A 57,671-nucleotide genomic window follows, 5' to 3' on the forward strand; every position below is an offset into this window, starting at 1 on the left:
GCGGTATTCCACCGTATGGTCAGGCGATCAATCTGGTGATTGGGAGTATATTCGGTTCCACATTCCAACGCTGATTGGCGCGGGGCTCTCCGGCATCCCTTATGCCACGGGCGATGTGGACGGCATCTTTGGCGGAAGCGCCAAGACGTACGTGCGGGATTTGCAGTGGAAGACGTTCACGCCGATTCTAATGAGCATGTCCGGCTGGGCCTCTAAAGACAAACAGCCATGGGTTTGGGGCGAGCCTTACACGAGCTACAATCGGGACGCTTTGAAATTAAGAGAGCGTCTGACCCCTTATTTCTACACCTATTTAAATGAAGCATATGAATCAGGCGCACCGCTTGTCAGAGGCATGATTTATGAATATCCGAACGATCCGAATGCAAAAGGGCTGCTCACGCAGTACCAATTCATGTCTGGCGATTCGTTTCTGGTAGCTCCCGTATATTCGGACACTTCGAGCAGAAACGGCATCTATTTGCCAAGAGGCAAATGGGTGGATTACTGGACTGGCGAAGCGCATTACGGCTCCAAAATGCTGGACGAATACAAGGCGCCGCTTAACCGTCTGCCGCTTCTGGTCAAAGCCGGCGCGATTATACCGATGTACCCGGAATCGCTCTATGACGGGCAAGTTCCGGCAAATCCGATCACGTATGATGTGTATCCTTACGGAACGTCAAGCTTTGAGCTGTATGAGGATGACGGCGTGACCAAGGAGCATCGCAGCGGCAAGTTTGTCAAAACGGTCATTACCTCAATCGCGCCGGAACAAGGAACAGGTGATTTAGTCATTCAAGTCGGAGCTAGCGTGGGCGATTATAACGGCAAGTTAGCCTCGCGCACGAATCAATTTATGATTCATATGCCGAATAAGCCGACTGCCGTTACCGTTGATGCATCTGGCTCCGCGGAGCTTGCAACAAAGGCAGCATGGGATGCTTCAACAAGCGGCTGGTATTACGATGCGCAGGATAAAGGAGGCATCTTATATGTGAAAACATTGGATATGCCTACGAATGCCGCATTTGAATTGAAGGTGTCAGGCTTCGCAGCCGATACGACGCCGCTGCTGGATACGGTCGTTATTGAACTGCCAACGACGGATACCGATCCAAGCAAAATTCCGCAGGACGATATGATTGCAACCGCAACTAGCGCGGATGCAGCTGCCCCTGCATCAAACGTGATTGACGGCAATTTCGAATCGATTTGGAGCACCGCGCTAAACGGTAGCGCTGCATTGCCGCAGTCGATTACGCTCCATTTAGGATTCAAGCAGTATGTGAATAAAATTAAATATTTGCCAAGGCAGTACGGAGGCACAGACGGAATGATTACAGATTACAACGTGTACGTTAGCTTGGACGGCACAAATTATACGAAGGTAAGCAGCGGGCAATGGAACGCCGATAAGCTGGAGAAGGTGGATACGTTTGATACTGCTGAGGCGCTCTTTGTTAAATTGGAGGCGACTGCTGGCGTAGGCAACCTCGCTTCTGCGGCGGAAATAAACGTGTACCGGGATCTGTTGATGCCGGCGCCGACTGCTATCGAGAAAAAGCTGATGAAGGCTACAGCTGTGAGCTTCCAATCCGGCAGCGAAGCATCCAAAGCGATCGACGGAGATTCCAATTCCGTATGGCATACAAAGTGGGACGGATCCGACAAATTGCCGCAATCGATCATCCTTGATCTTGGCAAGGCGTATGAGATCAGCCAGTTCCGCTATGCTCCGCGCAAGGATGCCGGAAACGGAACGATTACCTCTTACAACCTATACGTCAGCACAGACGGACAAACGTATAACAATATTTCTAGCGGCACGTGGATTCGAAATAATGTGAAAAAATATATTTCCTTTGATCCCGTATCGGCTCGTTATGTGAAGCTGGAAGCGGTCGCTGCGCTTGGCGGCTTCGCGTCTGCTTCGGAGCTGGACGTATATGAAGCGCCGAAAGGGGCGCCGGAGCTTCAGCTTATCTCCGAAGGCAAGGCTGCAACAGCCGATAGCGAGGATCCATTGTTCCCGGCAGCTGGAGGAAATGATGGAAACCCGGCTACAAGATGGTCAGCAAACGATGCGTCTGCAAACCATACATGGACCGTTGATTTGGGAGGCATGTACTCGATTCAATCCTCGGAGGTTTCCTTCGAGCATAGCGACAAGCTTTATAAATACAAGATTGAAGTGAGAGAGGCCGGCAGCACGAATTGGATTACGGTCGTAGACCGTTCTAGCAATGCTACCATTGGCGCGGTGCTGAAGGATAACTTTGGCAGCCAAGGCAGATACGCAAAAATTACGGTAACCGGACTGCCGGATGCGGTTGCGAAAGCGAGCTTCTCGGAGTTTAAATTATTCGGCATTCCGTTAGGCGGGGGACAGAAGCCTACTGGCGTTTCACTCGATAAGGCATCTCTTGCGCTGAATGTTTTGGATGAGCCGGTTACTTTGATCGCAAGCGTAGAGCCTGATGGCGCTGCGAACAAATCGGTAACATGGGCAAGCAGCAACCCGGGCATAGCAGAGGTTGACAGCAAAGGCAAAGTGACGCCGAAGGGACAGGGCAAGGCGACGATTACGGTTACGACTGTAGAGGGAGGCTTTACGGCTGTAAGCGAAGTGACGGTAATTGGCCAGACGGAGCTCGTGGAGATTCCGGCAAGCCAAATGAGCGCTACGGCAACAAGCTCGCAAACCGGCACAAACGATCCGAAGTTTGCGCTTGACGGAGATCCGGATACGCACTGGCATACGAAATGGTTCAACGTTGATCCGCTGCCGCAATCGATTACCGTAAATTTAGGCGGCACGTTCAAGGTCAGCAAGCTTGGTTATTTGCCAAGGCCGGATGCGGCTAACGGAACGATTACCGGCTATAACGTGTACACAAGCATGGATGGCGAAACGTTTACGAAGGCAACGAGCGGCGCATGGCTCAGAAATAATGCGCTGAAGGAAGCGAATTTCAAGCCGGTCGACGCTGCTTACGTGAAGCTGGAAGCCGTTCAAGGAGTAGGCGAATTTGCTTCGGCAGCCGAGCTTTCGGTATTCCAAGTGAAGAAAACCGCCACGGAGCCGCAGTCCCAATTGTCAGGCAAGAGCAGCGTTCAGAGCGGCGAGTCATTTGCTATTCAATTCGGAATCAAAGCTGTGACGAGCAAGGCATATGCACAGGATATTTTCATCGACTTCGATGCCTCGGTCATGACGTTCCAATCGGCTAAGTCGTTAATCGAAGGCGTGAAGCTTATTGAAACGAAGACGGTATCGCCGGGCAAGCTGCGGATTATTCTGGCAAGCGCAGGTGCAGACCAAGCGCTGACTGGAGATGCGCAGGTGCTGGAGCTTAGCTTCAAGGCAAGCGATGTTGTGAAAGCCGTATCAGGCACGGTCGCGGTAACGGATGCGACACTCGCCGACGAGAACGGGACGGAGTCGAAGCTGAAGGCTTCTTCCATTAGCGTGGAAGTGGCTCCGGTCGTCATCGGAATTCCGGGTGACACGAACAATGACGGGAAAGTCAGCATTGGGGATCTTGCTCTGGCAGCATCCCATTATGGCAAAGATACGACAAGCCCGGATTGGGAGAAAATCAAAGGCGCTGATCTGAACGGCGACGGTAAGATCGGCATCGAGGATCTGGCAGCGATTGCTAAGAAAATACTAGAGTAAGCCATGAATGGAGGGGCTTATCCGCAGGATGATAAGCCCCTATTTGTTACAAGAGAGGAGACTCCTGACATTGAATACCGGAGCGAATAAGCTGGCTGCCAAAACGGCGCTTTTGTTGTCTGTGTTAATGACTTATTCGGTCATAGCAACGTATATCGTGCCTTCGAGGGCAAGCGCGGACGGTGCAGGTTTCGCGTCAGAGACAGCGCATACAGCAAAGCCAGAGAATAATCTGTCGCTTTGGTACGGGCAGCCTGCAACGAGCTGGGAGACGCAGGCGCTGCCGATCGGCAACGGACATATGGGCGGCATGGTGTTCGGCGGCGTCGACCAAGAGCGCATTCAGTTTAACGAAAAGACGTTATGGAGCGGCGGTCCAGGCGCTGACCCGAATTATCAATACGGGATCAAAGACGGCGCTCAAACGCATGTCGAGACGATTCGTACCTTGCTGAAGGAAGGCAAAGTCAATGAGGCAAGAGCGCTGGTTGGCCGCATAACCGGCAACATGGGCGCTAACGATTCTTCCTTTGGCGCTTACCAAGCTTTTGGAGACGTATTTCTGGATTTCAATAAGCAGGCGACCTATACGGTAACAGCCAGCTCGTCGAATCCGGCTTACGGTGAAGGGATCGAGAAGCTTACGGATGGCTCCGTAGATACGAAATGGTATTCCGGCGACGGCCAGCCGCCGTTTTGGATTAATTGGCAGTACAGCGAGGCGAAGGCGATCGCTAGTTACTCGTTCACTTCCGCGAATGATGTAGCGAATCGCGACCCGAAGGACTGGTCGCTTAAAGGCTCGAATGACGGGTTGACGTGGACGGTTCTAGACACAAGGACAAATGAACAGTTCGAGAGCCGCAAGCAAAAGAAATCATACACCTTTACGAACAGTCAGCCCTATGTCTTCTACAAGTTTGATCTTGCAAGCAAGGGCGGTACGCAAATCCAATTGTCGGAGCTTCAGCTGAATGATGGAGCGGAAGCGCCGAAAAACGTATCCGAGTACAGGCGCGAGCTTGATATTCAGGATGCGATGGCAAGAGTGACCTACAAGCAGGATGGCGTGAAGTATAAACGGGAGTATTTTTTAAGTTATCCCGACAAGGTTATGGTCATGAGATTGACGACGGAAGGGAACCGTCCGCTAAGCTTTGACGTGCGTGTAACAGGCGCGCAGCCTGCCCATTCCGTTACAGCTTCAGGAAATGACACGTTAGTCCTTAAGGGTCTGGTCCCCAGCAACAAAATGGGTTACGAAGCTCAGCTTAAGGTGAAAAACGAGGGAGGAACGCTTACCGCGGGCGGAGGAAAGATTTCGGTAGCGGGGGCGAGCGCAGTCACGATTTTGCTGACGGCCGCAACGGATTATGCGAATGATTTTCCAACCTATAAGAGCGTTATAACGCCTAAAGCGAAGGTAGAAGAGAGTATGAATGCGGCTGCATCCAAAACCTTTGACCAGCTGCGCGCAAGCCATCTTGCGGACTATCAAACGCTGTTTGACCGCGTAGAGCTGGATTTAGGCGGGGGAGAGGCTGAGCTGTCTACCGGTGAGCTGCTGAACAAATATAAAACAAATGCGACTGAGAGTGAGAAAAGAAGCCTGGAAGCGCTCTTCTTCCAATATGGGCGCTATTTGCTCATTGCCTCTTCGCGTGAAGGCTCGCTTCCGGCGAATTTGCAGGGCGTATGGAACCAGGTGAATAACCCGCCTTGGAATAGCGACTACCATACGAATATTAATGTGCAGATGAACTATTGGCCATCTGAGGCAGTAAACCTTGCGGAGACGGATATTCCTTATATCGATTACATTGATTCGCTGCGGGAGCCGGGCCGCGTAACGGCGCAAAAGCAGCATGGCATAAAGGGCGAAGGCTGGGCTATCCATACCGTAAACAACCCGTTCGGTTATACGGCTCCCGGCTCGGATTTTTATTGGGGCTGGTCGCCCGCAGCCAATGCATTTATGGTTCAGCAGGTATGGGACCACTATGCCTTCAGCGGAGATACGGATCTATTAAAAGGCAGAGTCTATGACATGATGAAAGAAACGGCGCAGTTTTGGCTGGAGTATTTGGTAGAGGATTCGGATGGCAGCTTGGTGTCGTCCCCTTCGTATTCCCCGGAGCAAGGCGACGTAGCTATCGGCGTCTCCTATGATCAGGAGCTGATCTGGCAGCTATTCACGCAGTTTATTGAAGCAAGCGAGGTTCTTGGGCTGGATAGCGGCTTGCGCGCAGAAGCAATCGAGAAAAGAAGCAAGCTGTGGATGCCGAAGGTCGGAAGCTGGGGTCAGGTACAGGAATGGAAAAATGATATCGACAATCCGAACGACCAGCACCGCCATATCTCGCATTTGATCGGCTTGTATCCGGGCACGCTCATCAATAAAGTGGATACGCCGGATTTATTCGCTGCGGCCAAAGTGACCTTAAACGCACGCGGCGACGGCGGAACAGGCTGGAGCAAAGCGAACAAAATTAATTTATGGGCGCGATTGCAGGACGGAGACCGCGCGCACAAGCTGCTCGGGGAGCAATTGAAGGGCAGCACGCTGCAAAATCTGTTTGATACGCATCCGCCGTTCCAAATCGACGGCAATTTTGGCGCGACATCGGGCATAGCGGAGATGCTGTTGCAAAGCCATACGGGAACGATCGACCTTTTGCCGGCTATGCCTTCTGCATGGGCAGCGGGAAGCGTAAAAGGCTTGGCGGCAAGAGGCGGCTTCGAGGTGGCGATGACGTGGAAGGATACAGCGCTGAAAGAAGCAACCATTACATCGAAGCAAGGCAATGAAGCGAAGGTGAAATATAAGGATTTTGTGGAGCAAGGCTCCTTCAATATCGTTCGTGCAAGAGACAACCAATCCATCCATTACGCGTTGAAGGACGGCATCGTTACTTTTGGCACAGAGGCAGGGGAGCAATACCGAATCGTATCGCATATGAAGCCGCCGATTCTGCCGGTAAAAGTAGATGATCGTGATGCGTCGGTTGTTTATTCAGGGACATGGAGCCCTTACAACGATGGCGGCGACTATAAAGGCACGGAGTCCTTTAGCAGCACGGCGGGCAGCTCTGCGGAATTGACGTTCGCAGGCACCGAGATCAAGCTAATAAGCGCGAAGCAGGCGAACCATGGCCGAATTGACGTTTATATCGATGGCGAGCTAGCGGCGGAGAACATCGATGGTTACGGGCCAGCCACGTTAAAGCAGCAGGTTTTATTCGAACGGGCGGCTCTGCCAAAAGGGTCGCACACGATAAAAGTAGTAGTGAAAGGTACCAAGAACAACGCTTCCTCCAATACGATTGGAATGATCGACGCCTTTGAGTATCTTCCTTACGACGAGGACGAAGCGCTTCCGACTGCCGAGTTAACCGGGCCAAAGTCGATTGCCAGCGGAAAAACGTTCACAGTGGGCGTTGCCCTCAAAAGCGTGACCCAGTCCGTCTATGCGCAGGATTTCCGGCTTAGCTATGACGCGGAACGATTTGATTTTGTATCTGCCGCAGCCGTTAAGGATGGCGTTCAGCTGCTAGAGACGCAGCATAACACACCAGGCACGCTCCGGTTTATTCTTGCAAGCACGGGTGCTGGAAAAGCCGTCACGGGAGATGCGAAGGTGCTGGATATTGCTTTTAAAGCGAAGGAAGTATCGGATATGGTATCGGCAAATGTATCGATTGCATCGGCTTTGCTTGGAGATGCACAGGGCAGCGAGACGAGTGTAGGCCTTGCCGTTATCGCGATTGAGGTTACGCCGGAGGTGAGGGGCAATCCGGAGGATACGAACGGCGACGGCAAAATAAGCGCCGGCGATCTTGCGATTATCGCTAAGCACTATGGCAAAAATTCGTCCAGCCCAGATTGGGCACAGGTTAAGCATGCGGATATCAATGGAGATGGCAGCATCGATCTTATCGACCTAGCTGCTGTCGCTCGGAAAATGCTGGAATAACTATTCTAGAAAACGGGGGAACCATAGGGCATCTCGCATGCTTCTCCCTTCTCTATCAAAAACGAAGGAGCTGTATAAAATTGAAGAAAGCTGCATCTGCTTTTCTTGCTTTGATCATGGTTTTTGTTATGCTGCCGTCAACGATTTTGGCAAACCAACAAACGTTGGAAGCGTCCGACCCTAACCTCGTCTTTCGAGTCGACAATCAGCAAATTTACAACAATAACTATACAAATCTGAACGACAAGGTGGATGCGCTGAAAGGGCTGGAGGAAGGGACGATTATCGTTCGGTTTCGTTATTCCGGCACTTCGATTATGTCCTTATTTTCACTAAGCAACAGCACGATGGCAAATGGCCACTTTCATCTCTATGTGACCCCGTCTGCCATCGGCAGCGAAAACCGTCTGGAAGCGCCAGGCCAGACAGCTGTAAACACGCATGTCAAAGCGGACGTTGCGGTGAGGCAAAATGAGGTTCATACGGTAGCGATGGCCGTTGACAAAAATCAAGGCTATAAATATTTTCTCGATGGAAAATTGGTCAAAACCGATACGGCATCGGCACGAAAGTTTCTGAGCAATGTGTATGAACCCAATAGCTCGCAACTCGGGCGCACGGAGCGGAAGGGCGGCTCCAACACCTATCCGTTTAACGGCGAGATTGATTTTGCAGAGGTGTACGGAAAGCCGCTTGCTGATCAGGAGCTGCTTGCGATTACGGGCGTTACAAACACGAATCCGGTGCAAAATCCATTGCCGGATGGCGCTCTCATTACAGAGCCATATTCCGTTTTTTATCCGGGACTCTATAGCTCGAACGCTTACCGCATTCCTGCTCTTCTGCAAACGGAAGCGGGAACGCTGCTCGCAGGCATCGATAAACGGATCAACCACGGCGGCGACTCGCCGGCAAATATCGATATGCTCGTTAGAAGAAGCTTGGACAACGGCAAGACGTGGGAAGAGAGCGGCATACTCATTAACAATTATCCCGGCAACGCGTCTAATATTGACCAGTCCTTGCTGCAAGATCTCGAAACGAAGAGAATCTTCTCGCTTGTGCTTGGTTTTCCAGATGGCGGAGGATTTCCTACCTCGGTGAAAGGCAGCGGCTTCAAGACGGTCAATGGAAAACGATATATGATTCTTAAGGATCAAAACAATAATGAGTTTACCGTAAGAGAAAACGGCGAGGTGTACGACAGCGCGAATGCTAAAACGACATACGTCGTAGACCAGAAGAGAAACCTGTCAAACAACGGCGTTGTGGTCAGCCATATTTTCCTCCCGTCATCGCCGTTAAAGCCGATTCGCACCTCTTACCTTGAGCTGTGGCACAGCGACGACGAAGGACTGACTTGGGAGGGTCCAGTCGATATGAATCCGGGGCTGAAAGAGGATTGGATGGCGTTTCTCGGCGCTGGGCCGGGAACGGGAATCCAGCTGACCGAGGGAACTCACGCGGGCAGACTCGTTTATCCTGTTTATTTCACCAACGAAAACGGCGCTCAAGCAAGCGCGGTTATCTATAGCGATGACCATGGCGCGACTTGGCATCGCGGGGAGTCGCCTAATGAAGGGCGCATCGTAAATGGCTTTACGTTAAACGAAAGGACTTTTACGGGCAATGAGATTACGGAATCGCAGGTCGTTGAGATGCCGGACGGCCAGCTTAAGCTATTCATGCGAAACTATTCGGGTTACGCCCAAATCGCAACAAGCTTTGACGGCGGAGAAACATGGGATTCGGAGGTTGTAACCGAGCGAGGCTTGCCGGCTGCTTACTGCCAAATGACGGCTATTCGGTATAACGGCCAAATCGATGGGAAGGAAGCCGTTATTTTTGCCAGCCCGGGCAGCTCGTCAAGCCGCATTAACGGTACCGTTAAAGTTGGGCTGATCGTTGAAAACGGCACCTATTCGAATGGCAGAACCAAATATGCATTCGATTGGAAATATTCGCAGCTGGTGAAGGAGGGCCATTATGCGTATTCGAGTCTAGCTAATCTAGCAAACGGCGAGATTGGACTATTTTATGAAGGCACCGGAAGCGAGCAAATGAGCTTTATTAAATTTAATGAATCGTATTTGAAATGGCAGCGTCAAGGCAGCAGTCCCGAAGCGAAGGTGAAATCGATCGCGCTTGAGGCGCCTAAACCAGGCGGATATGCCTTGCATGACAAGCTGCGGATCAAAATGGCATTTGACCATTATATGCTGCTTAGCGGCGACAAAAGCTTAAAGGGCACCATCGGTGACGCAGCTGTAGTGTTCCAATTGGCAAGCCAGAATACATCCAGTACGGAGTTTATTTTCGAGGCGGAATTTCCGGAGCTCTCCCCAGGCGCTTATACGCTAAGTGCAGGGTTTGGACCTAATCTGAAAGCTTACAATGCTTACGGCAATGCCCTTAATGCACAAGCGTCCGCAAACAAGCTTCAAACGCAAGTCGTCTCAAAAGCTGCCGAGGCGCAGGGAGCGGCGACTCAGCTTACGGGAGCAGCCAAAGCGGCATCGGGTGAACCATTCCAGATTCAATTCGGTTTAAAAAATGTCACGCAAAGCGTATACGCACAAGATATTACGGTGCTCTACAACCCTGCTGTCATGGATTTCACATCCGCAAAATCGTTAATGGATGGGGTCAATCTCATTGAAACCGAAACGAGCGAGCCGGGAAAAGTTCGTTTCATTCTAGCTAGCGTTGGCGCCGGTAATGCGGTCACGGGAGCTGCGGAGCTGCTGGAGCTAAGCTTTAAAGCAAAGGAAGCGAGCGCCGCTGTAACGGGAACGATTACCGTATCGTCAGCCGTGCTCGGCGATGAGCTAGGAGCTGAAGCGCAGGCGGCTCCTTCCGCGCACAGCATAGAGATTACGCCGGCTCCTGTGGGAATCGTGGGTGACATCAATGGAGACGGCAAAGTAAGCGTTGGCGATCTTGCTATCGTCGCCGCCCATTACGGCAAAGATTCTACGAGTCCGGATTGGCAGCAAATTAAACAGGCAGATACGAATAAAGACAGCAAAATCGATATCGAGGATCTCGCAGCGATCGCCAAAATCATTTTAGAATAATGGACGAAGGGTAGGCCATGCGGCCTACCCTTTTCTAATCGGGATAAGGAATTAAGATTAGGACAAAAAACATCAACTTCACTACAAAAGATATCATGTGGCAGCGCTTTTACAACTTATATAATGAGAAAACAGAAATGACGAAAACAACTAGAGTTCGGAGGAAGACAGCAGATGAAAGAAGCATGAACGATACTTTAAGGAGGATTACAAGCAATGGGGAACAAATTCAAAAAAAGGGTTACATGGGGAATGGCACTATTTCTTGTTCTGCTGGCTCTATCCGGCTGCAGCGGCAACGACAAAAACAACACGCCGGCGACAGCGACAGAGAAGCCAACGGATGCTCCCAAGGTTGAAGAAACAGCGAAGCCAGCAGAGGAACCAAAAATTTCGGGAGACTTTGAAATCCAATATTTTGTCGGCGGTTATGGCGACGCATGGTGGAAAGAAGTCATTGGCGAATTTCAACAAAAGTATCCTGATTTGAAAATCAAAGAGTCCGCAGGCTCCCAAATCAATGAGCAAATGAAGCCGCGCTGGATTCAAGGCAACCCGCCGGATGTCGTGTACATTGATGGCGCCGGTTCGAACGAAACGCAAATGGTTCAAGATGACCAGCTGATGGAAATCACGGATTGGGTGAAGCAGGCGAATAATGTTGACGGTGAGAATCTGGTCAGCAACCTGATTGCCGGCCCGCAAGATTTTAGCGGCAAAAACTATACGATTCCAATGGTATTCGGCTCGTGGGGAACGTTCTACGACGCGGCTCTTTTCAAGGAAAAGGGCTGGGCTGTGCCAACGGATTGGGATAGCTTCATGGCGACAAGCGAACAAATCAAAGCATCCGGCATTAACCCTTACATTCACACAGGCAAATATCCATACTACATCGTGGGCGGATTGCTTAACTCCGGTTTCGTATCCGAAAACGGCGATAACCCGCAAATTCTGAAAGACCAGGAAGCAGCTAAAGAAGGCTCCTTCAACAATGATGCCGTTAAGAAAACTTTAGCAAAGCTAGTAGATATGCGCGATAAAGGTTACTTCGACAATGCTTCCTACGGTATGAACCATACCGATTCGCAAATGCTGTTCTTGCAGCATAAGGATGCGATGATTCCGAACGGTCTATGGCTGGAAAATGAAATGAGCAAGGATACGCCTGAAGGCTTTACATTCGGCTTCATTCCATCGGTTATGCAAAATGCAGGCGGCAAATATGTAGCGATTCCGTACACAAGCAATATCGCTATCGCGAAAAAAGCGAAAAACCCGGAAGCCGCAAAAGCGTTTATCGAGTTTATTTTCACGAAAAAAGCAGCCGTACGCTGGGCAGAGATTACTGGCGCACTAATGAACGTGAAAGCTGATCTGGAATCCTCAAGCGCAAGCAACGTCGTAAAAACAGCGATGAACTATTTTAACGGCGGCGACACGATCGTAGCACCTGTATTCAAATTGAATTCGGACCTTGAGCAAGCGCAAAATGACGCAACGATCGCTTTGCTGCAGAAGACCATTACACCGGAAGAGTGGATCGACCGGATGGAGAAAGCAGCAGCTAAAGCACGTTAATCCGATTACCTCTCTTCATTCCAACAATCAGAGGACGCTCGTTCCTCTGATTGTTCTTTCAAATCATAAGGGAGGCAGGAAATCATGATCTCGACAATAAAGAAAAAGAAAAATACAAGCTCACGGAGCAACAAGCTGTTTATTGCAAGCTTCCTGCTCCCCACATTAGCTTTATTCTCTTTATTTACGATCTATCCGTTGATCCGCGGCTTATACTTGAGCTTCTTTGATTGGTCCGGCGGGTCGGAAACGATGAATTTTATCGGTATTGATAATTATAAGGAACTATTCTCGGATTCTATTATTCCGACAGCCATTAAAAATGATTATTTCCTAATCTTCTGGAAGGTCATCCTGATCATGCTGCTGGCTACCTTCTTCGCGGTCGCCTTAACGAGGCTCAAGCTCAAGGAATACGGATTTTACCGGGTTGTTTTCTTCTTCCCGAATATTATTTCCGTTGTTGTTATCGGGGTATTATGGAGCTTCATTTATAATCCGACGCTTGGTTTCCTGAATGCGTTTCTCTCGTTATTTACCGATAATCCCGTAACGACGAACTGGCTCGGATCCCCTAACCTTGCGATATGGTCGCTTCTCCCGCCGAGCGTATGGGCAGGCATTGGCTTCTATATGCTCCTCATCATCGCATCGATACTAGGGATTCCCAGCTCCTTGTATGAAGCAGCGAGCATAGACGGGGCTAACGAATGGAAGCAGTTCACGAAAATTACGATGCCGCTCATCTGGGAGCAATTCAAGACGTCGGTTATCCACATTGTCATTACAACGCTGAATGGTTCATTTATTATCGTGAAGCTTATGACAGAGGGCGGGCCCGATAATCAAACGCAGGTGCTAGGCTATTATTTGTATCAAATGGGTTTCAAGCAATATCATCTCAGCTACGGGGCAACGATAGGTGTTCTGATTTTAGTACTATCGCTAGTTACAACCTTGATTCTGAACCGTATCCTTCATCGGGACACTATAGAAATGTAATGAGGTGAACAAATGAATGAGCTTGCAACCAAAAAGCCGCTGCTAACCCTATCCAAATCGGTCGTTCGCATTTTATTACTGCTTTGGTCTTTGCTTGTCCTCTATCCGGTTATGTGGACATTTTTAACCTCATTGAAGGATAACAAACAGGTCATGCAGGGCAAGCCATGGGATATTCCAACGTTTTTTCACTTTAAAAATTACGCGGATGTGTGGAGCCGGGCGCATTTTGGTGATTACTTCTTCAATTCGATTATGGTCACAGTCGGCAGCATGATCGTGTCATTGGTAATGGCCGCTACGACGGCTTACATATTGGCTCGATATAGGTTTAAGGGAAAAGGGACGCTATATTTTGTTTATGTCGCCTCGATGATGATCCCGACCACGCTCGGATTAATCCCGTTATTTTTTCTGCTAAGCGATCTGCATTTGTCGAATTCATTGTTCGGGCTTATGATCGTATATTCGGTCGGTACAATCGGTATTCTGCCATTCGCCATCTTCTTCTTGGTAGGCTTCTACAAGACGCTTCCGAAGGAGCTGGAAGAGGCGGCAACCATTGATGGCTGCACGAATTACGGCATTTTCTTCCGCATTATGCTTCCGTTATCGAAGCCGGGACTGGTGACCGTTGGCATCATGAACGCTTTAACCGTCTGGAACGAATATATTATGGCGACGGTTTTAATCAATGATCCCGAGAAATATACCGTCCCTGTCGGCATTGCGATTATGCAGGCGGAGATGCAGTACAGGACGGAATGGGGTCCTTTATTCGCGGGATTAGCGATCTCGATGATCCCGGTCATCGTTATGTATGTTCTCTATCAACGGCAAATTACGGGCGGACTTACGGCAGGCGCTCTAAAAGGCTAACGGAGCGCTGCCGCCCATTCCGCTCATTCCAAAGTGTTCATACACATCCGCAGAATCAGCAGAGAGACATTGGAGGCGATAGAATCGCCCCAATGACCTCTAGGGATACTCGCAACCAGATCTCCGGCGTTCATGAAGGAGGTTTTTTTGCTATGCCCAAATGTGGGCATTCGTTTGAAGCGGCACGTGATTAGTGAAAAACAAGGGAGGTAAGGATAAGATGTCAAGAAAGACGATTAGCCTATGGCTTGCGCTTTTTATGCTGACAACGGTATTTTCTAACCTGGTGAGCTTCGCTGCACAATCGGATGAGGGCAAGCTGCAAAGCGGAAGCGGCGACGGTACCTATGAAGTATATCCGCTGCCTCACAATGAGAGCTACTACGGAGGAAGCTTTACGATTACGGATGAGGTGAATCTCGTTATCGAAAGTCAAATTGATGCTGCAACGACTCATCTGATTGAGAGCATTCTCTCATCAAAATCGATTGAGGCGACACGGTCGGATTCGGCGGTGCCAGATCAGACGAATGTGCTCATCGGCGTCCGAAATTCGGGTGGAATCGTAAACGCCTACTTCGATCAACATGCGAAGTATGATGCTGCTATTTTTAGCAAAAATGACGCTTACGTATTGGATATCGACAAGAAGCCCGCGCAAGCCGGCAGCATCGCGGTACTCGGGGCAAGCACGGACGCCGCTTATTATGCGCTTGCTACTTTAAAGATGATTTTTGACCAAATGCCGGGGAAGAGCATTCAAACGGTAAAATACGAGGATTATTCCGATGCGAAGTGGAGGGGGTTTATCGAAGGCTTCTACGGATTTCCATGGTCGCATGAGGACCGGATCAGCTTAATGCGCTTTGGCGGCACGGTCAAAATGAATTCGTATATTTTTGCGCCAAAGGACGATAAGTATCATAATTCCGCTTGGAGAACGCTGTATCCGGCAGCTGAATTAGCGAAAATCAAAGAGCTTGTTGACGTTGGACACGAATCCAAAACGCAGTTTGTATGGGCGATTCATCCCGGCTTCAACATGATCAATTGGAACAATTATGACGCGGAGCTGCAAACGCTGCTTAATAAGCTCGATCAGCTTTACAGCGTTGGCGTGCGCCAATTCGGCCTGTTTATGGACGATATAAGTACGGCGCAATCGCTGGCGGACAAGGACAAACATGTAAAGCTGATTACGGATGTCGCCAAGTGGGTCACAGCGAAGGGCGATGTCAAATCGTTGATCTATTGCCCGCCATTTTACAATCAGGGCTGGACGGGAGAATCGGGCAAGCCTTATCTTCAAGCACTGCGCGACGTTCCGCAAAACGTGGAGATCATGTGGACCGGGAGAGGCGTCGTGGGCACGGTAAATACGGCCGATATGCAGTGGCCGAAGGATGCACATGGCAGAGACCCTTATGTGTGGTTGAACTGGCCGGTTAATGATTATAAGGATTCGAGACTGATGCTGGGCAAAGGGGAAGTACTACGCCCAGGCACGCATAATATTTCAGGCGTCGTATCCAATCCGATGGGGCATGCGGAGCTGTCAAAAATAGCGTTATTCGCCGTTGCCGATTATACGTGGAACGTGGATGATTTTAACAGCGATGAAAGCTGGATAAATTCCTTTGATTATGTTGCGCCTGAGGCTGCATCCGAGCTTAATGCGATCGCTTACCATCTAAGCGATCCATCGCCAAGCGGGCATGGTTTGCAGGTGGGGGAGTCGGAAAATATAAAGGCTGAGCTTGAGCAATTTTCAAGCCGGTTTGCGGGCGGGCAATCGGTTGAAGGGGTTGGGCAGACCTTGATTGCTGAATTTGATCATGTGCTGCAAGCCATCGAGTCGTTCAGAGAAAAAAGCCAAAACCCGAGCATGGTCGAGGAAATTGACCCGTGGCTGAGCAGCCTGCGCTATGTCGCTGAATCAAGCAAATATGCGGCGCAATCCGCTATTTCGCTTCAAAAGGGTGAGCTGGGCGCCGCGTGGGAAGGACTTGCAAAAGCGACGAATGCCTTATCCGAATCGAAGAAGATGAAGATCAAAAAATTAAACTACCCCGATGTAACGGTAGAAGCGGGTGCGAAGCGGCTCGTTCCTTTTGCCGAGCAATTACTCAGCAAGCTGGATGCACAAATTTACACGGCGATTGACCCTGCATTTGTTATACCGCTTCCTGTGAGCTCGTACGGCTCGCCAGCGGGACTAAATCAGATGATTGATGGGGACAGCAGCACATCGATCTATTTCCAAACGCTGCAAAAAAACGGCGATTGGTACGGGATCGATTTTGGCAAGACGATTAAAGTACAAGATATTGCGATTACGCAGGGCAGAACGGATACGGATCATGATATTTTTCAGAGAGGCATTCTTGAATATTCGAATGACAATCAAGCCTGGACGGCAATTGGCGAGGAAAGATCAGGCTTTGGCATTACGGCGAATGAGCTTGATCTGGAAGCTAGATATGTCCGGTATCGGTTGACGCATGCAGGAATTCCCGGCGGAAAGCCCGACTTGTGGACAGCGGTAAGAGAATTCACGGTAAATGCGGATAAAGGGAAGGCAGCCCTCTATACGAATGTGGAGGCGCTGAAGCAAAAGGCTGTTATTGCTTCTGATGCATCCGCCGAGCTAAACAGCATTGGCCAATTGATGCTGGAGCCTTCTCAATACGTAGGCATAAAGCTGCCTTCAATTGCGAAAATATCGGATATTACCTTTGAAGGCACAGCGTTACAAGCCGTGCTTGAATTATCGGAAAACGGCGTGGAATGGAGCGAAGCTACCGCGGGAGGCCCGTATAATAATGCCGCTTATATAAGGTTAATAAACAAAGGGAATGATCCTATTCCATTTGAATTAAGCAGGCTAACGGTCAGGCTGAATAAGTTTTCCGAGCCGGTTGTCACCCATAATTACGAGAGCGTTTACCAAGGCTCGCTGCAAGATATTTTTAATGGCAAATTGGAAAATAAAGTTTGGTTCGGCGGCGAACAGAGGCTTGGCAAATACGTGCAAGTCGATTTGGGCGGAATCGTCCGTGTACAGAACGCAGCGGTTGTCATCGGCGACGGAGAAGGGGATTATTTTCGCAAGGGTGATCTGCAGCTTTCGGTAGACGGCCAAAATTGGGAAACGATTCATAGCTTTAACAATCCGAATGATCGCAGCCTGAATTTTCCTGAGCATGAGGTTCCATACCGCTATAAGCGTGTTCAAGTGGATAACAAACCAGCTAGATATATCAGGCTAATCTCTACCGTAAATGACTCCTCGTGGCTAGCGCTTAATGAAATCATCGTCAATGAGGGCTTGCCAAATACGGGACGGGAGAATCCTTCCATTCAAGCAAGCCCGCAAGGGAGCTTAGGCAATGAAGCGGAAGCTGCAATCGATCATAAGCTGTCAACCTTCTATACTCCGGTGGCAGGTGCGGGGGCAGGTGCTTTGAACTACAAGCTATCGAATGAAACGGAGCTAAGCAAGGTTATTATTATGCAAAGCCCGCTCGGAGGTTCGAATGCTGAGGTTTGGATAAGAGACTTGAAAGGGTGGCATCAAGCAGGCGCTTTAACGCAATCGTTCAACGTCATTGACACAGCAAAGTACGAAAATGTGCTGGAGGTGAAGCTTACGTGGGACGGAGCCGTAAAACCAAAGATTCATGAAATGATCCCTGTGAAGCGGGATGGTGAAGTCGTTGTTCCGGAAGGGACGCATTCGGAGTTAACGGGTGCCGGATCAGCTGCGGGAGGCCAAACCTTTGGTGTTCGGCTTGGTCTAAAGAGTGTGACTGCCAGCGTCTACGCGCTTGATATGACGCTGGATTATGACGTGAATACGCTGGAATTTGTGTCCTCGAAGTCGCTGAAAGAAGGCGTTGCACTGCTGGACGCGGCAAAGCATACGCCTGGTCAAATCCGGCTGCTAATGGTCAGCGAAGGGCCCGCGAATGCGATCAAGGGCGATGCACAGCTATTAGAGCTGTCCTTCAAAGCCAAAACGGTGGCACAAACGACAGAAAGCTGGATTAAAGCATCCAAAATAGTTATGGGGGATGAAGAGGGGGCGGAGAAGGAGGCAGCAGGCGCAGCCTACCGTATTCAAGTAACCGCAGCTCCTGTTGGCATTCCGGGTGACGTGAACAATGATGGAAAAGTGTCGATCGGCGATCTTGCCATTGTTGCGGCAAATTACGGCAAGGATACGAGCAGTTCGGACTGGGCGCAAGTGAAGCATGCGGATCTAACAAACGACGGTATGATCAGTATTGACGATTTGGCGCTGGCAGCACGGAGGATTTTAGAGTAACAGGTTAGAGAGTGAAGGAGCATTCTGTTAGGGGAATGCTCCTTTTTTGTTTTACCCTAGTATCGCTGAGAGATTTCTACGAGTCGTCTGACTCCTTCCCGCAATTGTCCTTCACTTACGAAGGAATAGCTTAAGCGTATCCAAGACCGCATCTCTCTAAGCGGATCGCAGATTATACCCGGAATAAAGGAGATGGATTGCCGGATGCTTTCGTTCAAAAGCTCTTCCACGGGAAGCGTATCGGGAAGCTTAAGCCACAAATTAAAGCCTCCATTTGGACTAACCCAGCTCCATCCGGAAGCGGACAATTCCTTCTCAACGATTTCTTTTCGTATTTGGAGGGCGATACGCAGTTTGTCGAAGTGCTGCGTCATCCGCTCGGACTGGAAGTAATGTAAAAATATTTTCTGATTGACGAGCGGCGTTCCGTTATCAGCCAATGACTTAGCGGTAATTAACGGTTTCATGACGGATGGACGGCATATAACGGCACAAATGCGCAGTCCAGGCGCCACATACTTGCTGAAGCTGCGGAGATAGACTACCCAGCCATCTGTGTCGTAAGAAAAGAAGGGCTGAGGCGGCGGCTGATCAAAATACATTTCATGAATCGCGTCGTCTTCGACTAGTAAACACCGATACCGCTCCGCCAGCTCGACAAGCTGCTTGCGCTGGGCGGCAGGAACCGTATATCCTGTCGGGTTATGAAAGGTAGGATTTATATAAAAAATACGGGGCCGATTTTTTTGCATGAGCATTTCAACTTTCTCCAAATCATAGCCGCTCGGGTAAATGTCGACAGGGAGAAACCTAGCCCCTTGTCGGAGGAAAATATCGAGCGCAGCGCTATAGGTAGGTCTCTCGACCAAGATGAAATCCATCGGTTTGATGTACATTCGGGAAATTAAATCAATGGCTTGCTGGCCCCCGGTCGTAATCAACAGATCGTTTGGTGTCAGTTCAAAGCTGTGGTATTGCATCAAGTAGCGGCATAAGAACACGCGCAGCTCTTCGTCCCCTTGTACGCTTGCGTATGTTCCCATTAATTTTGGATAGATGTCAAAAACTTTTTTAACATAGTCGGATAGATATAGATTCGGCAGCAAATTCGGATCAATAAGCGATTGGGAGAACTGGTATACGGCAGGTATCTGCTGGATTTCTGACAAGGCGTTTTTTAAGTGGCCGGAAGAGATGATTGGACTTATCTCCAGTTGCTCCTCGTATAGAACAGGCTCCGGTTGATCCGGGCTCACATAATAACCTGATTTTTCTTTTACATAAACCTTCTCGTTTTGCTTAAGCAGCTGATAGGCTCGAAGCACCGTCAGCCGGTGTACCTTAAGGTCTTGGGCGAGCAGCCTAATCGAAGGGAGCTTGTCATGAGCCTTCAGCTCTCCACGCTCGATCTTGGTCGCGATGTAATCGTAAGCTTGTCTGAAAAGCAGCTTGTTCTCATTCGTGGATGACTGTGACTTCTTCATTATTTCTCCCCCTTCATAAAGCTTATTATATATGATGTCCACTTCATCTGTTCTGCTAACCTGCATCTGTTCTATTCCCTGCCTTGTATAATACGTAGCAAGAGGGGGAACATCCATGATTATATTCAACTATTTGCTTATTTGTTTTATTTTTGGCACGACGTTTTTAGCCATCAAGATAGGAGTCGATGCTTCAACACCGCCTTTCTTCTCAGCGGGAATACGGTTTTTTGCAGCAGGCCTGCTTGTGTTCCTATGGCTGGCTTGGAACAAGAAAGCTAGCTTTGCTCTGCTCTTTCACAAAGAAATGCTGCTTACGGGAATCGGGCTGACGTTCGGTACCTTCTCGACTTTGTACTGGGCCGAGCAGTATGTCTCATCCGGTATCGCCGCCGTTTTATCAGCTACCGCGCCTATGATTATTCTCGTGCTGCAAGTACTTGTCTTGCGGCAAAAGACGTCGGCACGCTCCGTATTCGGATGCGTTTTAGGATTTGCTGGAATCGTCTTATTGCTGCTGCCGCGCCTTACATTATCCGCTGATTTAGGATGGATGATCGGCTGCGTCGCGATTTTATTCGGACAGCTCTTCTATGCATCGGGTACCCTTTATTCGAAACGGGTCATTCAACGCTTCCCGCAAGCATCGCCCATAGCGCTTAACGCGGCTCAGATGATTTGGGGAGGCTTGCTGCTGCTTATTTTGTCATCGGTCACAGAACAAGTGGACATCCAGAGCATGTTAACGACCAAAGCAATCGGGTCTTTGCTCTACTTAATCGTTATCGGGTCAATGGTTGGACACAGCCTGTTCTACTGGCTTATTGCCAAAACAAATCCCATATTCCCGGCAACTTGGCTTTATGTTTCACCGACGATTGCCCTCGTGCTAGGGTTTTTATTATATGGAGAGACCATTAGCTGGTTATCGATAATAGGGGTGTTTACGATAATCACGGGAACCGTTTTTGCCAATCTGGACAGTTTGAAGTTATTGCTGTGTAAGAGGGGGACGGCAGACATGATGCCCGCTAGAAAGGCTGATGCACACGGGATAATCCACCCATCGAAATGAGCCTCTGAACCGCCGGTTTCTGAAAATAGAGCTAGAAGCTAGCTCTATTTCTCCCGTCCCCATCTAATGAGCTTCTGGGCCTCCGAAAGCTGAAATTAGCTATAGCTAACCCCAAGAAGAAAAGATCCAGCGATATCGAAAAGATTTTTATGTTCAGTTAAGGCTCTCTTAAGTAATCATGTGGATAATAAAGGAAAAACAAATGGAGGACGTTATGACGATCCGTTTGAGGTTGACTTTATTTTACGCAGGTATTTTGGCAGCCGCATTACTCGTTTTTTGTATAGCCTTGTATAGCTTTTTGCAGTTCTACATCTTTAGTGATCTGAAGTCTTCGCTCAAAGAGCAAACGGAAACCTTTCAGGAATATGTGAAATACAAACTGAAAATTGATCCGACAGGCTGGCATTTATTAGTACAAGTAGATGATTTCGATACAGTGCAGTCAGGCATGTATGTACAGGTTATAAATCTGATGAATGGCAATAAAATGAGATCAAGAAACCTAGGAAACGCAGAGCTGCCCTATTCCCATACGAATCTTGAAGAGAGAAAGCAAGGCTACTTCGTTACGGCAAAAATCGAAAATTCACTTTTTATCATATACAATGACCCATTAATGGTTGAAGGAAATGTAATTGGGGTTTTACAGACCGCTTATCATATAGGTGTCATAAACAAATTTTTCACTATTTTGCGATGGCTTCTTTTTTCATTATCGTTATTTATAGTAGCCATAGCATCATATATCGGTTGGTTATCTGCCAAACAATCTTTAAAACCGATCTACTCGCTGATCGAGGAGACGAAGCAAATTCAAAGCAGTGAGGATTTGGGTAAAAGAGTGCGCTTTCATCATACGGGAGACGAGGTCAGTCTCTTAGGTACGACGATCAATGGAATGCTTGAACGCATTCAAACGATGTACGCTGAACTAGACAGATCATTTTTAAACCAACGTCGCTTTGTAGCGGATGCCTCGCATGAATTAAGAACGCCGCTTACTACGATTACTGGGAATGCGGAGTTCCTCAAAAAAGTATGGACGGCTTATAATAAACCGCCTTATTGCTTGGATAATAAATCAGAGATAGAAATATCGGTAGAGTCTGTTCATGATATTGTAGACGAAGCGAATAGAATGGGGAGATTGGTTAACAACCTTTTGACTCTTGCAAGAGCGGATGCGAATCTACGAATAAAGAAAGAGCGCTTTGAGATTAAGCCAATCATAGAGACAGTTGTAAGAACGGCACACTTAATGCCTAAATCGGTTATTTTTAAGGTTGAAAATCTGGAGTCGATTGAGAACCTTAATATTGCTGGCGATAAAGATTACATACAGCAGCTCTTTTTTATTTTTCTTGATAATGCTTTTAAATTCACTAAGGGAGGGTTGGTTGAGTTTAAGCTATCAACGACAGAGGATGAGATTCTATTCAACATCATGGATAGTGGTATTGGCATGGATGCCACTGAAGTATCCCATATATTCGAACGATTTTATCGCGCTGATCCTTCAAGAGGAAATACGCCGGGAACCGGTCTTGGATTATCGATAGCAAAATGGATATTGCATGAGCATAATGGCAGTGTCGATGTATGGAGCAGCCTCCATAAAGGAAGCTCGTTTATTATAAAATTGCCTATTTCTAAAGCAAGTGATCGAGCGGACTAATTAAATAATGTTGAATTTTAAAACTAAAAAAGAAGCAACATTATTCTATTTTTTAACGTTTATGAGAATATGTAGTTTGTTCAATAATACGATGCTGCAGGAGGAATCGATTTGAAGCTGTTCGGGAGGGTGTTATTATTTTTAATTGCCGTATACTTTATGTATCAAGGTTATTCTACCTATACATTTAGTGCTAGAAGCTACGATGGCAGTATGGGGATCTATAAATTTAGCTGGCTATTTATTCCTGCTACTGACTACCACTTACATACTTACGGTACCGTTTTTATTGTTATAGGCATCTTATTTGCACTCACTCCGCTCGTCCTTCATAGGCTTTCTTTAAAAAGAAATAAGAGTACATAGAATAAAAAATGATTAGCAAGAGGTACATATAAATGAAAAACCAAAAGCTGATTTACGGCAATGGCTGCAATTTTACGTCTCTAATACGGGCAAAAAGAAACTGAATGTCCAACCTCTCGTTAGGCAACGAGTGGATTCAAGCTTCAGTCGCGCCTAATGCCATCTATGCCGGAGAGTTGTGGCTCGGATTGGAGCAGGCTTGCCAGTGGAACCTGGATTTTGATAATGAGGATGGGTCTGTGATAGAGTCCAGTTTAGCAGTAATGATCAAAAAGCAGAAACAAGCGTAAAAAACCACGTGCCAAGGCTGACGACGTTGTTACGTAGCAGCCTTATTTGACGTTTACTGTGATGAGATTTAATGGTTGCTCACAAAAAATGATACAAGCTCCGATGAAATTAGCTTTGAATTGAGCTTTTTGGTATGGCCAAGTCCTTTTTTGCTCAGCAGCTTTGCTTTGGGGAGCACCTCTGCCAGTGCCTGAGCAGCGTGACGCAGCGCTGCGGGGCTTTCTGTACCTTCGAGCACCAGCGTTGGCATGTTAACAGTGCTCCACAAGTTTGCTGGCAGCGGCTTGCCGTCCATATACCCATCCAATAATGCCGCATCGTAAGGGAGCGTGTGGGCAACGGCCATAAGCCTAGCCCAAACTCCCGGCATAATGCGCATTAAACCAATAACGAATGATGGAGCGCCCATGCCCTTGGTCATAAAATAGTTGATAGCTTCAGCCCGTTGATCAGCGGCGATAAGCTTCGTAACGTGATTGACGAAATCTTTCGGCGGCTTTCGATCCGCAGCATCGACCACAAATGGAGGCTCATGCAGCGCTAATTTCGTTATATTTAAGCCGCTCGCTGCTGCCTGCAGCGCAAGTGCCGCCCCTGATGACAACCCCCAAACATAAGCCGAGCCTCCGGCTTCATTCATGATGGCTTGAAGATCTTCAATCTCCCGTTCTATGGCATAGGGCTGTGTATCTCCGCTATCTCCGCGTCCGCGGCGGTCGTAGTTATAGACCGTGAAGCGCTCTGACAACAAATTAGCCAGCTGAACCTGTCCGGGAAATTTCCGGTAGCTAAACGCGCCTGCTACCAAAATAAGCGCTGGCCCTTGACCAGCTTTGTCGTAAGCAATCTTCGTGCCGTCTTTTGATTTTATTGTGTACATGTTATATCTCCTTTGCTAATGCCGCTAAGTATGAGCCTTTACTAAGACGACGAACGATTGACGGCAAAATCGACACAGCAGCAATTATTTTTTGAAAAATAATTCAGCAGTGTTTATTTCCGGGCAAAGCTAGGCTCTGGCTTTTGTTTATTTTCTTATCAATCCAAAGAAGGCCTGAAACAATGTGCAAGCCGAATATTAGCTTCTTTTCCCGATAAACATTACACAGTAGAAGAGATGATCGCACAAGGGGAAAGGTCATATCAAGGATGGTTGTGAAGGGTACGCATAAAGGCATATTTTTTGGAACAGCTCCTACGGGCAATTCCACCGAGCACGCGGGATCAAGCGTTTTTTTACAAGATGTTCACCTATTTATTATTTAGCCCAAGGTAAATTTTAGAAACTAATTGGATGATAAATACGTTTAAGGTTAGGGACGGAGGTTTGAGCACTAAAGATTAAAGGGGAGAAGAGAATGTTCAAGCTATTTGGCATTAGAAAAAAGAAGCAAGCTCATTCGCTTGAGGAACAGATGCAACTTATGTTTTACTAGCTTAAATCTATATCAAATTTCCGGAAATATAGAGGTGCAGAAGATGAAGAAGATATTGCTGTCCTTGTTAGTTTTATTATTTCTTTGTTCGTGTCAAAAACAATTCAGCGCGGAAGTATGGAAAGATGAACCTGAGCAAAGAAATAGTATGGTAGATCATCTAATTAATAGAGGCGAGTTGAAAGATAAAACGGAGAGCGAAATTATTAGCTTATTAGGCGAACCGGAGCAAAAGATCGAAGAACCCAATCATGAATTTGTATATTACTTGGGGAGAGCGGGTCTGGGAGTTGACGACAGTCTGCTCAAATTGAAATTCGGCAAAGATGGTAAGCTAGAAAGCCATCTGATAACCCATGATTAGAGTGACACCAAATAAGCCATCTTTAGAACGCTAAAACGTTCCATTAGATAGCTTATTTTCATTGAATCATTCCATTCTTATTTGGACAGCACACGTCTCTCTTAGCTACAATGAAAATAAATCATAATAAATGGGGCTGTGGCGAAATGATCTATGATAAAATCACGAATGCAGGGCTGTATGCTTTTCCTAACGTTCGATTAATGAAGGCTGTTGCGGATATGAGCCATAATCTGCACGGTGAAGCGGCCGAAACAAATGATTTTAAAAAGAACAGCCTTTTATTTACGACGGTCCCCAAAGGGGAAAAACGATTCGAAGCGCATCGGAAGTTTATCGATATTCATGTCGTTCTAGAGGGAAGAGAGTACGTGGAGGTAAGCGATGTTGAGCGGCTTTCCGATTTGACGGAGTACGATCCGGAGCATGATATTCAATTCGGCGATGCATCAGCGGGGCATGCCTTCAAAGGTTACTTAGAGCCAGGCTACTTCCTCATTTGTTTTCCTGAGGACACACATTTGGTGGGAGCTCATGAGCAGTCTGAACAAACGGTGAGAAAAATCGTCTATAAAATCGAAGCTTAACAAGAAAGAGCCGCACCCAGTACTGGGACGCGGCTCTTGTTATTTGTTCAGTTCGACATCCACCAATATATCGGGATGAACAGGAGGGAGGTCACGATGCCAGCTACGCCCATCGCAAAGCCGCTCATGCTGCCTTGCATTTCGGAATCTCGAAGGAGCTTTGCCGTACCGATGCCATGTGAGGAGGTGCCGATGGCAACGCCAATCGCAATGCCATTTGTCAGCCGAAGCGAGGTTAACAGCTTCTTTCCGAACATGCTGCCAAAAAGTCCGGTAAGGACGGTTAATACGGCAGTTAGCTCAGGTAGTCCTCCCAGCTGGCGTGAAATTTCTAACGCAATAGGGGAGCTCACCGACTTTGGAAGCATGCTCAGCAAGATTTCACGGCTGCCGCCGAGCAGGGCAACAAGAGCGGCGGCGCTTGCGATGCTCGTAAGCGAGCCGACGGTTATCGCGATTAGAATGCTGATGAAATGTTTTTTGATCAGTCCAACGTTTTTGTATATCGGCACGCCGAGCGCCACTGTCGCGGGTCCGAGCAGGAGGGTAAGGACATCTCCGCCTGCTTTGTAGGTTTCATAGGGAATGTGAAAGCTAAGCAGAAGCAGAATAATGAACCCCGAGCATAGAAAAAGCGGGTGCAGCCAGCGCCACCGAAGATGGATGAGCTGTGCGGCGGCATAGGCGGCAACGCTAAGCGTAATGCCAAATAACGGCTGATTGATCCATGCTTGCAGATTCATTCCGCACCGCCTTGTGTTTCTTTTCTCAGCAGCTTAGCCGTAACGAACCCGGTTGCCAGAAGGGAGGCTACAGCGCTCCCGATAACGCCTATTCCAATCGACAGCCAATTGGATCCGATCAGCGGGAAAAAAACCATCGTCCCTACCAAAAATGGAATAAAAAACAGCATCATATGCCCAGTTAGCCAGCCTGCTGCCTGCTCCACCCACTCCAGCTTGATTAACTTCGTAAATAACGCGACGAGAAAAAGAATAAGACCGATGACATTGCCGGGCAACGGGATGTGTAGGCTCAGATGAAGCCAGCTTCCCAGCAAATTAAAGGCTAGTAATATAGCGAATCCTAACATAATGTCTCCTTTTTTTTGAAAATGCTTCAAGCGCAAGTAAAGTTAATTTGCCGGCAGCCGGATGCTAATGGTCGTTCCTTCCCCCAGCTGGCTGTCAATCTCAAGTCCGTATTGCTCCCCAAAATAAAACAGAATGCGATCATGCACGTTCTTGATTCCTATATGCGCCTCGTCGAGCGTGTCTGACGGCTGAGAGAGACGGTATCGGAGCTGCTTTAGCTGCTCCTCACTTATGCCGACGCCGTTATCTTTGATCATAATCAGCATCTCATTGCCGGAGCGCAATGAGGATACTTCAAGCTGACCGGGGCCGCTGCGGCGTTCCAAACCATGCACGATGGCGTTCTCGATCAAAGGCTGCAGCGAGAAATGCATCACCTGAACGGTTTCGCTATTTGGCGCTAACCGCTCGATATATTGAATTTTATCCCCGAAGCGCAGCTGTTGTATTTTGACATACAGACGGATGTGCTCCAGCTCCTCCTTAAGCGTTACCGTATCCTTGCCGGTTTGAATATGGATTCGAAACAGCCGCCCGACAGTACCGACCATCTCGCCAATATCGCGCTGCCCGTTTATGACCGCCTTCATCTGGATGGACTCCAGCACATTTGCAAGAAAATGCGGATTGATTTGACTCTTTAGCGCGCCAAACTGTGCGACCTTTTGCTGAGCCTTCGCCATTGAAGATCGTTCAATATAGTTTTGCAGATCCTCGACCATTTTGCGGATGCCTTGATACAGAACGCCGAACTCATCCTGACGGTCACTGCTTAGATCAACATCAAATTTGCCCATGCCGACCATTTTGACCTGCCTGCTCAATAAAATAATCGGCTTTGTTACGCGCTCCGACAAGATGTACATGAACAAAATGGCAGTGCCAAGCGATAGAATGGCTAACGTTAAAATGATTTTTCCAAGTATAGCGGCTTGCTTTGTCATCTCCTTCTCCGCGATATACTGGATGACCTTCCAATTCGAATAACCAGAGGTTACAAAATTGATATAAGACTTGGTATCGGCTACATCGGCATAAAAGCTGCCGGAGTCTTCCTCCAAAAAGGTTCGGAGCGTGTTATCCTCTAAAGAAACGGATGTGTTAATGTCTGCGTTTGCATCGGAATGGTAAGTGATGCCGCCTTTATCATCGATAATAATAAAATTGCGTTTGCTCGTCTCGGATAACTTCAAGATTTCCCGCAAAGAATCGAGGCGAATGTCGATGAGCATGACGCCTAACGGCTGCTTGCTGCCGACCTTGTTGATCACCCTCGCGATGGAGATCACCGGCTCCTTGGAGTTGGTTCGGTGAAAAGGAATATGGCTGCCAAAGAGGATGACGCCGCCTTTTTTCTGCTGAGTCTGAATATACCAATCCTCTTTGGTGAAGTCTTTAAAGTCGTAATCGGCACGGTTGAAATTTGCGGAATAAAAGACGCGGGAGCCCGCATAAATCTGCACGCTGTCGACATTTTTAATCGTCATTTCGATCGAGCTGATGAAATGCTCAATCGTATTGCCGTATTGAATGCTCTGGTCGTTGCCCGCATTGTCTTTGCTGTTCGTCCAATGCTCAAGCGCGATTTGAAGCCGGCTATCCATTTGGGCATTAAGCGTGCCTTTCTCGATGCTTTGCAAATACTGGTCAATATTAAAGGAGAGATTGTTGAGAATAAGATTGGAGCTGCTTTGATATTCGTTTTTGACGGCCTGATTTGAAAATATGTAAATAATTGCCGATATGACGAGCAGTGGAATGGTGATTGTTAAAACCATGAGCACAAAAATTTGATGATTGACATGCTTCATTCGGTATTGGTAGGTGGACCTGCCTAATTTTCTCACGGGGTCACCATCCTGATTGTTTTCTGTAATCGGTCGGTGTCATATTCGTGATGCTTCTAAACGTTTTGACAAAATGCTTATAGCTCTTATAGCCGCACATCGTACACACATCAGTGATCAAATAGTCCGGCTTCCTCAAGCATTCCTGCGCAAATTGAATGCGGATCTCGGTGACGAAGCGCATGTAGTTTTTGTCGAGCTTCCGCTTGAACAGCCGGCTCAAATAAGAGGGATTGTAGAAGAAGCGGTCAGCAACCATTTGCAGCGTAATCTCTTGATCGATATTTTGCTTGATGAAGGACGCGATATGCTCAAAGATGATGACATCCTGTTGGTGGTGCTGCGTTAACCCTTCTGTATAAACGAGCCCCAAATGCACCATCCATCTGCCCAGCCACTCAAAAAGCGCATCAAGCGTTGGGAAATCGTCCACGAATGTAAGGTTCAAAAGCTTTTCGCTATATACGCCTTCAATATGGATGCCGTTTTTATGGGCAAATCGAATCGTAACGCTGATTAATTCTTGTAAATAAGCAAGCGCTTTTTCAAAAGAAGCAGAGGAAGTTTTACTCAAAACCGCATGGGCCAGCCGCTGCATGAGCAGCTCGGTCTCTAGTTTATTGCCGCTTTCCAAGCAGGCAACGATCCGTTTACGGTCATTTTCATCCAGCTGGATAAGGGCTGCTTTGGTTGTTAGGGAAGCGTCTCCCAAGCGGTCTGCAAGGAATACGCAGCGGCCTGCCTCATAAAAACGCTCATACAGCGCTTTATCCGTTTGATGCAGCAGTTTATTCATTTGGGATAAATCGGATGTAAGCTTGCCTAACGCCATGAACAGGGAGGTCTGGTGCTTATTGCCAGCGCTAATTAGCATAGGCTCCAATTGATCCTGTATGTTCCCGGCTATAGAGACTTCGAATTCGCTAGCGTTATTAGCTGGCAACGCAATCATGCCATAGAGCTTTGTTTTATAGGCATAGGTGAGAATATGGCGCGGAATAGGGTTGGGAAAAAGAGTCTGTGCCGCATCCGATAGGAACGCCTCGGCTTGCTGCCTGCCCCAGCTGCTAGGCTGCGTATGCGCTTCCAGCAACGGCAGCCATGTTAATGCAAATGGTTGGTATATATACGAGTCGCACTTCCATTCGCATAACTCGCCGATCATAGATTCATCAACCTCAGCATGCTCATCCTCAAGCAGAAGCTTCACGAGCTCGCTCCCTCTGAGCTTCGAGCTTTGCTTCATCTCCGTCTCCAAAATAGACAGGCTTTGCTGCTCATGCCGCTTCTGCTTAAGTATTTCCATGCCATCTTTTATGGTTGCCAGACTCTCCTCATACTCTAGTGGCTTGAGCAGAAAAGCATGGACTCCGCCCGCGCGGATCGCGCGCTGCGCATATTCAAAATCATTAAAACCTGTCAAAATAATAAATAGCGTACCGGGCAGCGTCACGCGGAGCTGCTCGATCATTTGAAGGCCGTCCATCTCAGGCATCCGAATATCAGTGATGACGAGATCAGGCTTCTCTCGGAGAGCAAGCGCAAGACCGTCCTTTCCGTTCTCTGCTTCAATAATGGAATGAACCTCAAGCTCTTCCCAGGAAAAATAATGTTTTAATCCCAACCGTATAATGGGTTCATCCTCTACAATCATTAGTTTAAACATGATATTCCCTCCTGAAGGATATGCCTATAGTGGATTTCTTCGATAGATGTAATGAATTATAACATGCTAATAGAATGATAGAAGGAACATGTCAGAATACGACCATGAATGTCAATCGTAAGGGATTCTTCTAAATTTACAAATGTTTTATGATTAGCGCAAGGGATAAAACGTTCTCATTTTATTCCAAAACATAATGGGGGGTATTCGAATGACGGTTATGAAAAAAGGACTTATGACGATTGTAGGTGTCGCTTTACTAGGCATGCAGCTAGCAGCCTGCGGAAACTCGAACACGAATACGAATGCGACAAATGCGCCTAGCAATACAGCCAGTGATACGCCTGCTACCGAAGCAGCCGCCAAGCCCGTTGAAATTACGTGGTGGAACTTCCCAACTTTCCAAGCGCTGGACGGAGAGGTCGGCAAATATGAGAAAGAAATTATTGCCGCATTCAATGAGAAAAACCCGGAAATTAAAGTTAATTTAGAAATGATCACCTTTGAAGGCGGCCCTGAGAAGCTGAATGTCGCGATCGCATCCAATACAGCGCCTGATGTCATCTATGATGCACCTGGACGCATTATCGATTGGGGCAAAAAGGACTTGCTTGCTCCGTTGAATGATATGGTAACCGATGAAGTGAAAAATGATATTTCGCCAGCCTTCTGGAAGCAGTCGAGCGTAGGCGATCAAATTTATATGTATCCGATTAATACCGCGCCGTTCATGATGGCTGTCAATAAAACGATTTTCGAGAAAATCGGTGCGCTGGATCTGCTTCCGCTGAACAAAGAGGACAGAACTTGGACGTTTGACGAGTACAAGAAAGCGCTGCAAGCGGTTAAAGAGAAAGCGCCGGAGGTTATTCCAACCGGGTTTTTCGCCAAAAGCCAAGCTGGAGATCAAGGAACACGCGCATATATCGCTAACCTAGGCGTATCCAGATTTTTGAATGAAGATAATTCCGCAGTAGCCATTAATACAGACAATGCCGCAAAGGCGCTGGATTGGATCGTTCAAGCGACCAATGATAAATTAAGCGTCGCTGGCGCAGCCTCGCTTGCTGCGGCAGATGTGAACGATTTGTTCCTGCAAGGCAAGCTTGCCTTCACGCTGAACTATTCCGCTGTTCTTAAAGCGCAAAACGTATCCAAAAAAATGGTCGAGTTTGAAGATGTGTTGCTTCCGTTCCCTACAATGGACGGTTCCGAGCCTAAGCTTGAGCCTTACCTTGGCGGCATGGCCGTGTTCAACAACGGCAATGAGGATAAAATTGCAGCTTCCAAAAAATTGATCGATTTCATCGCGAATGATGCGGTATACGGCAAGAAGAACTTGATTCAAACCGGCGGGCTATCCGTTCGTAATTCCGTAACTGGCCTGTATAACGACCCAGAGTACACTTACGCGGAATATGCCCGTAAATTCACGACGGATGCACCAACAATCGCAGACGGTTATGCCGATATCCGTACGTTCTGGTTCCCTGAATTGCAGCGGGCATTGATCGGCGGCGCTACGGGCAAAGAAGCTTTGGACAGCTTTGCCAAGAGTGCGAACGAAGCGATTGCCAAAGCAAAAGCAGCTGCAAAATAAAAAACATGGCGTCCATGAGAGAGTAGAGTGCGCGAGTGCTCTGCTCTTTTTAAAACATCGAAGAATGGGGAGAGGGAAATGGAGGCAACCGTCCGCAAAACGAAAGGTTATGTGCTGCGCGATTGGCTGATGAGCTATATCTTTTTACTGCCGGCGTTTGGATTTTTTCTGCTCTTTGTCGCTTATCCAATGGTCAAAGGGATTTATATCAGCTTTTTTGATTACTCGTTGAGAGACTTTAATTTTATTTGGTTCGACAACTATATTTCGCTGGTTCATAACGAGACATTTTTGAAATCGATGAGAAATACGCTTCTGCTTGTTGTCATTACCGTACCGATCGTTATCGTGTTCTCTATATTTGTAGCGGTCAATATTTATAAGAAAAAAGAGTTTGCGAGATCCTTCTTTCGAGGCGTGTTCTACTTGCCGGCCGTATCCTCTGTCGTCAGCATTACGGTCGTATGGGGCTGGATCTACCATCCGAACTACGGCATTCTCAATTACCTGACAAGCTTGTTCGGCGCTGAGCCTATTTCTTGGCTTGGGGACACGAGGACTGCGCTGCTCGCGATCATCGCCGTTTTAATTACGACATCCGTTGGTCAGCCGATCATTCTGTATGTCGCATCGCTTGGCAACATTCCAACCTCCTACATTGAAGCGGCGGAGCTTGACCGCGCGACGCCTTGGCAAATTTTCCGGAAAATTGTTTGGCCGATGCTGATGCCTACCAATTTGTATATTATCGTGATCACGACGATTAATACGTTCCAGTGTTTTGCTTTGATTCAGCTGCTTACCTCGGGAGGTCCCGTTTACAGTACATCAACCGTCATGTATGGCGTATATGAGCAAGCATTCGTACTCGGGCATTTCGGCAACGCCTCCGCGATGGGTGTTTTACTCGCAATCGTCATTGGCATCATTTCCATTATTCAATTCAAATACTTTGGCAGCGATGTTGAGTACTAAGGGGGGGACATCATGAGTGCATACCATTCATTAGAAATGAAAACAACGATGATGCAGCCAAACAAAAAAAGCGCATGGAAAAAAGATTTTACCGTATCGAAAGTGCTGGCTGGCATCCTTTTAATATTGGCTACTCTATTTTTTATCTTTCCTTTCTATTGGGTCGTTTCCGGCTCCTTTAAGCTTCAGACCGTAGCGACCACCATTCCGCCAGAATGGTTCCCGCTCAAGCCAACGATGCAGAACTGGACGGAACTGTTCAAAAATCCGGTGGAGCGCTGGATGTTCAACAGCTTCATAATTGCCTTGCTGGAGATGATTGCGATCTGTGTCGTTTCATCGCTTGCCGGATATGTGCTTGCCAAAAAATCATTCCCCGGCCGCGTCGTTATATTTACGATGTTCGTGGCGGCAATGGCGCTGCCTAAACAGGTTATTTTGGTGCCGCTCTTTACGATGCTGGCCGATTTCGGCTGGGTGAACACGTATAAGGGACTTATTTTACCGGCGATCGGCTGGCCATTCGGCGTGTTTCTCATGAAGCAATTTGCCCAAACGATACCGGGCGAGCTGATCGAGGCAGCAAAGATCGACGGGTGCTCGGAGCTGCGCTTGTTTACAACGATCATATTGCCTTTGCTAAAACCAGCATTAGGCGCACTTGCTATCTTTACGTTCATTACGTCATGGAATGATTATTTCAGCCAGCTCATTATGACAAGGTCCACCTCAATGATGACGCTTCCGCTAGGCGTAGCAACGCTTAGAGGCGAATTCACGACAAACTACGGGCTTTTGATGGCAGGCGCGGCACTGGCCTCTATCCCCATGATCGCTATCTTCCTTTTATTCCAGAAGGCGTTTACGCAAGGCATTACGATGGGAGCCGTTAAGGGGTAAGGGCTTCGGGGATTGCTATATCAAAATTATCTAATAACGGAGGCTATTATACGATGAAACCATATGATTTGGATCGGTTCAAAGGCATTACAATCGCGATGTATTCCAGCTACAACGAGCATGGCGAAATCAATAAAGAAGCGGCGCGGAAGCTGGCACGGCACTACGCTTCAACTGGTGTAAGCGGCCTTTATGTGGGAGGCAGCTCAGGCGAGGGGATGCTGCAATCCACGGAGGAGCGCAAGCAAATGCTGGAGGCGGTCATTGCGGAGGTAGGCCAAGAGCTTACGATTATTGCCCATGTCGGAGCGCCGTCAACGCGGGACAGCGTAGAGCTGGCGAAGCATGCGGAGCAAGCAGGCGCTCATGCCGTGTCGGCCGTGCCGGCAATCTATTACCGGTTATCTCCGCAAAGCGTCGAAGCGCATTGGCAGGCAATCGTGGACAGCACATCGCTGCCGTTTATTATTTATCATATTCCACAAACGACGGGCTTTCAGCTATCGAAGGGACTGCTCGTCAAGATGGCGGCACAAGGCAAAGTGATTGGCGTAAAGATCTCCGCTGAGAGCACGTTTGAGCTTCAGCAATTCAAGGCTGCCGGCGGCAAGGACTTCCTCGTATTAAATGGACCAGACGAGCAATATCTGGCTGGCCGGAGCATCGGCGCGGATGGGGGAATCGGCGGTACGTATGGCGTCATGCCGGAGCTGTTCTTAAAGATTGAGCAATGTTACGTACAAGGTAAAATGGCGGAAGCACAGAAGTGGCAGTTCATCGTTAATGAGCTTATTGTAGAGCTGCTGTCCTTCCCGTCCTTATATGGGGCATGCAAGGCGATATTGAAGCTGCGCGGCTTCGAGACAGGCGAGCCTAGAATGCCGTTATTGCCTGTTGCAGCTTCCGATATGGACCGAATTGAACTGTTGAACGAAAGAATCTTGAATGATATATCGCAAGCAAAGAGCTTAGCGTAAACATTGATTGACTCGGAAAGGGAATAAGCCAATATGACTCGAATGAATGATATTTTTCGGAAGCAAGGGCTAATCGTTTCCTGTCAGGCGCTCGAACAGGAGCCGCTTCATGGCGGCGATGCGATGGCAAAAATGGCACGTGCTGCCGTAAGCGCAGGCGCCATCGGCATTCGAACGAACGGCGTACCGGATATTGTTGCCATTAAACATGAAGTGGATGTACCGGTCATCGGACTCATTAAGCGGGATATGCCGGGCTCGGCGATCTTCATCACACCGACGCTGGAAGAAGTGAAGGCTATCGTAGCAGCCAAAGCGGATATCGTTGCGCTCGACGTGACGAACCGCGAAGGACGGTTGGAAACCGTAAAGGCATTGATCGAGTATGCCCATGAACATGGCGCAGCGGTGATGGCTGACATCTCTACGCTTGAGGAAGGGCTTGCAGCCGAGGAGCTTGGCGCGGACTTCATCGGCACAACCCTTTCGGGATACACGCCGTACAGTACGCAGCAGGAAACGCCGGATTTTGAATTGCTGGAGCAATTATGCAAAGCGGTAAACGTTCCGGTCGTTGCGGAAGGACGGATTTGGACGCCGGAGGAGGCGGCGAAAGCATTAAATACCGGGGCATCTTATGTCGTTGTAGGCAGTGCGATTACAAGGCCGCAGCTGATTACGGCGCGTTATGTCAGCGCACTTCGTACGCGATAGGATGAAGGAGGGAAGCTTGTGGATTTGCAATGGTTTGATCCCCTAGCAGAGTATGCCATTGGCGTGGATATTGGGGGCACAAAAATAAATGCCGGCGTCGTAAGCGCGAAAGGGGATGTCCTGCACACTTTAAGCCTCAGCACCTTGGCTGGGCAAGCCAAAACAGCAGACCGTGTGCTGCAGGCTGTTCGGGAATTGCTGGCAGAGGTGAAAGCAGAGCAGCCAGCCATCCAGCTTAAAGGCATCGGCATTGGCAGCGCCGGGCAAATCGATTGGGCGCAGGGCAGCGTGCGTTCTGCCTCCGACCTTATTCCTCATTATGCAGGAACAGAACTGAAACGTATGGTGCAGCAGCAGTTTCTTCTGCCAACCATTGTAGATAATGACGTGAATGTGCTTGCGCTGACGGAGAAATACCTTGGAGCGGCGCGGGGCGTCGACCATTTTCTTTGTCTTGCTCTAGGAACGGGAGTGGGCGGAGCGATCGTCGTTGACGGCCGCCTGGTTCATGGGTCATGGGGCGGAGCCGGCGAGCTTGGACATCTGTCAGTCGATTTTAATGGCAGGCCTTGCTTATGCGGGGGGAAGGGCTGCTTGGAGCAATATGCATCTGGTACGAACATTGCCCGCCGGATGCAGGAAAAGCTCCAGATGAACGGCCGCCTCAGTGAAAATGTAGACGCACGCGAAGTGTTTGCATGGTGGGAGGCGGGCGATCCGCTTGCCGCTGAGGTAATGGAGGAGACGGTGGCTGCGCTAGGCTCCGCTATCGCTTCCTTCATCCATATGTTTAATCCGGAAGTCATCGTAATCGGCGGCGGCGTTGCTGAAGCGGGCGAGCGTTTGTTCGCAGGAATTAGGGATGAAATAAGCCGCAGGTCGATGCCGTCGATGATGGAGGGCGTCCGGATTACTGCTGCCTATCGCGGCAATTTATGCGGGATGATCGGTGCGGCTTTGCAGGTGTGGGAATATGGGGAATCCTAATAGAAGCTTAAAGAGCGGGTAGTCAATCCTTTGACTATCCGTTTTTATTTTATTATAAATTATTCATTTTGAATAACTTTAACATAAATTAGTCATTATTTCTGATATAATATTCGAAAAGCGAACTTTTGTGGAGTGGGAGGATTTATATGAGGTTTAATACTGTACTGTACAAGCTCAAAGGACTCTACAAATTCGGGAAAACAGCTCCAAAGCTGCGCGGCAAAGTGTTTGTTAATCGAACAGGTGCGATCGAGGTCGGTAGAAACCTTTCCATCGTTGGGCATCCATGGGCTGTTCAAATTACGAGCACCAAGGGCGCGAACCTAACGATTGGGGATCATGTCTATATTAATGCAGGCGTTGGAATTGCAGCCAATAAGGAAATTACGATAGGCGATCATGTGAAAATAGGTCCAAGAACGAGCATTTTCGATAGCAATTACCATCGCATGGATAGCGCCGATAAAGGCGAGCTTAGCAAAAAAATAACGATTGGCAACAATGTCTGGATTGGAGCCGACTGCACCATTCTTCCTGGCGTCACGATCGGCGATAATTCGGTTATCGCAGCTAAAAGCACCGTTAACAAAAACGTACCCAGCAACGTGCTTGCAGGGGGAAGCCCCGCTAAGGTGATCCGCGAGCTGGAGATTGAAGAGGGCTGGGTTCGGGATTAGCGGTTTCATGCATAAAGGCGAGTCTTCCTCCCGGACTAAGGGAAGCAGGCTCGCCTTTTTTTTATTTGAACATTATTGTGAATCCGCACTCTTATCATTTACGAGCGTTACTTCCTTTTGGAAAATCAGTTTATCCTCCCCGCCAAAAAAATGCATGAGATACGCGCCAATGACCGCAGTGCCGCTGTCCGCTTTGTTCGGAATCGTCACGGTTCCATTCGGATTTACGGTAACCTCGTCTGCGCCCGATATTTTTTTCCACGTAATAAAAGGGAGAGACGGAAGCTCGAATCCGATTACCTTAAGCGTGTAATGATGCTTTTTGCCATTGGAAGTAATTTTCACCGTTTCCGCTGCTTCCATACGGATATAAGCAGTGATGAGGGCGTATAATGCCGGCTCGTCCGTCTTCAGCGTATTTTGGACATTCAGAATGGTAGACCAAACATTCGCGGGCTTGATGCCAAGGTTAGACAATGCCCCGCTCAACGAGTAAGTATCCTTCTGATTCAATACTTCCACTAGCGCCTCTTTAAACACCTTGTTCATGGCATCCTTATTGATCAGCAGAGCGGATAATGCCTGCGGTTTTTTCTCAGCGAGTATCGCTCTAATTGTGCCCTCTATCCCATTGATTTCGTTGCCGTCTCCGAAAATAAACAAGAGCAAGTCCTCGAACGCAACATTCGAATTTCCTCCGGCAGCCGCAAGCGTGCTGAGCAGTTCTTGGTACTCCGCATTTGCGGCAATGGCTTCGAGTTCCGAAAGCTGCGGATCGTAATGGAAAGAACCGAATGCCCTCAGCATATTGAACAAGCTGCTCCTAAGCTTTGCTTCGTCGGAAGATGCGGGCAGCTTCAATTTTATCTTGTTCCAAATAGGGTTGATAAGCTCCAGATGGCTCGCATCGTTTAGGCTGGCTATTTCCTCTTGCAGATTGCGCAGAGCCTGAATGTCATCCGCGTCACCTGCAGCTATCGCCTCATGCAGCTTCTGAATCCGATCAAGCAGCGCCTGCGGAATAGAGCTTCCTGTGTCCGCTGCCGTCAAAGTCACCTCTTTCTGGAAAATGATTTTCGCCGATCCGTCGATAGGATTCAATGCTTTTGCCACAATAACAGCAGTGCCCTCCCTGTTAGTTTTGGAGAGGACAACAGTTCCCCCGGCAGATACCGATATGGCGTCGCTACCGGAAGCTTTGGACCAGGCAAGAAGCTCATTCGGCATATCTTTGCCAAGCGTAGATAACGTATAGTCGTGCTGGCGGCCATCCGTGCTCATTGTTACTTTTTCGACCGTATGCGTACGCAGATAAGCGAGCAGCATGGCGCTGGCAGCTGTTTGGCTATGTTCAAGCTTGCTCTGAAATTGCGCTACGACTGCCATAATATCATCAGAAGTTACACCAAGCTTACTGAGTGCTTGACTAAATCTGTAATAGTTCTCATCCGTTTGGCTCATGACGGTGCTTATCGCCGAACGCAGCAGCAAATCGCGTTTATCTTGGTCATACAGAAGCGAGAGAAGCTCCTGCGGGCTTTTACTGGCAAGCAGCTCCAGTTGTGTACGCTGAACACCTTTCCTCGCTGCACCGTCACCATATAGGAAAATCATCAAATCCTCGGCATAGAGGTTGGTTTGAATAGTAGTCAGGTAGTCAAACAGCGCTTGATCGTATTCCGCATTCGTAAGGAACGCTTGCAAATCATTTGCATCGGCATAATAGGCTAATTGACCTGCTTCCTTTACCAGTTGGAATAGAGACCGTTTGTTTTTTTGCTTGTCGACGGCTGCGGTCAAATAACGTTCAATCTTATTCCATATCGGGTCAATCAAGCTGTGGTCCGCAGTAGCATCCAGCGCTTGGCGTTCATCATAATAAGCTTGAACCTCTTGTGCGTCTGCCTGAGCAGCCGTACGCAGTGACTCGTGCAGCGTGTTGACCGACTCGAAAAAAGGTACCTTCGGAAAATCGGAAATCGGATATGCAAGTCGGATCTCCTTCTCTAAAATAACCTTCTCCGGTCCGCCAAAAGGATGCAGCAGCTTAACTTGAACGACGGCCGTCGCACTTCTAACGTTGTTCATGAGGGAGGCAGAGCCAATGTATGTCGAGTTGAAGGCGTTTACGAGGATGTCTGGACTTCCCGAAATTTTCGCCATTTGAATGGGAAGCAGATCGTCATATGGGGCAACGTACGCGCCAAATAATTGCAAAATGTACCGATAGGCCAAATATTGCTCCGGCACATGCGAAGTAGAGGCCTGTATCGCCGCTTCCGAGCGCATATAGGCGATGGCGATAGCAGCAAAGGAAGCATCATCCTTTTGAAGCTTCGTTTCAAAATTTTTCAGCATATCCGTTACGTCCTGCGCCTTCACGCCAAGATTGCGCAGCACTCTGCTAACCTGATACTTGTCTGCAAGTCCGAGCACCTTTGACAGCTCTTGATAGAGAAAAGCTTTTGATTTCCCCATGTCGTTGATCAGCTCTGCCAGCTCGTATGGCGACTTGTTCCGCAGCGTTTCGCGAAGCGTGCCCTCAAGCCCCGGGCGGATGGCGCTGTCCCCAAATAAGAAAAGGAGGAAATCCTCCATCGTAAGGCTAGGCAGCCCGGCGGCAGAAGAAATGATCTGAAGCGAAGAGCGGAATTCGGGATCGCTGCGAATTTGGTCCAAATCGTTCTCTTGCGGATTTAATAAATAGAGGCGAACCGCGTTCACGAATCGGAAAAGATTCGTTCGCAGCTTCGTTTGGTCAACGTAGGCTGGAAGCTTGAGCTTGATCTTGTTCCATACGGGATCGATTAGCGCTTGATCGGCCGCCTCATTCAGTTCAGCTATTTCCGCGCGCAGCTCCTTCACAGCTTGTACATCGGCAGGATCGCCTGCGGACAGCGAATTATGGATGCTGTAAAGCTTCTGCAAATTCGCTTTGGGCGCTGCCTCGGCTGCACTTGCCGTACCAGCGAATCCATGCTTCACATTCATAGTGGTTTGGCCGCTTAACGACAGCCCGCTGCATAATGTTGCCGTGACTGCAAAAGCGAGTGCGGCAGCGACGATTTTTTGAGCAAATGCCACCTAAATTCACCTCTCTAAATAGGATGCAATCATCGAAATTTTGAAATCATTTCCTTAATTGCTGCTAGCATACCCTTTTATAAAAAAGGGAATAAGAGGCGAACATCCTACAAACGGGGATGGAAATAGACTCATTTCCTTCCTAGGATTCCCTATGCTAAAGAGGGGAATGAAAATGCTTTTGGCAATAAATAGGTCGTAATGCACATAAGGACGGAAAAAAAAACGGGATTGCGGCAGGATGAACGAGTAAAGGCGCCTGCAAACGCCGCAAACGCCTATTTCCGAAACGGTTTATTCGGTTGTTTGCAGCGCTTTAGATAATTTCCATTCCTCATGCTTCCGTCGTACTTTTCCCCACAGCTCATCTCGCTCCGGCTTCGTATAGTTAACAAGCTTCTCTCCGAACTGGTCAGCTAAAACGTCAAGCCATTGCGATTTATTCGTAATCTCGATCTTCACAGTCTCATTCTCTTCACGCTTTGTCCAAATGCAGCCGCGTATTTCGTTACCGCCGGTCTCGTGCCGCTGTTTGAGAATAAACAAATTAAGCCATGGGGAATCCGCTGAGCGGCTGTAATGCTCGTGGTTTGGCTTAAATGGCTCTAAATCCTTGATGATCGCCGGGGCATAATCGACGCCAACAACGGAGCCTACAGGAACATGCTCTAAACGCCAGCCCTTAGGAGCCACGCTGGATTCCACTACTTTATATATAAAGGGGCCTTGTTGATAAACGCCGGCTAGCAGGGGGAGTGGCTCATAAGGCATGTCGCCAAGTCCAACGTCAACAATCCAAATTTCTTCGATCTGACTTTCGTTAGTTAACGTAACGGTGAGCCCTAAGTGAAAGCCATTGACCCGAGGCTCAGTGCCTACGGGCTGAACGCCGGCACGGTGGAAGTTAACCTTGTAGCCTAACGAGCGGAGAAGGATGCTGAACGCCCCATTTAAGTGAAAGCAATAACCGCTCCGTCCAGCTAACATAAGCTCAATTATTTGTTTATCATCAATAGAAGCAGGTCTTCCCGCAAAAATATCGATCGTCTGCCACGAAATATGCTTAACGTGAGCTTTATGTAGTTCAAACAAATAGGACTGGGTAGGAGCCTGAATATCTGCGATTCCGATTCTGTTTAAATATCTTTTTATTTCCTCGCTGGTCAGCCCATTCATTTGCATACACCTCTTATTTTTAAAAAATCGACTGCTTTAATAATGACCTCGTGCAACCGTAATTACATCGTAAACGAGTAACGGACTAGGAACAACAAAAAAAAGGGCTATCTGTACCGGTACAAAATGCGGGTTTCAAGGCAGCAGTAATGATGGGCAAGCATCCTTACATATATTGATGTGAAGAACATTGCGAGAGGAGACATCATCGTGAATGATCAGGTTCGTTTTTATAAGCCTTTTGTCAGTCCGCTCGATCCTTGTCCACCGATATTGGTGAAGAGCTTCAGCACGCCGCCACAATTGTTTATTTCGTTCCAGCCCCCCAATCTGCCCCAATTCACTCCATTCGAGGCCTTAAAATACGGGACCCTTTGGCCCTCGTTATTCAGTCCTTACAGCTCGAAACACGACAGAGAGGAAGAGGGTGACTAAGCGTGTCCATCGTACTCAACGAGGAATATTACAAGCTGCTGCATGAATTGCAGGCCGTTGATTTTGTTTTGGTGGAGTTGAATTTATATTTGGATACGCATCCGACAGATGTGAATGCGATCCAGCAATACAATCAGTACGCGCTGCTAAGGCAGCAAATCGCTCATCGCTATGAAACCAATTATGGTCCGTTAAAGCCGTTTGGCCAAAGCTTATCCGGTACGCCTTGGTCCTGGAATGAAGCGCCATGGCCGTGGCAGGTTTAAGGTACGAGCTTGGCTAAAATCCATTTTAGAGGAGGTAACCGTGCATGTGGGTGTATGAGAAAAAATTGCAATATCCCGTACGGGTCAGCAAATGCGATCCTTTGATGGCCAAGTTCCTCATGGAGCAGTATGGCGGTGCCGACGGGGAGCTTGCAGCGGCGCTGCGTTATTTGAACCAGCGTTACACGATACCGGATAAAGTGATCGGACTGCTTACAGACATAGGAACGGAAGAATTTGCGCATCTCGAGATGATCGCAACCATGATCTACAAGCTGACCAAGGATGCGACGCCGGAGCAATTAAAGGCGGCCGGACTCGGTGCTCACTATGTCGCGCACGACAGCGCCTTGTTCTATGAGAACGCAGGCGGCGTCCCATGGACGGCTGCCTACATCCAAGCCAAAGGCGATCCGATTGCCGATCTGTATGAGGATATTGCGGCGGAGGAGAAGGCGCGCGCTACTTATCAATGGCTGATTGATTTGACCGATGACGTCGATCTGCAGGACAGCTTGAAGTTCCTTCGGGAGCGGGAGATCGTGCATTCGCTGCGGTTCCGGGAAGCGGTGGAAATACTGAAGGAAAAGCGGGATGAGAAGATCTTTTATTAGAGGGAAACCTCTCTGCAGCGGAAGTGGCTGCGGGGAGGTTTTTTTTAATTGATTGGCTCCATCAAAAAACTCATAATCATGCCGCTCCGAGAAATAGGTATATTGGTTGGTAAAATGAAATGAGATCATTATTTTATGGCGATATCGAGCACACTCTAGAAGGAATCGCTTGACATGGAGTAAGCTCCATACGTTAAGATGCGGATGCAATGGAAAACGAAACTGCTTACCTGGAATCAGAGAGGAGGAGAAGGATGGAGCCCACATATTCAATCGCAGAGATTTCCCAAAAGTCAGGCCTCACTTACGATACGATACGGTATTATGCAAAGATCGGACTCCTGCCGCCAGCAAAGCGTAAGGCAAATGGGCAGAGGGAATATGGCACAATCCATCTCGAACGATTAATTTTCATTTCACATCTCAAACGAACCGGCATGCCGCTAAAGGAAATTGAACATTATATGACTTTGGCATCCGCTCAAAATTACGAGAACTGTTATAACTTACTTTATGAACATAAACTCAACATCGAGTCGCAGATGGTGGCAATGAGGGCTACTTTGGATGTGGTGAATTATAAGCTGGACCATTTCAATGACCTAATGATGCAAATCAAGATTAGGAGGAGTTTGAACATGAATACAGATAACAACTATCAAGCTACGCCACAAAAACCGATTCACTCGGGCTTTGGTCCGCAAACAACCGCACAGGAAGTACTTGTAGGCCGTGATTTGAGTGGAAAAATGGCTATCGTGACAGGTGGGTATTCTGGCGTCGGACTCGAAACAACACGTGCTTTGGCTGAAGCAGGTGCGACAGTCATTGTACCCGCACGAACACCAGATAAAGCTCGCACTTCGGTTGCAGGCATCCCTCGAGTTGAGCTGGAGGAGCTGGATCTGATCGATCCTGCTTCAATCGACGCATTCGCGAAGCGGTTTCTGGACTCTGGGCGACCGCTGGATATCTTGATCAATAATGCCGGAATTATGGCTCCTCCGCTAGTACGTGATGCACGCGGCTACGAATCCCAATTTGCAACCAATCATTTGGGACACTTTCAGTTGACGTTACGGCTCTGGCCTGCATTGAAACAGGCGGGAGAGGCGCGAGTGGTCTCTGTTTCTTCAACTGGCGTTCGCTTCGGTGGCGTTGATTTTGAGGATCCAAACTTCGAACGGCGAGAATACGACAAATGGAAAGCTTACGGCCAGTCCAAGTCAGCTAATGCGCTTTTTGCGCTCGCGCTGGACAAGCGCGGTCAAGCGCACGGTGTCCGCGCTTTTTCTCTTCATCCTGGCAGAATCATGACTGATTTAGTGCGTTTTATGTCAGAAGAGGAGAAGGTTGCAGCAACCGGGGAGTTAAAAACCACACAGCAGGGGGCTGCAACTAGCGTGTGGTGTGCGACCAGTCCTCAGCTTGAGGGCAAAGGCGGCGTTTACTGTTTAAATGCTGATATTGCCGAAGTTATTACGGCAGAAGCCCCGCAAGGGCTAAGCCAAAAGCTAACGGGTGTATTTCCGTGGGCGATCGATCCGGATTTTGCGGAAAGGCTTTGGCTAATTAGTGAGGAGTTGACTGGCGTGAAATTAACAGTTTGAGCATAGGCTAGATTTGCATGAACATAGTAAGATCAACAAAAAGCATTTGATCCTTAATTTGCAGGATCAGATGCTTTTTTGTTTTTCAACATATAAGTATGGGAAGTGTATGAAGACTTATTTTGGGGAAAATCACAAATTAATAATGTGACTTTTTGGAATATTACCGTGCTAGCTTTAAGGCTAAAGAGTGCTTCTATAAAGCTGAGACAAAGTACCCGTTCAATCGTATAATTGTATGAAGAGAAATAATGATCTGAATATATTCACTAAAATAGTAATAACTAAGGAGCGTACATCATGGATTCGATATTATTTATTGCAACTTGGGCCATTATTGGGATTTTTATTGGCGGAGTAATAGTACTTGTAAAAGCAAAATTTAAGAAATAAAAATAGGTTTGAGTCAAGGGTAACTAGCTGAGAAGCTAGTGATTTAATAGTTCAAATTATGAAACGGATAAAATTTATCAAAAGAAGAGAAGGATTTTGTAACAGCCTGTATTCGTGCACGACGTACTACAGGTGCGGAGTCGTAGATTATGTGCGGTTTCGGAAAGGTTGAAGATCCTTAAGGAAAAGCGGGATAAGAAGATATTTCCCTACAGCGAAGCGATGCTGTGGGGAGGTTTTTATGTAATAATTGAGAGCAGAATAGCTTAACCACTTTACGTTATAGGAAATAAAGGATATCAAATGGATTTAGCGAATTGAATCCAATTTTCATGTGCCCAAGTGTGATAAGATTTAGGAAGGATTATGGATAAAAAATGAGAGAATGCAGGTGAGAGTTTGAACTTTGTTTACATTAAACGATTTTTAATATTGTTAGCAAGTCTCTTCATCTGGTTTATCATTCACACTACTTTTGTGATAATAGATGGGTTGAAAGATGAATTAAAACCTGTTGACGTAGCTGTAGTATTAGGAAATAAAGTAGAAGCTAATGGACAGCCTTCTGAACGGTTAAAAGCAAGATTAGATAAGTCCGTAGAGCATTATGGTGGGAGCTATTATACTTTTATCATTGTAAGTGGCGGTATTGGTAAGGAAGGCTTCGATGAGGCAAAGGTTATGAAATCTTATTTAATAGATAAAGGGATACCGGAAGATAAAATTATAGAGGATAATAATGGGTACAACTCATATATGACCGCCCAAAATACCAGCAAGATTATGGATGAATTAGAATTAGACTCCGTTATGGTTATTACTCAATATTTTCATATATCCAGGACAAAACTAGCGTTTAGAAAAATGGATATTAAAGAAGTGTATGCAGCGCATGCCAAAATCTTTGAGTCTAGAGATATTTACTCAGTAATACGAGAATTCCCAGCATATTATAAATATCTCTTGAAATAATGAAATAAAAAAATGATAACCTTACCTGCGTTCAAGTAGGAACGAATCAGTATTAAGACTCGTTTGTCCAAAACGTTCCGTGCCACTCTAGCTGTCAGGTGACAAGAACATTAGCTTATTAAGTGCCGCGTAAATCGCGACGCTTTTATTTTATGGGGTAAGGTTGTTGTCAAAGCGGGATGAAAAGATCTTTATTTTGGCCTTGTAGCATCAAAGCTACGTTGACTGCAGGAAAGATGATACAAATTAGATCGATCACGATGATTTTAAGGCATCACCTAATTTAAGCATGAATCCACTCATAAATGGAATGACTAGATACTAAGGATATAGGGTTCCTACTATAAGGAAGCAGGCTGCAACGGTATCCTTATTACTCATTTTCATTAAAATATCGGAAAACGAAAGTTCTATATACTCGAAGAGACGGCAGCCGATATAGTGGCTGCCGTTTTCTCAACTAATGGGCAGCCAGTATAAAGGATGCCTCTTCTCATAGCTTCTCAAAACAAACTAATTAGATTATTATTAAATTAGATAAGTATCGAAAGGGATTGATATTAATTGATATCCGTTCTTCCTGAGAGATGGCAATCCAGAAATCTCGTGTACCGAAGATTATTAGAAAACGAAATAACCGAGATGCAGAACCTATATTCAGGTAGTCAGTATATTAGCGAGTGGGACGGCAGTGAGCTCAATGCCAGTCAAATCGAACATTGGTATTATACCGGAGATTTGCCTCCAGGAGGTGTTAAAGAGAATTATTGTTTGTTTGCTGTAAGACTCATGGATAGTAACGAATTAATAGGGATAATAAGCGTTTACCATGGGTATCCAAAAAATAATTCAGCCTATATCGCATTTCTGTATATTTGCAAAGATAAACAGGGACAAGGATTTGGAAAAGAATCAGAAATTCAATTGAGTGACGAATTAAAAAAACTAGGATATAAGGAAATAAGGGCGAATGTTGCAGTTAAAAACTGGCCTGCAATTAGGTTTTGGATAAACGCAGGGTTTAACGGAGTAAGTGGCATTTACGGAGACAAGGTACATGCAGCAAACACATTTGCAAACTTGGAGTTATTCAAGATACTATAACTCGTTAAGCTAACGGGTAAATAACACTCATGATTAGCAGAGGCTGCAATGCCTGCTCTTTTTATTGAACTAACTGGCAGTAGTCCGCATACAGTCTCCCATCTTATGGTATTCTCGAGATGAGAACTAATTCCGTGAGGAGGAAGCTTCGATGTGGAAACCTTATGAAGAAATATGGAACCATCCAGCTGATTTAAGGGTTAAATACAGGCTTTGAACTCAAGAAGAAGGTGGTAGAAAGCATCCCGTATTTCAAGGCTAACGCTCTTATTTTTTTATGATGGAAATAACTTGAATACAGGAAAATACAGCGCAATACATCCTGAGTTTGAGGATGAATATGGAAATGTCGTTTTAAAAAGCGATAAACCTGTACCAACGGAAGGGAAAGCTAGGATGTGGATTATTTTCCCTGAAATGAGGAAAGAAGTACAGAGAATCGGATTAATGTTGGAATTTTCTATTTTTTGTGGAAGGTCCAAGGAAAGTTGCGATCGCAGAAATTATTGAAATTTTAGGGCTTCATTTAAATGCAAAATTATTACGTTAACAAGGAACAGTAGGTTCAAGTAATCGATGAGACGAATAGGGGGAAACCGTAATGAAGACGATCAAGCGCATGATGGACCACCTGTACTGGGCGGACGGACGTATCTTGGACGCGCTCGAGGAAAGTGAGACGAAGAATAAGGACCTTCTGAAGCTGGTTCGGCACGTGGCGGTAGCGGAACGAGTCTGGTTGTCCCGATTGCAGGGCAAGGGCAGCGCGCAATATTCCTTGTGGGAGGAAGCAGAAGACCTCACGGCGATCCGGACGATGTTTGAAGAGAACGCCGAGCAATATCGCGTCTATATCGAAGGGCTCGAAGAATCAGAGTTGGACGAGATGGTCGACTATGAGAACCAGAGCGGGGTTCCGTTCCGAACGTCCGTCCGGGACATCATGTCGCAGGTCCTCTTACATGGGCAATATCACCGGGGACAGATCAACCGGGCACTTCGGATCGAATCGGCCGAGCCCGTCCAAGTCGATTACATCACGTTCGCGAGGCTCTAACGGGGCCTAATCATCACCATCACTCGGAATGGAATGGGATTGGCATTGACCTAACGGTAACGATAGTTGAATAACATACATGATGAGCAGGCGCTACGGTGGCCTGCTCTTTTTATTGAGCTATTCGCCGGAAGGCCTAATCTTCTTGTCGTCCACATTATCGCATGTGATTCGAGGTCTTGCCCCATCTAGCCTAATTATGGTTTTACAAGTAGGGGGATGAACACAATAGCTCTCGAGATCGGAGTCTCACGGGCAGATACGCTCAATCTCCAGCTTCCGTTATATTACGACCATACAAAAATGAGGTCGACCAGAAAGATCTGGTAACCTCATAATACGAACGAGCAGGATTGTTTAATAAATGTGCTACCTTTAAGTGTATTGGCTTTTTAATGCTGGCCAAAATGAAAAGAGCTTCGTCGAGTTAGGCATGTACCAGATTGAAACTGGGCTCTATCCCTAATGAATTCGTTGAGGCTTTATTTAAATAGATCATTTTTTCAAAAAACAGGATAACAACTAGAAAATCAATAAAGTTAATTTCAGTATTAAAATAATTAATAAAATGCATTTACAAATTGAATATGTTGATTTATAATTCAAAAAAAGAGAGGAGTAGAGTATGAGATATCCTATCATCACACAGTGTCCCGTATGCGACCATCAACTGCACGCCGTCAAGCTGGAATGCGGACATTGCCGGACGACGATTGAGAACACATTTGAATTATCAAAGCTTGCTCTGCTCTCGCCGGAACAGCTCCATTTTGTAATCACCTTTCTAGTAAACAGGGGCAACATAAAGGAAGTTGAGAAAGAGCTCGGCATATCTTACCCGACGGTGCGCGGCAAGCTCAATGATATTATTACGGCCCTCGGATACGATACGCAGAAGAAGCCGGAAGTCGATGAGAAGAAGGTCATTTCCATGCTTCAAAATGGCGAAATCACCGCGGATGAAGCGGTCAAAATGTTGAAGAGTGAATAAGGAGGCGGAAGAAACGATGAAAGAAGAAATCGGCAAAGTACTGTCCATGATGCAGGAAGGTAAAATTGATTCAAACACGGCTTCGGAGTTGATTGACGCGCCGAAGGAGAAGCAAGCGGCTCATACATCGCAAGCCGTACAGATGCTGGGGAAACCAGACTATTTCAAGAAACAGTCATCGGCATCCGGCCGTTATTTAGACAAAACGTTGAAAATTCGGGTAACATCCCAAGAAAACGATAACGTCAACATCAATTTGCCGATTAAACTGGTGAAGGCTGTTCTCGGAGCGGGGCACAGCATCGCGTCCAATATTCCGCAGGCTGCGAAATATGTGAAGGATATCGATATCGACCTGCTGATCGATGCAATTGAGAACGAGCTTGACGGGCAAATCATTGACATCCGCTCTGGTGAAAAGGATACCGTCACCGTAGTGATTGAGTGAGAGGTCATGATGATTGTGAAGGTTAAAAGCAAGGAGCACGCTTTTACGATTCCGGTCCCGTATGCTATGTTGCGCATGGGGAGCGGTATACTGACTTCTAAATTAGTCCAACGCATTGTGAAGGATTGGATGAACAAGCACGGCAGACATGCGGATGGGCACTTGAGCCGGAAGCATGATTTTGAATCGGACAGCAGCCAGTTTGGGATTGAACTGGTGCTGTCGATTCTCGAAAACCAAAACACGAAGCAAGCGATCAGGCAGCTCATCAAGGAGTTGCAACGCTGCAAAGGGGCGGTTCTGGTCGATGTCCAGACCCAGGACGGCACGGAAGTGTTGATTAAATTATAGGCAAAACCTTCATTTAAGGGAGGCAACAAATGCAGACCATGCAATCCAATTCCATTCAAGTAAAAGGACTTGCGGAAGATATGACGCATGGAGTGCCCAGAATATCATTAGCGAACGGCTGACTTGACACCCAATGCGCGGATGGGTCCTGCTATCGAGGTAACAAGTTGGTTAGTCTACCGCGTTTTCTTGTTACGGGATAAAGCTCTTGTGAAAATTTGAAAAGATCCATTCCGATTTTGACAAGAACTTTATTTTGTTTTTTTTTTTTAAAATACATGGGGAACTCTCATAAAATAAGGCGGCTGCTTTCCGAAAGAAATGTCGGAAAGCAGCCGCCTTTAAAGCTTTTTATTTATGTTCTTCCTGCTCAATCATTGGGCTGCTTCCGAGATATAGCCGTAGGCCCAATGGTTGACATTTATATCTGTAAAGCTGTTCGTGGACTGCTCTTCGCTTGCTGCCGCTTCTCTTCCGAGGAGCCTGCAAAGAACGGTGACGATTTGCGCTCGGGTTAGTTCGTCGTCCGGGCGGAAAGAGTGGTCCTCAAAGCCGACCATCAACCCCTCGCCAGCGAGCTGCTTGATAGCTGCTTCTGCCCAGTGTCCTTTGATATCTTTGAATGTTGGAGCAAGGGAAGGTGTCCTGTCTGCCAAGAAAGGTGATAGCAGCTTGGCTAGCTCGGCTCTTGTCATGGGCTTGGCCGGGGCAAAACTGCCCTCTCCTATACCGGAAACCAATCCTTTATCCGCGAAATAGAGAATCGCATTTAGTGAATAGGCCGTGGCTTTAACATCTTGGAACGGGTTGCCTGCCACATTCACGTTTTGCTTGTCTCCGTTCGCAACCAAATTATAGAGCATTGTCATAGCTTCTTCCCTTGTAATTGCTTTGTCAGGCTTAAAAGTATGATCTGGAAAACCGCTGACGAATGCTGTGCCGCTTCGTTTGCTTAGCCCGACGCCAGCCGAGGAAACGAGCAATTCTTCAGCTTTGAAGCCGGGGAAGGAAGGGTTTCCAACTTCAGGCTTGGCTGTTGGCGCCGTTGTAGGAGCCGCAGTTGGAGCAGTCGTAGGCGCAGGTGTCGGCGCTGCCGTCGGAGCCGGCGTTGGGCTGCTGCTCGGGCTTGGAGTCGGTTCTACAGGTGCTGCTAGAACCGGACCGGCTGAGAGCGCCGTGACCGGCGTTCCTTCTTGAGCCGCGCTGCGAGGCGTGATCTCCACTTGCAAATAGCGGCCGATCATCTCTACAGTTGGCGTAAAGCTCAACCCCGTGGCACCATGGATAATGCTCCTGTTCTCCAAATTCTGGTCGCTAACGGTGTACCACTGTACCGTCGTACCTTGCTCGGCCTCTGACAGAGCGTGGTAATATTCGTAGATGGCCGTAACGGCCTTGCCTACAACGGTGTTGGATGCTTCGGTCTCGATGTTCACGTTCCGTGCTTGCGGCAGCGCTTGTTCCGGCGCGTCAACAACGAAGACAGGCGCACTTTCGGCAAAAGCGCCACGTGTACCGGCGACATCGACAGGAATAACCGACAGCCTGATCTCAGACCCCAGGTCTGCTTTGGTCGGAATGTAGGATTTTCCATTCGCATTTGAGATTGGTGAGCCGCTGCGATTCCATACATATTCAAAATCATCCGCGTTGGCGTCTTTGTCGCCCTTAATGAACGCAACGTTGGCCGTTAACGGTTTTCCGACCATGCGATCGCCATCTACGGTTACGCTAGTGATTTGCGGTGGAACAGTGACCGTTCCTTTTACCTTTATCGTCACAGCGGCAGCGACTTCACCGCTGACGGTGCTTATTGCCTTCAGCTTGGCAGTTCCAGCATTTACGCCAAGAATCTTAGCAGTCAGTCCGTTTGGTACGAGCGAAATGACTCGGCCTGTGCCTGCGTCTGGCTGCTGATCCTCGATGATCCATTTCACATAATCACCGGTTGCGTACAAGGCAGCGATACCTTCGACTCTTGCTTGAAGCGCGGCTTGTTCACCAACCTCCATGTCGGTGCTTCCGGTGATGACCATACGCGGCGGTACAGCTTCGAGCTTGATTTTATCGATGACTATGTCGTATTTGGCGGACGCTTCATGCTTGCCTGTTACCTGAAAGGTGAAAACATAGCTGCCCGACTCAGGGAATGTATACTTTCCGTAAACATGCTCTTGGATTGCGGGAGCCGCAGCATATTGATCGAAGGTCTCGCCGAAGGTCTCGCCATTAATGAGCAATTGTGCTATGCCCTTCTCGTTTCCAAGCAGATGCGCAGCGGTTACGATATAGGTGCCGGGCTGCTGAATATCGAAGGTGAGGTAGACGCTGTCGCCAACGCTTGGCATGGCTCCGGCTACCCATTTGCCGCCGCTTGCGCTCGGGTCATTAACGGTTGAGACGCTTGCTCCGCTTGAAGCTGCAATCAGACTGGCATTTTCTGCTTCATAAGAAGGATTAGGCTCCGTTAAAACAGGCGTTAATACGATTCGGTCCGTATTCAGCACTTTGTTCGAGCTTCCTTCGAATTGGAAACGGAATTTTTTCTCGCCTGGGCTGGCGAGGGTCACTGTGCCCAAGTCGTGGAATTTGATTTTCTCGTTTTCATTCTGATTCCAGACCGCTCCTGCTTTATTTCCTTCAATATACCACTGGCCTGTGCCTCTAGAGGTTGATACCTTGGAGGCGACTTGCACCTGATAGACGCCAGCCTTGGCGACTTTCACAGCAAACTCGATATAGCTGCCGGCCGTTGTAGTTGAAGAGGTAAAATTAAGACCGAACGCAGAGGCATTAGGCGTCGTCCCGCCCGCAACCTTCGTCTGAGTTCCGCCAGACACGGTTGTTTTTCCTTGGTCGAACAAATCGGATGCGATATAAGTAGCGGGAGATGGCAGGGATGGGATAAATACATCATCTGTGGATTCGAATTGGTCAATGACGAGTGAGCCATTACCCGTTCCGTCAAAATGAACCGTAACCGCCATAGCGGCGTTCTCATTTTTGCCATAGACAATGATTTTTCCTGAGCTGTTTGCTTTCCCGGTTCCGGAAATTTTGATCAAGCTGCCGTCTAGCGTAAGCGACGAATTCTGTACATTCTCGTCCGCATACAGCATTTGGTATGGCTGATCCGCAAACTCCTGAATCCAGTAAGCTTTGCCTTTGGTCGTATTTTCATCGAGATCAATCCTGAAGTTCTTCAGCTGTTCGCCCGTCAGCAGCCCCTTGAACCGATAGGTGACAATCCCGGTGTCATCCAGCGTAATGTCCTCCACCAAGTACGACTTGTTCTTGTCCAACCATCTAAGATTGACATCAACTGCTGCTGCCCCGGGCTTGCCGCCACCTGTTGCAATCATGAGCGCTTGTTCCTTGTTCTCAGATACGTGCATTAGTACGTAAGGGCCCGCGTTCTGATTCCAATTCGCTGCCACATTGCTGTCCCAGCCCTCGCCAGCATAGACTGGACGAATGATCGTGTCCGTCAGAGCTTGAATCCGCGGAGATTTCCGCCAAGCGTTGAATTTGCCCGCAAGCTCGATATTGGCTGCACTCCAAGTATCAGGAGAAGCTCCATGCTTGATATTTCTCGCAAACATGTATTTATAGAAGTTCGACATATCGCCTGTGCTCATATTGCCGGAATTGAAGTAAACCGAATTGAGCGGCAGATGGCCGAACTGCCCACCGAACAACGAAATATCCAATGTCTCGCCGTACTCTGTAGAAGAGGTCGTCCAGCCGTTGTTAATGACATGGAGCAGCTCGTTTGCGCGGTCGCCTTGAGAGGGCCAAATGTCCACCTCCGTCGTATATTTAACCTTATACTCCGGATTTTCCTCAACAATGCCGTTCATGAGATCCTTGGACAAAACGTTTTTGCGGTAGACGTTGTCGGTCGGATGTGAATACTCCGTAACCTCCTCATTTAGCCAAAACTGGGTAAGATCGATCATCTGATGATCAAGATGATAGTTGTCGATCATATATTGAATTTTTTCCTTTTTGGCTGCAATTACGGCCGGATCTGCGAGATCATTGCCGCGATTATGGTAACCGCCAGACAAGGAATACCAGAGCCCGAACAGCAGTCCTTCGTCTTTGTAATAATCGGCCAGGCGGTTCATGTTATCCGTGTAGGAAGGGAGGGGCGTTACGCCATCGCGTGACGTACCGTTGCTGTCAGTATTGTTCCAGCCGTCGTCGAACATAACCATATCGAAGCCCGCTTGCTTCGTAATCGGCACGGCGGTCGATTTGTAGAATGCCTCGCTGCGCTTGCCATTTCCCCATTGCCAGTCATTCGTGTTGAGAATGGTGGATGTATGGTTGTACTTAAAGCGGGCGCGAAGATGCTCTTCAACTGCCATCTTGGCATCTACAATATCCCCGGTGAAGGCCGTGAGATTGATGGCAATATACTCGAATTGCTCTTGCGGGAACAAAACGAGCTGCAGCGCTTCCGGATTGGTGGATACGGTGACTTGTTTGCCTTTAAAGGCGCTGATACCTGCAAAAGCGCGGGCCATATACGTTTGCCCTGTATCGGGAACGCTGGGATCCCGTCTGTACACCTGCGTTTTGGAGTTTACCTCAGGTCCGATATAGAAGCCGTCACCAGATTGATATCGATTGATTAGCACTTTAATATCTTCGCTTGCTTTGCCGCAATCGGCTTGATCAACGCCGGTGGCATTGCTTTTCCATTTGGTAATACAGGTATAGTGCAGGTTTCTAGGCTCGTCCGGCATGTCCAGCTTGAGGACATCGGAGGCTGTAATTTGAAGCCGTTTATCTACGCTGTTATTGCGGATGTATGTTTGATATTTCAGGCCTGCGTTGCCGTCATAGATTTCAAAAGACAGCGTAATCGTGATGCCGTCCTTCGTCACGGGAAGCTCTAACCGCTTTCCTATGATCGAGCTGACGGCTTTTTCCGTCGTCATCGAAAGATTTTGCACGGTAGGGGTTCCAAGAGCATAACCGCTATCGCTGGCATTCAGCGTTTGTACGGCTCCAATGGCTTCTTTGCCGGTCTGACCGTTCTCCAACAGGCGATAGCTGTAGGAGAACAGGGACGATCGATTAATTGCCTGACCTTGTGGCAGATACTCCCTCCCCGCGCGTTTATTGAAGAAGCTGTTGATTTGTAGACGACCTTCATTTGTAAATTCAATTTCCGTCCGGATCACATCATTCTCCAGCGTCCATTTATTTCCTGACTGGGTGCTAGTGGCCTCTGCTGCCAATACTTGCATGCCGGGCAGGAGCATGGCGAGAATGAGGATGAAGCTAACTAACTTTTTCGTAAAACGTTTCTTGATCATTGCGACCCCTCCTGTTTATGATCGATTCTGAATGCGCTTACAATAATAGGAATTAAAGACAAGCCTAAACGAAATGACCAATGCCCTTGCTCTCGCTCTTCATTCATGTTCCCCTCCATTTCAATAGTAATAGCTTTGCTGCCCCCATTGAAGGTATCATGTTGATGCTCGGATGAATACGCTTGTCACTGGAGATAAACTATCCTGAATCTGTTATCTTAAGGTAAAGTCAATCATTGATATGATCGCACGCGAGGAAGGATAGGAAAAGGCGGTTCAGTAGGGAGAAAAACACAAAGTAGATAGAAGCATGCTGTATTATGCTATCTTTTGATATCTATATCTTCAATAGTCGAAAGCTATCCTGAATGGAGGTTCGCCAGATTAGGGAGCTTACGGATAGTTTATCTCGGATCAGCATCGTATTTATTTCAAAGCTAGGGTGATATCTTTTTAGTAGCGCTACTATGAAAGTGCTTACAATACAAGTTCTACGACTAAGGGGAGGAATAGCAATGGGTAAGAAAAGAATGGGGAAGCTGCTTGGCACGGGTGTTCTGCTGGCGGCAATGGCGACGACGATTGTAGCTTGCGGGGGGAACAACAACACTCCGGCAGCAACGAATGCGGCATCGCCGAATACAACGGAGAGCAGCAAGCCCGAGGACAAGAAGGAACCGGTAAGTCTGAGGTTTTCCTGGTGGGGTTCTGATGCGCGCCATAAAGCGACGCTCGCTGCCATTGATGCCTACAAAGAGCTCAACCCGCATGTTTCTATTGAAGGCGAGTATCAGGGCTATGACGGCTATCAGCAGAAGATCATGACGCAGATTGCCGGCAATTCCGCGCCAGACATTATGCAGCTGGACTATCCGTGGCTGCCGGATCTCTCGGCACAGGGCGATGTATTCGTAGACTTGAATAACGAGCCAGAGGTTGACCGCTCGCAGTTCCCGCAAAAGGTGCTGGAGGAATACACCTCATTTAACGGAAGTCTCGTAGCGCTGCCTATGGGAACCAACGGATACGGAACGATGATTAATAAAGGTTTCTTCGATAAATTCGGCCTCTCGACCGACAAGCAATGGACGTGGCAGGAATTGATTAAGGAAGGCGGCAGAATCAACGCCGAGAATAAAGGAAACCATCTTTTTGCCATAGAGCCGGGGACGACGACGGGTGGATTGGGTGATTTTGTATTAGGGGAATACCTGTACTCCAAGAACGGCGAATACTGGGTTTCTGACGCTCCGGCGATTACTGCCTCCAAAGAGGATATCAAGGAAGCGTTAACGATGATGAAGGAACTGTTCGACAGCGGCGCAGCGCTTCCGCTTGGCGATGCGGCACTATTCACCAGCAAGATGGAGCAAAACCCAAAATGGGTTAATGGGGAAGTCGGCATGACGGTGGATTGGTCATCGACGGTATCGAAGTATAAGGCTGCTGCAGGAGAAGATAAATTTGCGGCTGGCATGCCGATCTTTACGGAAAACGGCAAATCGACAGCTATAAAATTCAAGCCATCTATGATTTTATCTGTTAACAAAAAATCCAAAAACGCGGAAGAAGCCGTTAAATTCATCAACTGGCTGCTGAACAGCAAGGAAGCGGCGCTGATCTTGCTTGATACCCGCTCAGTTCCGACATCGGAAGCGGCCATGCAAGCGCTAGTTGAAGCGGATGTCATTGACCCTGACGTTGCGAAAATGGTTGACAACGCGCTCAAAAACCCGACGGCTTCACCGCCAATTGTGCAAAATAAGCCTGAAATCGCGGACATCATTCGGGATATATGCGAGAAAGTTGTCTATGGCAGCCTTACGCCAGAGAAGGCCACTGATCAGTTGATTCAACGTGTAGAGGATAAATTCAAAGAGCTGAAATAGAATTCTACTGAAAAGCAAGGTGAGACTGTGAATATAAGGGCTAGAAAGTGGAGCAAGCAATATGTAGGCCTACTGTATATTTTACCATGGTTAGTTGGCTTCCTCGTCTTCCAGCTGTATCCGTTCGGAGCTTCTTTTGTCTATTCCTTCACGGATTACAGCATTACGAACAAACCGAGCTTTGTTGGTGCGGACAACTACGTGGATATGTTTACGAAAGACAGCAACTTCTACCAGTCCATGATAACAACGCTCGTGTACGTCTTCTTCTCGGTGCCCATGAAGCTGGTTTTCGCGCTGCTGGTGGCGATTGTTCTAAACGTCAGCATTCGCGGAGTCAATACGTACCGCACGTTGTTCTATCTGCCTTCGATTCTGGGAGGAAGCGTCGCCGTCTCGATTTTATGGCGCTTCCTGTTCATGAAGGAAGGATTCGTTAACGGCTTGCTGGCCAAGCTGCATGTGCCTCCGGTCGATTGGCTGGGCAGCCCGAACATAGCGCTGTTCTCGCTGAGCTTACTGGCGGTATGGCAATTCGGTTCCTCCATGGTTTTGTTTCTGGCAGGGCTGAAGCAAATTCCAAATGAGCTTTACGAGGCGGGACGTGTAGACGGTGCATCAAAGGTTCGCATGTTTTTTATGATTACGGTACCGCTGCTAACCCCGATTATCTTCTTCAACATAATTATGCAGCTGGTCAATGCATTCC

At 47.8% G+C, this 57,671-nt stretch carries 40 protein-coding genes (2 of these 40 cut by a window edge); 31 read left to right on the top strand and 9 right to left on the bottom strand.

Going from position 1 to position 57,671, the window contains the following annotated elements:
* From A7975_RS20710 to A7975_RS20740, 7 genes are all read left to right on the top strand, one after another.
* Positions 1–3,682, top strand: partial view of a discoidin domain-containing protein gene (locus tag A7975_RS20710; RefSeq protein WP_065386349.1) — the 3' portion only. Its footprint begins 1,205 nt before the window's first position; the window shows 3,682 of its 4,887 coding nt (coding positions 1,206–4,887); its start codon lies beyond the left edge, outside the window; it ends in the stop codon at positions 3,680–3,682.
* Between the two features lie 70 nt (positions 3,683–3,752).
* Positions 3,753–7,655: a glycosyl hydrolase family 95 catalytic domain-containing protein gene (locus tag A7975_RS20715; protein WP_065386350.1), complete on the top strand. Its 3,903-nt coding sequence runs from the start codon at positions 3,753–3,755 to the stop codon at positions 7,653–7,655.
* Positions 7,656–7,735: 80 nt separating this feature from the next.
* Positions 7,736–10,732: a sialidase domain-containing protein gene (locus A7975_RS20720; protein WP_065386351.1), complete on the top strand. Its 2,997-nt coding sequence runs from the start codon at positions 7,736–7,738 to the stop codon at positions 10,730–10,732.
* 216 nt (positions 10,733–10,948) lie between these two features.
* On the top strand, positions 10,949–12,313 hold the full coding sequence (locus tag A7975_RS20725; RefSeq protein WP_065386352.1) for an extracellular solute-binding protein: 1,365 nt from the start codon (positions 10,949–10,951) through the stop codon (positions 12,311–12,313).
* Positions 12,314–12,397: 84 nt separating this feature from the next.
* Positions 12,398–13,315 carry a carbohydrate ABC transporter permease gene (locus A7975_RS20730; RefSeq protein ID WP_053375138.1) on the top strand — a complete coding sequence of 306 codons (918 nt, stop codon included), beginning with the start codon at positions 12,398–12,400 and terminating at the stop codon, positions 13,313–13,315.
* A 12-nt stretch (positions 13,316–13,327) separates the two neighbouring features.
* Positions 13,328–14,194 carry a carbohydrate ABC transporter permease gene (locus A7975_RS20735; RefSeq protein WP_053375139.1) on the top strand — a complete coding sequence of 289 codons (867 nt, stop codon included), beginning with the start codon at positions 13,328–13,330 and terminating at the stop codon, positions 14,192–14,194.
* A gap of 220 nt (positions 14,195–14,414) precedes the next feature.
* Positions 14,415–18,521 (top strand): beta-N-acetylglucosaminidase domain-containing protein, encoded by a 4,107-nt coding sequence (locus A7975_RS20740; protein WP_065386353.1) that lies wholly within the window; start codon positions 14,415–14,417, stop codon positions 18,519–18,521.
* Between the two features lie 56 nt (positions 18,522–18,577).
* On the opposite strand, the gene A7975_RS20745 is transcribed toward A7975_RS20740, so the two are convergent.
* Positions 18,578–20,005: an aminotransferase-like domain-containing protein gene (locus A7975_RS20745; RefSeq protein ID WP_065386423.1), complete on the bottom strand. Its 1,428-nt coding sequence runs from the start codon at positions 20,003–20,005 to the stop codon at positions 18,578–18,580.
* 115 nt (positions 20,006–20,120) lie between these two features.
* Here A7975_RS20745 and A7975_RS20750 point away from each other — a divergent pair, with 115 nt between their 5' ends.
* The 3 genes from A7975_RS20750 to A7975_RS20765 all read left to right on the top strand — a co-directional run bounded on the left by A7975_RS20750 (position 20,121) and on the right by A7975_RS20765 (position 23,414).
* Positions 20,121–21,080, top strand: a complete 960-nt coding sequence (locus tag A7975_RS20750; protein ID WP_065386354.1) for a DMT family transporter — start codon at positions 20,121–20,123, stop codon at positions 21,078–21,080.
* Positions 21,081–21,294: 214 nt separating this feature from the next.
* On the top strand, positions 21,295–22,758 hold the full coding sequence (locus A7975_RS20755) for a sensor histidine kinase (protein ID WP_065386355.1): 1,464 nt from the start codon (positions 21,295–21,297) through the stop codon (positions 22,756–22,758).
* A 470-nt stretch (positions 22,759–23,228) separates the two neighbouring features.
* Positions 23,229–23,414 carry a hypothetical protein gene (locus A7975_RS20765; protein WP_065386357.1) on the top strand — a complete coding sequence of 62 codons (186 nt, stop codon included), beginning with the start codon at positions 23,229–23,231 and terminating at the stop codon, positions 23,412–23,414.
* A gap of 68 nt (positions 23,415–23,482) precedes the next feature.
* Here the strand turns inward: A7975_RS20765 and A7975_RS20770 are convergent, their stop codons facing one another.
* Positions 23,483–24,295, bottom strand: a complete 813-nt coding sequence (locus A7975_RS20770; RefSeq protein WP_065386358.1) for an alpha/beta fold hydrolase — start codon at positions 24,293–24,295, stop codon at positions 23,483–23,485.
* A gap of 599 nt (positions 24,296–24,894) precedes the next feature.
* Here A7975_RS20770 and A7975_RS20775 point away from each other — a divergent pair.
* Positions 24,895–25,215: a hypothetical protein gene (locus tag A7975_RS20775; protein WP_065386359.1), complete on the top strand. Its 321-nt coding sequence runs from the start codon at positions 24,895–24,897 to the stop codon at positions 25,213–25,215.
* A 146-nt stretch (positions 25,216–25,361) separates the two neighbouring features.
* Complete coding sequence (locus tag A7975_RS20780) at positions 25,362–25,802, top strand: NanQ anomerase/TabA/YiaL family protein (protein ID WP_065386360.1); 441 nt, start codon at positions 25,362–25,364, stop codon at positions 25,800–25,802.
* Between the two features lie 47 nt (positions 25,803–25,849).
* Here A7975_RS20780 and A7975_RS20785 read toward each other — a convergent pair whose 3' ends face one another.
* The 4 genes from A7975_RS20785 to A7975_RS20800 are packed head-to-tail and all read right to left on the bottom strand — an operon-like array spanning position 25,850 to position 30,409.
* Positions 25,850–26,545, bottom strand: a complete 696-nt coding sequence (locus A7975_RS20785; protein ID WP_053375149.1) for an LrgB family protein — start codon at positions 26,543–26,545, stop codon at positions 25,850–25,852.
* Positions 26,542–26,895, bottom strand: coding sequence for a CidA/LrgA family protein (locus A7975_RS20790; protein ID WP_053375150.1), 354 nt, complete (start codon positions 26,893–26,895; stop codon positions 26,542–26,544). The genes A7975_RS20785 and A7975_RS20790 overlap by 4 nt, the downstream gene beginning before the upstream one ends.
* Positions 26,896–26,937: 42 nt before the next feature.
* A complete protein-coding gene (locus A7975_RS20795; protein ID WP_065386361.1) occupies positions 26,938–28,743 on the bottom strand; it encodes a cache domain-containing sensor histidine kinase in 1,806 nt (601 codons plus the stop codon).
* Between the two features lie 4 nt (positions 28,744–28,747).
* Complete coding sequence (locus A7975_RS20800; RefSeq protein ID WP_065386362.1) at positions 28,748–30,409, bottom strand: response regulator transcription factor; 1,662 nt, start codon at positions 30,407–30,409, stop codon at positions 28,748–28,750.
* A gap of 211 nt (positions 30,410–30,620) precedes the next feature.
* Here A7975_RS20800 and A7975_RS20805 point away from each other — a divergent pair, with 211 nt between their 5' ends.
* The 7 genes from A7975_RS20805 to A7975_RS20835 all read left to right on the top strand — a co-directional run bounded on the left by A7975_RS20805 (position 30,621) and on the right by A7975_RS20835 (position 37,242).
* Positions 30,621–32,009, top strand: a complete 1,389-nt coding sequence (locus A7975_RS20805; protein ID WP_065386363.1) for an ABC transporter substrate-binding protein — start codon at positions 30,621–30,623, stop codon at positions 32,007–32,009.
* A gap of 78 nt (positions 32,010–32,087) precedes the next feature.
* Positions 32,088–32,984 (top strand): carbohydrate ABC transporter permease, encoded by an 897-nt coding sequence (locus A7975_RS20810; RefSeq protein WP_053375154.1) that lies wholly within the window; start codon positions 32,088–32,090, stop codon positions 32,982–32,984.
* A gap of 12 nt (positions 32,985–32,996) precedes the next feature.
* Positions 32,997–33,884, top strand: a complete 888-nt coding sequence (locus A7975_RS20815; protein WP_231637486.1) for a carbohydrate ABC transporter permease — start codon at positions 32,997–32,999, stop codon at positions 33,882–33,884.
* Between the two features lie 53 nt (positions 33,885–33,937).
* Positions 33,938–34,861, top strand: a complete 924-nt coding sequence (locus tag A7975_RS20820; protein WP_065386364.1) for a dihydrodipicolinate synthase family protein — start codon at positions 33,938–33,940, stop codon at positions 34,859–34,861.
* A 42-nt stretch (positions 34,862–34,903) separates the two neighbouring features.
* Positions 34,904–35,575 carry an N-acetylmannosamine-6-phosphate 2-epimerase gene (locus A7975_RS20825; protein ID WP_065386424.1) on the top strand — a complete coding sequence of 224 codons (672 nt, stop codon included), beginning with the start codon at positions 34,904–34,906 and terminating at the stop codon, positions 35,573–35,575.
* 18 nt (positions 35,576–35,593) lie between these two features.
* Positions 35,594–36,562, top strand: a complete 969-nt coding sequence (locus tag A7975_RS20830) for an ROK family protein (RefSeq protein ID WP_082198330.1) — start codon at positions 35,594–35,596, stop codon at positions 36,560–36,562.
* A gap of 149 nt (positions 36,563–36,711) precedes the next feature.
* Positions 36,712–37,242, top strand: a complete 531-nt coding sequence (locus tag A7975_RS20835; protein WP_053375156.1) for an acyltransferase — start codon at positions 36,712–36,714, stop codon at positions 37,240–37,242.
* A 72-nt stretch (positions 37,243–37,314) separates the two neighbouring features.
* Here A7975_RS20835 and A7975_RS20840 read toward each other — a convergent pair whose 3' ends face one another.
* Together A7975_RS20840 and A7975_RS20845 are read right to left on the bottom strand one after the other, a co-directional pair.
* Positions 37,315–40,326, bottom strand: coding sequence for a hypothetical protein (locus tag A7975_RS20840; RefSeq protein WP_065386365.1), 3,012 nt, complete (start codon positions 40,324–40,326; stop codon positions 37,315–37,317).
* A 294-nt stretch (positions 40,327–40,620) separates the two neighbouring features.
* Complete coding sequence (locus tag A7975_RS20845) at positions 40,621–41,502, bottom strand: arylamine N-acetyltransferase family protein (protein ID WP_065386366.1); 882 nt, start codon at positions 41,500–41,502, stop codon at positions 40,621–40,623.
* Between the two features lie 210 nt (positions 41,503–41,712).
* Between A7975_RS20845 and A7975_RS20850 the strand changes: the two genes are divergently transcribed.
* The 10 genes from A7975_RS20850 (at position 41,713) to A7975_RS20895 (ending at position 49,743) form a co-directional block, all read left to right on the top strand.
* Positions 41,713–41,937, top strand: coding sequence for a spore coat associated protein CotJA (locus A7975_RS20850; protein WP_065386367.1), 225 nt, complete (start codon positions 41,713–41,715; stop codon positions 41,935–41,937).
* A 2-nt stretch (positions 41,938–41,939) separates the two neighbouring features.
* A complete protein-coding gene (locus tag A7975_RS20855; RefSeq protein WP_082198331.1) occupies positions 41,940–42,203 on the top strand; it encodes a spore coat protein CotJB in 264 nt (87 codons plus the stop codon).
* A gap of 44 nt (positions 42,204–42,247) precedes the next feature.
* On the top strand, positions 42,248–42,817 hold the full coding sequence (locus tag A7975_RS20860; RefSeq protein ID WP_053375160.1) for a manganese catalase family protein: 570 nt from the start codon (positions 42,248–42,250) through the stop codon (positions 42,815–42,817).
* Positions 42,818–43,071: 254 nt separating this feature from the next.
* A complete protein-coding gene (locus A7975_RS20865) occupies positions 43,072–44,427 on the top strand; it encodes an oxidoreductase (RefSeq protein WP_176707774.1) in 1,356 nt (451 codons plus the stop codon).
* 792 nt (positions 44,428–45,219) lie between these two features.
* The gene (locus A7975_RS20870; RefSeq protein WP_065386368.1) at positions 45,220–45,792 is read left to right on the top strand and encodes a YdcF family protein; all 573 of its coding nucleotides are present in this window, start codon (positions 45,220–45,222) and stop codon (positions 45,790–45,792) included.
* Between the two features lie 564 nt (positions 45,793–46,356).
* Positions 46,357–46,896 carry a GNAT family N-acetyltransferase gene (locus A7975_RS20875; protein WP_082198333.1) on the top strand — a complete coding sequence of 180 codons (540 nt, stop codon included), beginning with the start codon at positions 46,357–46,359 and terminating at the stop codon, positions 46,894–46,896.
* A gap of 601 nt (positions 46,897–47,497) precedes the next feature.
* Positions 47,498–47,953, top strand: coding sequence for a DinB family protein (locus A7975_RS20880; protein ID WP_065386369.1), 456 nt, complete (start codon positions 47,498–47,500; stop codon positions 47,951–47,953).
* 625 nt (positions 47,954–48,578) lie between these two features.
* Entirely contained in the window at positions 48,579–48,944 is a 366-nt protein-coding gene (locus A7975_RS20885; RefSeq protein ID WP_065385939.1) for a DUF2089 domain-containing protein, read from the top strand.
* 16 nt (positions 48,945–48,960) lie between these two features.
* Entirely contained in the window at positions 48,961–49,392 is a 432-nt protein-coding gene (locus A7975_RS20890) for a hypothetical protein (RefSeq protein ID WP_065385940.1), read from the top strand.
* A 15-nt stretch (positions 49,393–49,407) separates the two neighbouring features.
* A complete protein-coding gene (locus A7975_RS20895; protein WP_141680342.1) occupies positions 49,408–49,743 on the top strand; it encodes a hypothetical protein in 336 nt (111 codons plus the stop codon).
* Between the two features lie 374 nt (positions 49,744–50,117).
* Here the strand turns inward: A7975_RS20895 and A7975_RS20900 are convergent, their stop codons facing one another.
* Positions 50,118–55,073, bottom strand: coding sequence for an S-layer homology domain-containing protein (locus A7975_RS20900; RefSeq protein WP_065386370.1), 4,956 nt, complete (start codon positions 55,071–55,073; stop codon positions 50,118–50,120).
* A gap of 515 nt (positions 55,074–55,588) precedes the next feature.
* Between A7975_RS20900 and A7975_RS20905 the strand changes: the two genes are divergently transcribed.
* Both A7975_RS20905 and A7975_RS20910 read left to right on the top strand, forming a co-directional pair.
* Positions 55,589–56,962, top strand: coding sequence for an ABC transporter substrate-binding protein (locus tag A7975_RS20905; RefSeq protein ID WP_065386371.1), 1,374 nt, complete (start codon positions 55,589–55,591; stop codon positions 56,960–56,962).
* Between the two features lie 27 nt (positions 56,963–56,989).
* On the top strand, positions 56,990–57,671 hold the 5' portion of the coding sequence (locus A7975_RS20910) for a carbohydrate ABC transporter permease (protein WP_065386372.1). Its footprint extends 221 nt past the window's final position; only the first 682 of its 903 coding nucleotides appear in the window; it begins with the start codon at positions 56,990–56,992; its stop codon lies off the right edge, out of view.

Source organism: Bacillus sp. FJAT-26390, from assembly GCF_001682865.1.
In the GTDB taxonomy this organism is placed as follows: Bacteria; Bacillota; Bacilli; order Paenibacillales; family Paenibacillaceae; genus Pristimantibacillus.

Bases quoted from the DNA above. Each gene is read 5' to 3' on its own strand.
- A7975_RS20735 (WP_053375139.1), top strand. From the start codon at position 13,328: ATGAATGAGCTTGCAACCAAAAAGCCGCTGCTAACCCTATCCAAATCG.
- A7975_RS20780 (WP_065386360.1), top strand. From the start codon at position 25,362: ATGATCTATGATAAAATCACGAATGCAGGGCTGTATGCTTTTCCTAAC.
- A7975_RS20825 (WP_065386424.1), top strand. From the start codon at position 34,904: ATGAATGATATTTTTCGGAAGCAAGGGCTAATCGTTTCCTGTCAGGCG.
- A7975_RS20755 (WP_065386355.1), top strand. From the start codon at position 21,295: ATGACGATCCGTTTGAGGTTGACTTTATTTTACGCAGGTATTTTGGCA.
- A7975_RS20745 (WP_065386423.1), bottom strand. From the start codon at position 20,005: ATGAAGAAGTCACAGTCATCCACGAATGAGAACAAGCTGCTTTTCAGA.
- A7975_RS20800 (WP_065386362.1), bottom strand. From the start codon at position 30,409: ATGTTTAAACTAATGATTGTAGAGGATGAACCCATTATACGGTTGGGA.
- A7975_RS20865 (WP_176707774.1), top strand. From the start codon at position 43,072: ATGGAGCCCACATATTCAATCGCAGAGATTTCCCAAAAGTCAGGCCTC.
- A7975_RS20810 (WP_053375154.1), top strand. From the start codon at position 32,088: ATGGAGGCAACCGTCCGCAAAACGAAAGGTTATGTGCTGCGCGATTGG.
- A7975_RS20835 (WP_053375156.1), top strand. From the start codon at position 36,712: ATGAGGTTTAATACTGTACTGTACAAGCTCAAAGGACTCTACAAATTC.
- A7975_RS20860 (WP_053375160.1), top strand. From the start codon at position 42,248: ATGTGGGTGTATGAGAAAAAATTGCAATATCCCGTACGGGTCAGCAAA.
- A7975_RS20785 (WP_053375149.1), bottom strand. From the start codon at position 26,545: ATGAATCTGCAAGCATGGATCAATCAGCCGTTATTTGGCATTACGCTT.
- A7975_RS20885 (WP_065385939.1), top strand. From the start codon at position 48,579: ATGAGATATCCTATCATCACACAGTGTCCCGTATGCGACCATCAACTG.
- A7975_RS20740 (WP_065386353.1), top strand. From the start codon at position 14,415: ATGTCAAGAAAGACGATTAGCCTATGGCTTGCGCTTTTTATGCTGACA.
- A7975_RS20880 (WP_065386369.1), top strand. From the start codon at position 47,498: ATGAAGACGATCAAGCGCATGATGGACCACCTGTACTGGGCGGACGGA.
- A7975_RS20845 (WP_065386366.1), bottom strand. From the start codon at position 41,502: ATGAATGGGCTGACCAGCGAGGAAATAAAAAGATATTTAAACAGAATC.
- A7975_RS20765 (WP_065386357.1), top strand. From the start codon at position 23,229: ATGTCCAACCTCTCGTTAGGCAACGAGTGGATTCAAGCTTCAGTCGCG.
- A7975_RS20730 (WP_053375138.1), top strand. From the start codon at position 12,398: ATGATCTCGACAATAAAGAAAAAGAAAAATACAAGCTCACGGAGCAAC.
- A7975_RS20890 (WP_065385940.1), top strand. From the start codon at position 48,961: ATGAAAGAAGAAATCGGCAAAGTACTGTCCATGATGCAGGAAGGTAAA.
- A7975_RS20770 (WP_065386358.1), bottom strand. From the start codon at position 24,295: ATGTACACAATAAAATCAAAAGACGGCACGAAGATTGCTTACGACAAA.
- A7975_RS20805 (WP_065386363.1), top strand. From the start codon at position 30,621: ATGACGGTTATGAAAAAAGGACTTATGACGATTGTAGGTGTCGCTTTA.
- A7975_RS20815 (WP_231637486.1), top strand. From the start codon at position 32,997: ATGAGTGCATACCATTCATTAGAAATGAAAACAACGATGATGCAGCCA.
- A7975_RS20750 (WP_065386354.1), top strand. From the start codon at position 20,121: ATGATTATATTCAACTATTTGCTTATTTGTTTTATTTTTGGCACGACG.
- A7975_RS20725 (WP_065386352.1), top strand. From the start codon at position 10,949: ATGGGGAACAAATTCAAAAAAAGGGTTACATGGGGAATGGCACTATTT.
- A7975_RS20900 (WP_065386370.1), bottom strand. From the start codon at position 55,073: ATGATCAAGAAACGTTTTACGAAAAAGTTAGTTAGCTTCATCCTCATT.
- A7975_RS20790 (WP_053375150.1), bottom strand. From the start codon at position 26,895: ATGTTAGGATTCGCTATATTACTAGCCTTTAATTTGCTGGGAAGCTGG.
- A7975_RS20820 (WP_065386364.1), top strand. From the start codon at position 33,938: ATGAAACCATATGATTTGGATCGGTTCAAAGGCATTACAATCGCGATG.
- A7975_RS20775 (WP_065386359.1), top strand. From the start codon at position 24,895: ATGAAGAAGATATTGCTGTCCTTGTTAGTTTTATTATTTCTTTGTTCG.
- A7975_RS20905 (WP_065386371.1), top strand. From the start codon at position 55,589: ATGGGTAAGAAAAGAATGGGGAAGCTGCTTGGCACGGGTGTTCTGCTG.